At 30.1% G+C, this 57,671-nt stretch carries 56 protein-coding genes and 1 tRNA gene (1 of these 57 running past the window's edge); 30 read left to right on the forward strand and 27 right to left on the reverse strand.

Features of this window, described 5'->3' with window-relative positions; genetic code table 11:
* The first annotated feature begins 215 nt into the window (after nucleotides 1–215).
* From L8U98_RS05555 to L8U98_RS05565, 3 genes are read left to right on the forward strand one after another with little or no spacing between them, the layout of a single operon-like run.
* Nucleotides 216–980, forward strand: coding sequence for a class I SAM-dependent methyltransferase (locus L8U98_RS05555; RefSeq protein WP_039617845.1), 765 nt, complete (start codon nucleotides 216–218; stop codon nucleotides 978–980).
* Nucleotide 981: 1 nt separating this feature from the next.
* Complete coding sequence (locus L8U98_RS05560) at nucleotides 982–2,337, forward strand: ATP-dependent DNA helicase (RefSeq protein ID WP_263725198.1); 1,356 nt, start codon at nucleotides 982–984, stop codon at nucleotides 2,335–2,337.
* A 2-nt stretch (nucleotides 2,338–2,339) separates the two neighbouring features.
* A complete protein-coding gene (locus tag L8U98_RS05565; RefSeq protein WP_263725199.1) occupies nucleotides 2,340–2,984 on the forward strand; it encodes a flagellar basal body-associated FliL family protein in 645 nt (214 codons plus the stop codon).
* Here the strand turns inward: L8U98_RS05565 and lolA are convergent, their stop codons facing one another.
* Nucleotides 2,985–3,491 (reverse strand): LolA-like outer membrane lipoprotein chaperone, encoded by a 507-nt coding sequence (gene lolA / locus L8U98_RS05570; protein ID WP_263725200.1) that lies wholly within the window; start codon nucleotides 3,489–3,491, stop codon nucleotides 2,985–2,987.
* A 117-nt stretch (nucleotides 3,492–3,608) separates the two neighbouring features.
* Here lolA and secA point away from each other — a divergent pair, with 117 nt between their 5' ends.
* The 7 genes from secA to L8U98_RS05605 all read left to right on the forward strand — a co-directional run bounded on the left by secA (nucleotide 3,609) and on the right by L8U98_RS05605 (nucleotide 11,128).
* Complete coding sequence (secA, locus tag L8U98_RS05575; RefSeq protein ID WP_263725201.1) at nucleotides 3,609–6,200, forward strand: preprotein translocase subunit SecA; 2,592 nt, start codon at nucleotides 3,609–3,611, stop codon at nucleotides 6,198–6,200.
* Nucleotides 6,201–6,208: 8 nt separating this feature from the next.
* On the forward strand, nucleotides 6,209–7,498 hold the full coding sequence (locus L8U98_RS05580; RefSeq protein ID WP_263725202.1) for a sigma-54-dependent transcriptional regulator: 1,290 nt from the start codon (nucleotides 6,209–6,211) through the stop codon (nucleotides 7,496–7,498).
* 12 nt (nucleotides 7,499–7,510) lie between these two features.
* On the forward strand, nucleotides 7,511–8,527 hold the full coding sequence (locus L8U98_RS05585; RefSeq protein WP_263678836.1) for an aspartate-semialdehyde dehydrogenase: 1,017 nt from the start codon (nucleotides 7,511–7,513) through the stop codon (nucleotides 8,525–8,527).
* A gap of 11 nt (nucleotides 8,528–8,538) precedes the next feature.
* Nucleotides 8,539–9,045 (forward strand): YqhA family protein, encoded by a 507-nt coding sequence (locus L8U98_RS05590; protein WP_012661246.1) that lies wholly within the window; start codon nucleotides 8,539–8,541, stop codon nucleotides 9,043–9,045.
* Between the two features lie 12 nt (nucleotides 9,046–9,057).
* Complete coding sequence (gene hemE / locus L8U98_RS05595; protein ID WP_263725203.1) at nucleotides 9,058–10,080, forward strand: uroporphyrinogen decarboxylase; 1,023 nt, start codon at nucleotides 9,058–9,060, stop codon at nucleotides 10,078–10,080.
* Nucleotides 10,077–10,985, forward strand: coding sequence for a radical SAM protein (locus tag L8U98_RS05600; RefSeq protein WP_263725204.1), 909 nt, complete (start codon nucleotides 10,077–10,079; stop codon nucleotides 10,983–10,985). Before hemE ends, L8U98_RS05600 begins: the two co-directional genes overlap by 4 nt.
* Nucleotides 10,986–11,053: 68 nt before the next feature.
* Nucleotides 11,054–11,128, forward strand: a tRNA-Asn gene (locus L8U98_RS05605).
* 85 nt (nucleotides 11,129–11,213) lie between these two features.
* Here the strand turns inward: L8U98_RS05605 and L8U98_RS05610 are convergent.
* From L8U98_RS05610 to der, 5 genes are read right to left on the reverse strand one after another with little or no spacing between them, the layout of a single operon-like run.
* Nucleotides 11,214–13,616, reverse strand: a complete 2,403-nt coding sequence (locus L8U98_RS05610; RefSeq protein ID WP_263678842.1) for a tetratricopeptide repeat protein — start codon at nucleotides 13,614–13,616, stop codon at nucleotides 11,214–11,216.
* A gap of 8 nt (nucleotides 13,617–13,624) precedes the next feature.
* Nucleotides 13,625–14,860 (reverse strand): serine--tRNA ligase, encoded by a 1,236-nt coding sequence (gene serS, locus L8U98_RS05615; protein ID WP_263664014.1) that lies wholly within the window; start codon nucleotides 14,858–14,860, stop codon nucleotides 13,625–13,627.
* Between the two features lie 11 nt (nucleotides 14,861–14,871).
* Nucleotides 14,872–15,831: a tryptophan--tRNA ligase gene (trpS, locus tag L8U98_RS05620; protein ID WP_263725205.1), complete on the reverse strand. Its 960-nt coding sequence runs from the start codon at nucleotides 15,829–15,831 to the stop codon at nucleotides 14,872–14,874.
* On the reverse strand, nucleotides 15,828–16,325 hold the full coding sequence (locus L8U98_RS05625) for a shikimate kinase (protein WP_263725206.1): 498 nt from the start codon (nucleotides 16,323–16,325) through the stop codon (nucleotides 15,828–15,830). The genes trpS and L8U98_RS05625 overlap by 4 nt, the downstream gene beginning before the upstream one ends.
* Nucleotides 16,309–17,694, reverse strand: coding sequence for a ribosome biogenesis GTPase Der (der, locus tag L8U98_RS05630; protein ID WP_263725207.1), 1,386 nt, complete (start codon nucleotides 17,692–17,694; stop codon nucleotides 16,309–16,311). Before der ends, L8U98_RS05625 begins: the two co-directional genes overlap by 17 nt.
* Before the next feature lie 99 nt (nucleotides 17,695–17,793).
* Between der and L8U98_RS05635 the strand changes: the two genes are divergently transcribed.
* Genes L8U98_RS05635 through pyrF form a run of 6 tightly spaced genes read left to right on the forward strand, consistent with a single transcriptional unit; the run spans nucleotide 17,794 to nucleotide 22,466 of the window.
* Complete coding sequence (locus L8U98_RS05635) at nucleotides 17,794–18,726, forward strand: DMT family transporter (protein WP_263664010.1); 933 nt, start codon at nucleotides 17,794–17,796, stop codon at nucleotides 18,724–18,726.
* The gene (locus tag L8U98_RS05640) at nucleotides 18,716–20,077 is read left to right on the forward strand and encodes a uracil-xanthine permease family protein (protein ID WP_263664009.1); all 1,362 of its coding nucleotides are present in this window, start codon (nucleotides 18,716–18,718) and stop codon (nucleotides 20,075–20,077) included. Before L8U98_RS05635 ends, L8U98_RS05640 begins: the two co-directional genes overlap by 11 nt.
* A 22-nt stretch (nucleotides 20,078–20,099) precedes the next feature.
* The gene (gene kdsA, locus L8U98_RS05645; protein ID WP_240386734.1) at nucleotides 20,100–20,903 is read left to right on the forward strand and encodes a 3-deoxy-8-phosphooctulonate synthase; all 804 of its coding nucleotides are present in this window, start codon (nucleotides 20,100–20,102) and stop codon (nucleotides 20,901–20,903) included.
* 12 nt (nucleotides 20,904–20,915) lie between these two features.
* The gene (ribE, locus tag L8U98_RS05650; RefSeq protein WP_012661257.1) at nucleotides 20,916–21,386 is read left to right on the forward strand and encodes a 6,7-dimethyl-8-ribityllumazine synthase; all 471 of its coding nucleotides are present in this window, start codon (nucleotides 20,916–20,918) and stop codon (nucleotides 21,384–21,386) included.
* Between the two features lies 1 nt (nucleotide 21,387).
* Entirely contained in the window at nucleotides 21,388–21,786 is a 399-nt protein-coding gene (gene nusB / locus L8U98_RS05655) for a transcription antitermination factor NusB (protein ID WP_263659333.1), read from the forward strand.
* Nucleotides 21,783–22,466: an orotidine-5'-phosphate decarboxylase gene (gene pyrF / locus L8U98_RS05660; RefSeq protein WP_263725208.1), complete on the forward strand. Its 684-nt coding sequence runs from the start codon at nucleotides 21,783–21,785 to the stop codon at nucleotides 22,464–22,466. Before nusB ends, pyrF begins: the two co-directional genes overlap by 4 nt.
* A 10-nt stretch (nucleotides 22,467–22,476) precedes the next feature.
* Here pyrF and L8U98_RS05665 read toward each other — a convergent pair whose 3' ends face one another.
* From L8U98_RS05665 to rpmH, 11 genes are read right to left on the reverse strand one after another with little or no spacing between them, the layout of a single operon-like run.
* Nucleotides 22,477–22,890: an META domain-containing protein gene (locus L8U98_RS05665; RefSeq protein WP_263725209.1), complete on the reverse strand. Its 414-nt coding sequence runs from the start codon at nucleotides 22,888–22,890 to the stop codon at nucleotides 22,477–22,479.
* An 11-nt stretch (nucleotides 22,891–22,901) separates the two neighbouring features.
* Nucleotides 22,902–24,494 carry a methyl-accepting chemotaxis protein gene (locus L8U98_RS05670; protein WP_263725210.1) on the reverse strand — a complete coding sequence of 531 codons (1,593 nt, stop codon included), beginning with the start codon at nucleotides 24,492–24,494 and terminating at the stop codon, nucleotides 22,902–22,904.
* A 15-nt stretch (nucleotides 24,495–24,509) separates the two neighbouring features.
* Complete coding sequence (gene purH, locus L8U98_RS05675; protein WP_263725211.1) at nucleotides 24,510–26,042, reverse strand: bifunctional phosphoribosylaminoimidazolecarboxamide formyltransferase/IMP cyclohydrolase; 1,533 nt, start codon at nucleotides 26,040–26,042, stop codon at nucleotides 24,510–24,512.
* The gene (locus tag L8U98_RS05680; RefSeq protein ID WP_263725212.1) at nucleotides 26,039–26,809 is read right to left on the reverse strand and encodes a DnaJ domain-containing protein; all 771 of its coding nucleotides are present in this window, start codon (nucleotides 26,807–26,809) and stop codon (nucleotides 26,039–26,041) included. Before L8U98_RS05680 ends, purH begins: the two co-directional genes overlap by 4 nt.
* Nucleotides 26,810–26,811: 2 nt before the next feature.
* Nucleotides 26,812–28,989 carry a phosphoribosylformylglycinamidine synthase subunit PurL gene (purL, locus tag L8U98_RS05685; RefSeq protein WP_263725213.1) on the reverse strand — a complete coding sequence of 726 codons (2,178 nt, stop codon included), beginning with the start codon at nucleotides 28,987–28,989 and terminating at the stop codon, nucleotides 26,812–26,814.
* Nucleotides 28,990–29,001: 12 nt separating this feature from the next.
* Nucleotides 29,002–30,330: a tRNA uridine-5-carboxymethylaminomethyl(34) synthesis GTPase MnmE gene (gene mnmE / locus L8U98_RS05690; RefSeq protein WP_263725214.1), complete on the reverse strand. Its 1,329-nt coding sequence runs from the start codon at nucleotides 30,328–30,330 to the stop codon at nucleotides 29,002–29,004.
* Complete coding sequence (locus L8U98_RS05695) at nucleotides 30,327–31,172, reverse strand: Jag N-terminal domain-containing protein (RefSeq protein ID WP_263725215.1); 846 nt, start codon at nucleotides 31,170–31,172, stop codon at nucleotides 30,327–30,329. The genes mnmE and L8U98_RS05695 overlap by 4 nt, the downstream gene beginning before the upstream one ends.
* Nucleotides 31,156–32,736, reverse strand: coding sequence for a membrane protein insertase YidC (yidC, locus tag L8U98_RS05700; protein WP_263725216.1), 1,581 nt, complete (start codon nucleotides 32,734–32,736; stop codon nucleotides 31,156–31,158). The genes L8U98_RS05695 and yidC overlap by 17 nt, the downstream gene beginning before the upstream one ends.
* Entirely contained in the window at nucleotides 32,700–33,083 is a 384-nt protein-coding gene (gene yidD, locus L8U98_RS05705) for a membrane protein insertion efficiency factor YidD (RefSeq protein WP_263664027.1), read from the reverse strand. The genes yidC and yidD overlap by 37 nt, the downstream gene beginning before the upstream one ends.
* The gene (gene rnpA, locus L8U98_RS05710) at nucleotides 33,071–33,397 is read right to left on the reverse strand and encodes a ribonuclease P protein component (protein WP_263664026.1); all 327 of its coding nucleotides are present in this window, start codon (nucleotides 33,395–33,397) and stop codon (nucleotides 33,071–33,073) included. The genes yidD and rnpA overlap by 13 nt, the downstream gene beginning before the upstream one ends.
* Nucleotides 33,394–33,528, reverse strand: coding sequence for a 50S ribosomal protein L34 (gene rpmH, locus L8U98_RS05715; RefSeq protein WP_012661270.1), 135 nt, complete (start codon nucleotides 33,526–33,528; stop codon nucleotides 33,394–33,396). Before rpmH ends, rnpA begins: the two co-directional genes overlap by 4 nt.
* A gap of 138 nt (nucleotides 33,529–33,666) precedes the next feature.
* Between rpmH and L8U98_RS05720 the strand changes: the two genes are divergently transcribed.
* The 3 genes from L8U98_RS05720 to L8U98_RS05730 are packed head-to-tail and all read left to right on the forward strand — an operon-like array spanning nucleotide 33,667 to nucleotide 35,965.
* Nucleotides 33,667–34,140 carry a GNAT family N-acetyltransferase gene (locus L8U98_RS05720; protein WP_235362456.1) on the forward strand — a complete coding sequence of 158 codons (474 nt, stop codon included), beginning with the start codon at nucleotides 33,667–33,669 and terminating at the stop codon, nucleotides 34,138–34,140.
* On the forward strand, nucleotides 34,140–34,751 hold the full coding sequence (locus L8U98_RS05725) for a uracil-DNA glycosylase family protein (protein WP_263663998.1): 612 nt from the start codon (nucleotides 34,140–34,142) through the stop codon (nucleotides 34,749–34,751). Before L8U98_RS05720 ends, L8U98_RS05725 begins: the two co-directional genes overlap by 1 nt.
* Nucleotides 34,748–35,965, forward strand: a complete 1,218-nt coding sequence (locus tag L8U98_RS05730; RefSeq protein ID WP_263725217.1) for a hypothetical protein — start codon at nucleotides 34,748–34,750, stop codon at nucleotides 35,963–35,965. The genes L8U98_RS05725 and L8U98_RS05730 overlap by 4 nt, the downstream gene beginning before the upstream one ends.
* Here the strand turns inward: L8U98_RS05730 and L8U98_RS05735 are convergent.
* Nucleotides 35,943–36,323 carry a YbgC/FadM family acyl-CoA thioesterase gene (locus tag L8U98_RS05735; protein WP_263725218.1) on the reverse strand — a complete coding sequence of 127 codons (381 nt, stop codon included), beginning with the start codon at nucleotides 36,321–36,323 and terminating at the stop codon, nucleotides 35,943–35,945. The two genes, L8U98_RS05730 and L8U98_RS05735, sit on opposite strands and share 23 nt — an antisense overlap.
* Nucleotides 36,324–36,470: 147 nt before the next feature.
* Here L8U98_RS05735 and L8U98_RS05740 point away from each other — a divergent pair, with 147 nt between their 5' ends.
* The 8 genes from L8U98_RS05740 to L8U98_RS05775 all read left to right on the forward strand — a co-directional run bounded on the left by L8U98_RS05740 (nucleotide 36,471) and on the right by L8U98_RS05775 (nucleotide 46,744).
* Nucleotides 36,471–37,100 carry a GntR family transcriptional regulator gene (locus L8U98_RS05740; protein ID WP_263663994.1) on the forward strand — a complete coding sequence of 210 codons (630 nt, stop codon included), beginning with the start codon at nucleotides 36,471–36,473 and terminating at the stop codon, nucleotides 37,098–37,100.
* Between the two features lie 228 nt (nucleotides 37,101–37,328).
* Nucleotides 37,329–37,712 (forward strand): RidA family protein, encoded by a 384-nt coding sequence (locus L8U98_RS05745; protein WP_263725219.1) that lies wholly within the window; start codon nucleotides 37,329–37,331, stop codon nucleotides 37,710–37,712.
* Nucleotides 37,713–37,730: 18 nt separating this feature from the next.
* Nucleotides 37,731–39,176 carry an aldehyde dehydrogenase family protein gene (locus L8U98_RS05750; protein ID WP_263725220.1) on the forward strand — a complete coding sequence of 482 codons (1,446 nt, stop codon included), beginning with the start codon at nucleotides 37,731–37,733 and terminating at the stop codon, nucleotides 39,174–39,176.
* A 26-nt stretch (nucleotides 39,177–39,202) separates the two neighbouring features.
* Nucleotides 39,203–40,195, forward strand: a complete 993-nt coding sequence (locus L8U98_RS05755) for a dipeptidase (protein ID WP_263725221.1) — start codon at nucleotides 39,203–39,205, stop codon at nucleotides 40,193–40,195.
* A 9-nt stretch (nucleotides 40,196–40,204) separates the two neighbouring features.
* Nucleotides 40,205–41,731 carry a BCCT family transporter gene (locus L8U98_RS05760; RefSeq protein WP_214126123.1) on the forward strand — a complete coding sequence of 509 codons (1,527 nt, stop codon included), beginning with the start codon at nucleotides 40,205–40,207 and terminating at the stop codon, nucleotides 41,729–41,731.
* A 19-nt stretch (nucleotides 41,732–41,750) separates the two neighbouring features.
* Nucleotides 41,751–44,150 carry a DUF3726 domain-containing protein gene (locus tag L8U98_RS05765; RefSeq protein ID WP_263725222.1) on the forward strand — a complete coding sequence of 800 codons (2,400 nt, stop codon included), beginning with the start codon at nucleotides 41,751–41,753 and terminating at the stop codon, nucleotides 44,148–44,150.
* 55 nt (nucleotides 44,151–44,205) lie between these two features.
* Nucleotides 44,206–44,850 (forward strand): thiol:disulfide interchange protein DsbA/DsbL, encoded by a 645-nt coding sequence (locus tag L8U98_RS05770; protein WP_263725223.1) that lies wholly within the window; start codon nucleotides 44,206–44,208, stop codon nucleotides 44,848–44,850.
* 43 nt (nucleotides 44,851–44,893) lie between these two features.
* The gene (locus tag L8U98_RS05775; protein ID WP_263725224.1) at nucleotides 44,894–46,744 is read left to right on the forward strand and encodes an aryl-sulfate sulfotransferase; all 1,851 of its coding nucleotides are present in this window, start codon (nucleotides 44,894–44,896) and stop codon (nucleotides 46,742–46,744) included.
* A 29-nt stretch (nucleotides 46,745–46,773) separates the two neighbouring features.
* Here the strand turns inward: L8U98_RS05775 and L8U98_RS05780 are convergent, their stop codons facing one another.
* Together L8U98_RS05780 and L8U98_RS05785 are read right to left on the reverse strand one after the other, a co-directional pair.
* Complete coding sequence (locus L8U98_RS05780) at nucleotides 46,774–48,168, reverse strand: anaerobic C4-dicarboxylate transporter (protein WP_263663985.1); 1,395 nt, start codon at nucleotides 48,166–48,168, stop codon at nucleotides 46,774–46,776.
* A gap of 130 nt (nucleotides 48,169–48,298) precedes the next feature.
* Nucleotides 48,299–49,567 (reverse strand): M20/M25/M40 family metallo-hydrolase, encoded by a 1,269-nt coding sequence (locus L8U98_RS05785; protein ID WP_263725225.1) that lies wholly within the window; start codon nucleotides 49,565–49,567, stop codon nucleotides 48,299–48,301.
* A gap of 53 nt (nucleotides 49,568–49,620) precedes the next feature.
* Between L8U98_RS05785 and L8U98_RS05790 the strand changes: the two genes are divergently transcribed.
* Both L8U98_RS05790 and L8U98_RS05795 read left to right on the forward strand, forming a co-directional pair.
* On the forward strand, nucleotides 49,621–50,145 hold the full coding sequence (locus tag L8U98_RS05790) for a thermonuclease family protein (protein WP_263663983.1): 525 nt from the start codon (nucleotides 49,621–49,623) through the stop codon (nucleotides 50,143–50,145).
* Between the two features lie 8 nt (nucleotides 50,146–50,153).
* The gene (locus L8U98_RS05795) at nucleotides 50,154–50,339 is read left to right on the forward strand and encodes a hypothetical protein (protein WP_039668212.1); all 186 of its coding nucleotides are present in this window, start codon (nucleotides 50,154–50,156) and stop codon (nucleotides 50,337–50,339) included.
* On the opposite strand, the gene L8U98_RS05800 is transcribed toward L8U98_RS05795, so the two are convergent.
* Genes L8U98_RS05800 through abc-f form a run of 7 tightly spaced genes read right to left on the reverse strand, consistent with a single transcriptional unit; the run spans nucleotide 50,319 to nucleotide 57,058 of the window.
* Entirely contained in the window at nucleotides 50,319–50,882 is a 564-nt protein-coding gene (locus L8U98_RS05800; RefSeq protein ID WP_263663982.1) for a hypothetical protein, read from the reverse strand. The genes L8U98_RS05795 and L8U98_RS05800 overlap by 21 nt on opposite strands.
* A 2-nt stretch (nucleotides 50,883–50,884) precedes the next feature.
* Nucleotides 50,885–51,760 (reverse strand): tRNA 5-methoxyuridine(34)/uridine 5-oxyacetic acid(34) synthase CmoB, encoded by an 876-nt coding sequence (cmoB, locus tag L8U98_RS05805; protein ID WP_263725226.1) that lies wholly within the window; start codon nucleotides 51,758–51,760, stop codon nucleotides 50,885–50,887.
* A gap of 37 nt (nucleotides 51,761–51,797) precedes the next feature.
* A complete protein-coding gene (locus L8U98_RS05810; RefSeq protein ID WP_263725228.1) occupies nucleotides 51,798–52,547 on the reverse strand; it encodes a flagellin in 750 nt (249 codons plus the stop codon).
* 28 nt (nucleotides 52,548–52,575) lie between these two features.
* Complete coding sequence (locus L8U98_RS05815; RefSeq protein WP_263725229.1) at nucleotides 52,576–53,049, reverse strand: DUF4149 domain-containing protein; 474 nt, start codon at nucleotides 53,047–53,049, stop codon at nucleotides 52,576–52,578.
* 30 nt (nucleotides 53,050–53,079) lie between these two features.
* On the reverse strand, nucleotides 53,080–53,880 hold the full coding sequence (locus L8U98_RS05820; RefSeq protein WP_263707079.1) for a HemK/PrmC family methyltransferase: 801 nt from the start codon (nucleotides 53,878–53,880) through the stop codon (nucleotides 53,080–53,082).
* Nucleotides 53,880–55,067, reverse strand: a complete 1,188-nt coding sequence (locus tag L8U98_RS05825) for a M48 family metallopeptidase (protein ID WP_263725230.1) — start codon at nucleotides 55,065–55,067, stop codon at nucleotides 53,880–53,882. Before L8U98_RS05825 ends, L8U98_RS05820 begins: the two co-directional genes overlap by 1 nt.
* A 53-nt stretch (nucleotides 55,068–55,120) precedes the next feature.
* Nucleotides 55,121–57,058 (reverse strand): ribosomal protection-like ABC-F family protein, encoded by a 1,938-nt coding sequence (abc-f, locus tag L8U98_RS05830; protein WP_263725231.1) that lies wholly within the window; start codon nucleotides 57,056–57,058, stop codon nucleotides 55,121–55,123.
* 71 nt (nucleotides 57,059–57,129) lie between these two features.
* Here abc-f and L8U98_RS05835 point away from each other — a divergent pair, with 71 nt between their 5' ends.
* Nucleotides 57,130–57,671: the 5' end (the start) of a metallophosphoesterase gene (locus L8U98_RS05835; protein WP_263725232.1), read on the forward strand. It continues 589 nt past the right edge of the window; only the first 542 of its 1,131 coding nucleotides appear in the window; it begins with the start codon at nucleotides 57,130–57,132; the stop codon falls past the right edge of the window.

Here is a 57,671-nt window from a genome sequence, read left to right on the forward strand (position 1 = left end):
ATTTTTTTATTATTTTATAAAATTTAGTTTTATGTGTTGTTTTTGCTATTTATTAGTTATTCTATTTTATTTTTGAATTTTTATGGTTTTATGGGTTGTTTCTTATGGCCTAGATTTGTGTGGTTGGTTATTGAATTGTTATTTGGTGGGTTGGGGGTTTTGATGAGATTAAAATGAAAAGTTTTGATATAATAAAGTTATTATAAGGATGTATAATGTTAGATAATAAGTATGATGATAATATTTTTTTTGATAAATATGCCTTAATGCTAAGATCTAAAGTAGGATTGGATGGTGCTGGTGAATGGGAAGATTTTAAAACATGTTTACCAAGCTTAAAAGATAAAGTTATATTAGACTTAGGTTGTGGATATGGATGGCATAGTATTTATGCTTTAGAAAATGGGGCTAAAAAAGTTTTTGCTATTGATTTATCTTTAAAAATGTTAGATAAAGCTAAGACTAAAACAAGTAAATATAAAAATAAAATATCCTTTTATAGAGGTTCTTGTGAAGAAATAGATAAAATCACTGACTTGCAAAATATGAAATTTGATATAGTTATTAGTTCTTTAGTTTTTCATTATATAAAGGATTATGAAAAATTAATTTTTAATATTTCAAATCTTCTTAATAAAAATGGTAGTTTGGTTTTTAGTGTTGAGCATCCTGTTTTTACCGCAAATATTTCCCAAGATTTTATATATGATAATAATGGGGATATTCAATTTTTTCCTATTAAAAATTATTTTTATGAAAATAAAAATAAATATAATTTTTTAGGTGAGGGTGTGGTTAAATATCACCGTACCTTAACAAGTTATATTTCTCCCTTATTGCAAAATAATTTTAAAATAACCAATATTATTGAGCCAAAGCCTTCTAATAAAATTATCAATCTTTTTTCTGAATTCAAAAATGAATTTAAAAAAGAATGGCATAGGCCAATGATGTTGATAATATCTTGCATGAAAGAGTAGCTTGAACTTAGTTGTAGATAAATTAAGATTTTTTTTAAAAAATAATAATGTATTTTTAAGTGGTGGTGCAGGTGTTGGTAAGTCTTTTTTAACTATGGAGCTTATAAAATCTTATAGAGTTCAAGGAAAAATTGTTATTGTATTGGGTTCTACCGCTCTTAGTGCTTTTAATATAGGTGGGGTTACTTTACATAGTTTTTTTGCTTTTAAAAGATGTCAAAATTATGATGAGTTATATTATGAAGATAGAAAGCAAAAAGATAAACTAGAAAAATTAAAGAGAATTTTAAAACAATGTGATTTATTGGTTATTGATGAAATCTCTATGGTAAGTGCTTCGTTGATGGAAATGATTTATTATAGATTATCAAGAAGTGGTTTTAATGGTAAAATTTTATTAGTTGGAGATTTTTTTCAACTTCCACCTGTGGTTAAACATAAAGAAAATCAAATTCAAAGTACTTTATTTCAAAATACTTTATATGCTTTTTCTTCACAAGCTTGGAGTGATCTTAAATTTATTAATTTAAAACTTAGTATTACAAAAAGAACTTTAGATAAACAATTTTACGAATATTTGTTTTTTCTTAGAATGGGTGAAACAAATAAAGAAATATTGAATTTCTTTAAAAAAATGTTAATTAGTTCAAAAAATTTACTTGAGTATATGGATGAGTATACTTTATTATGCGCTACCAATAAAAAGACTAATCATATTAATACTGAAAAATTAAATCTTTTACAAGGTAAAGAAAGTATATTTAAAGCAAAAGCTGAAAAACTAGATTGTACCTTAGATGATAAAATATACGAGCAGTGGATTAATGGACTTAATTCTTTGAGTGAGTTAAAATTAAAAATAGCTGCTAAGATTATTTTTTGTGTGAATAATAAAGAAGAAAATTATTATAATGGGGAGCAGGGTGTTGTTTTAGATTTTATAAAAGATAAAGAGCAAGAATATATTCTGATAGAAAAAAATAATGGTGAAAGATTGAAATTAAAACCATATGAATATACCTTAGAAGAGTATGAGTTAGACAAAGATGAAAAACTAGAAGTTAAGATAAAAGCTAAATTTGTTCAATTTCCTATAAAACTAGCTTATGCTATAACAATCCATAAATCTCAAGGCATGAGTATAGATAAATTAATATGTGATATTGATGGAATTTTTGAAAAAGGACAATTATATGTATGTTTATCAAGAGCCATTAATCCAAGTAATTTAAAAATAATATATAATTATAAAATGCCTTTTGAGGATTATTTTTTAAAAATTTTAAAATTTGATAAAGAGGTAAAGCGATTTTATCTGCAAGAAAAGTTTATAAATTTAGAAGAAGATAGGGAGTGATTATGAGATGGGTAGTAATTTTATTTTTTTCTTTTTGTAGTATTTATGCTAATTCTTTAAGCATAGAAGATTTTAGAACAGATTTGTATTCAAAAGCTGGAAGTAATACTTTAAAAAAGATTGAAATGACTTTAGATTTTGAGGGAGAAAATTTAGAACAAAAGAAAATTACAGACGCATTAAATACTATTGTATCTAGTTATTTTTATGAAGATTTGTTTACAGAAGTGGGTAAAAATAACTTCAAAGAAACTTTGCTTAAATTTAGCAATAAAAAATACAAAACTCAAATAAAAAACATTTATATTTTAAAAATTAACTCAGTGGCTCAATTTGATATAGAAGAACTGAAGCGTTTTGTAAAAGATTTAGAAAAAAATGAAGAAGATTTAAAAGAAACTGCTAAGCAAGAAGAAATTCAAAATATTCTTAAAGTTGCTAAAACTTCAGATCAAAATAATACCCAGCCAAAAGACATAAATGCTACTCAAACAAACAGTATTAAAGATAGTAATATAAGTTTTAATCAAGATGTTAATACAAGCAAAGAAGCTATGGATATGATTTTAAAAACTATGGAAAATGCTCAAATGCAAATGTTAGCACCAAGCAAAGAACAAGATTTGTTTAAAGAGATACCATTTTGATTAATGGATTATATCAAAATGGCTTGGAATTTTTGGTATAAAAATATTATCGTTGATATTTTGATCAAATTTTTGATTGTAAAAATAAAGACTGACTAAATTTCCCAATTCATCTTTGTAAGAAATACTGTCAAGGCTACCGTTTTCTAGTTTGATATTATATATGATATTTTCGTATTTTGCTTCATAGCTTTCGTGAGATATTGATTTTGCATTTTTAAAAATTGCTTGAAGATTTGGTAAATTTTGCAATTGAGTATAAATGGCTTGTTCTAATTCAGGTTCTATGATAACAACTTCTTTGTTGTTGATATAAATTTGCTTTTTATTCGGCTTAGTATAATTCCAAAAGGCTTTATTTTGAGTGATGATAAAATTTCCTTTGTAATTTAGCGAAGAATTATTGCTTTGCACTTTTTGTTCAAAATCACTGCTAAAATTTTTAAAATTTATATCAAAAGCAAAAATATTACAAGCAAATATCATTAAAAATACAAAATATTTCATAATTATCCTTTAAAAATTTTACAAATTATATAAAATTTATGCAAATAAAATTTTATATAGTTCTAATTAAAATCAAGGTATAATCTAGCATATATTTTTGTAATTAAAGGTAAAAAAATGTTTTCTAGTGTATTTAAAGCAATATTTGGCACAAAAAACGATCGAGAAGTAAAAAAATATTTAAAGAGAGTTGCGCAAATTAATGCTTTAGAGTCAAAATACCAAAATTTAAGTGATGATGAATTAAAACAAAATTTTATAGATTTTAAAACACAAATTCAAAAAGAAGAAAAAACTTTAGACCAAATACTAAATGATGTTTTTGCAATAGTTAGGGAAGTAGGAAAAAGAACGCTTAATATGCGTCATTTTGATGTGCAATTAATCGGTGGTATGGTTTTGCATGAGGGAAAAATCGCTGAAATGAAAACTGGGGAAGGTAAAACCTTGGTTGCAACTTTACCTGTTGTATTAAATGCTATGAGTGGCAAGGGTGTGCACGTAGTTACTGTAAATGATTATTTAGCCAAAAGAGATGCAGAGCAAATGAGTGCTATTTATAATTTTTTAGGTTTTAGTGTAGGTGTGATACTTTCAGATCAAAATAGCGATGAGGCACATAAAAAAGCTTATGAGTGTGATATAACTTATGGTACAAATAATGAATTTGGCTTTGATTATTTGCGTGATAATATGAAATTTTCAAAGCTTGAAAAAGTACAAAGAGAGCATAATTTTGTTATAGTTGATGAAGTAGATAGTATTTTAATAGATGAAGCAAGAACCCCACTTATAATAAGCGGACCTACAAATAGAACTTTAGATGGATATATTAAAGCAAATGAAGTAGCAAAACAAATGCAAAAAGGTCAAGCAGTGGCTACTCCTCAAGAATTACCAAGTGGAGATTTTGTTGTTGATGAGAAAAATAGAACTATCATGATTACAGAGGCTGGAATTTCTAAAGCAGAAAAATTATTTGGAGTAGAAAATTTATATAGCTTAGATAATGCAATATTGGCCCATCAGCTTGATCAGGCTTTAAAAGCACATAATTTATTTGAAAAAGATGTGCATTATGTATTAAGAGATAAAGAAGTTGTAATTGTTGATGAATTTACGGGAAGGCTAAGCGAAGGAAGACGCTTTAGTGATGGTTTACACCAAGCATTAGAGGCTAAAGAAGGGGTAAAAATTCAAGAAGAGAGTCAAACTTTAGCAGATATTACTTTCCAAAATTATTTTAGAATGTATAAAAAATTAGCAGGTATGACAGGTACTGCACAAACTGAGGCAACGGAATTTTCTCAAATATATAATTTAGATGTGGTTTCCATACCTACAAATATACAGGTTGCAAGAATAGATAAAGATGATTTGATTTATAAAACACAAGAAGAAAAATTTAAAGCAGTTATTGAAGAGATAAAAAAAGCAAATGCAAAAGGTCAACCGGTTTTAGTAGGGACTGCAAGTATTGAAAGAAGTGAAGTATTTCATAATATGCTTGTAAAAGAACGCATTCCTCATCATGTGCTTAATGCTAAAAATCACGAGCAAGAAGCTTTGATTATCCAAGATGCGGGTAAAAAAGGTGCAGTAACTATAGCTACCAATATGGCAGGTCGTGGCGTTGATATAAAAATAGATGATGAAATAAGAGCTTTAGGAGGGCTTTATATCATAGGAACTGAACGCCATGAAAGTAGAAGAATAGATAATCAACTTCGTGGTCGTGCAGGGCGTCAAGGTGATCCTGGTGTAAGTAGATTTTATTTAAGTTTAGAGGATAATCTTTTGAGAATTTTTGGCGGTGATCGTATTAAAAATATCATGGAAAGATTGGGTATAGAAGAGGGTGAGCATATAGAAAGTCGCATTGTTACAAGAGCTGTAGAAAATGCTCAAAAAAAAGTTGAAAGTTTACATTTTGAAAGTAGAAAACATTTGCTTGAATATGATGATGTGGCAAATGAACAAAGAAAGACTATCTATAATTATAGAAATGAATTGTTAGATGAAGAATTTGATTTACAAGATAAAATTTTAAAAAATATTGCTGAGTATAGTAATCATTTGGTAAGTCAAATTTATCTAAATGCAGAGCTTGAAGATGATGTTAAACATTTTGAAAGCTTAAAGCAAAAAGTAAGTTATGAGTGTAACCTTGAACTAAACGAAGCTGATTTTAAAGATTTAGGTGTGATTGAAGTAGAAAACAAATTAAGTGAAATTTTAGAAAAAGCTTATAAAGACAAAATGAGTATTATTGAAGATAAGGAAGCTAGAAGAATTGAAAGAATTTTATATCTTCAAATTTTAGATAATCTATGGAGAGAGCATTTATACCAAATGGATATTTTAAAAACTGGTATAGGTTTAAGAAGTTATAACCAAAAAGATCCTTTAGTGGAATATAAAAAAGAAAGTTATAATCTTTTCATGGAGCTTGTTGAGCGTATTAAATTTGACAGTTTAAAATTGTTATTTAATGTAGTTTTTACTCAAAAAGAAGCACAAAATTTTGAAGAAAAAAGCCATGAACAAAATGAGCAGTTTTTAGCTAATACCACAGAAAGTGGTGTTAATGAAAACGGTGAAGCACAAATTACTAAAGTACCTAGAAATTCACCTTGCCCTTGCGGTAGTGGCAAAAAATATAAAGAATGTCATGGTAAAAGTGGTCCTAAAAAAGGTATTTTAGCTTAAGGTTTGAGATGAATTTAGTTATAGTTGAAGATGATATAAATATGAGAAAATCACTCGAAATAGCTTTGGGTGAATATGAAGAATTTACTATAAAATCCTATAAATCAGCAACTGAAGCACTAAAAAAACTTAATGATGATGTTGATTTAATTATTACAGATATTAATATGCCGGGTATGGATGGTATTGAATTTGTACAAGCTTGTGAGAATAAATATGATTTTATCATTATCACAGGTAATGCAACGCTAAATCGTGCTATAGAAGCAGTAAGACTTGGAGTAAAAGATTTTCTAGTAAAACCATTTGATATTAATACTTTAGTTACCGCAATAAAACGCGCAAAAATAATTCAAGAAAAGACTTCTAATAAAACAAACAAAAAGACTACTAAAAAAGAAGAAAATCAAGATTTTTATGGTACTTCCAAGGCTTTGGAAAATTGTTTAAATTTGGCTTTAAAAGCTGCCAAAACAGATGCTAGTGTACTTTTTTTTGGAGAAAGTGGGGTAGGTAAAGAAGTTTTTGCAAATTTTGTGCATAAAAATTCAAAAAGAGTGCAAAAACCTTTTGTAGCTATTAATATGGCAGCGATTCCATCAAATTTGATAGAAAGTGAGCTTTTTGGTTTTGAAAAAGGTGCATTTACTGATGCCAATACTACTAAAATAGGGCTGTTTGAGCTTGCTAATGAAGGCACTTTATTTTTAGATGAAATAGGTGAAATGCCTTATGAAATTCAAGCAAAATTATTAAGAGCTTTACAAGAAAAAGAAATTACAAGACTAGGGAGTACTAAAAGTATAAAGATTGATGTAAGAATTATCAGTGCAACTAATGCTCATATAGAAAAAAAGATTGTAGATAATGAATTTAGACAAGATTTATATTATAGACTTAATACTATTCCTATTAATATACCACCGTTAAGAGAGCGTCAAGAAGAAATTTTGCAAATTGCACAAAAGGTCTTGCTTGATACGTGTAAAGAATATGATTTTAATGAGAAAACTTTAAGCCAAGAAGCACAAGATGCTTTACTAGCTTATGATTTTCCAGGTAATATTAGAGAATTGATTTCTATTATACAAAGAGCTTGTATTTTAAGTGAAAATGATGAGATTAGCGCTCAAGATTTATTTTTAGAAAGTAGAAAAAGTAAAGATATTAAAAATCTTGAAAAAGAATTGATTTTAGAAGCTTTAAAAAATTCGCAAGATATTACAGAAGCAGCTAAGCTTATAGGGATGAGTGAGAAAATTTTTAGCGAAAAAATGAAAAAATACAACATTACTTAAAAAGGACGGACAATGAAAAAAATAGCTATTGTAGGTGCAACAGGAGCAGTTGGTGAAGAACTTTTAAATGTCTTAGATGAGCTTGATTTTCCAGTTGAAAGTATTTTGCCATTAGCAAGTGCAAAAAGTGCAGGTAGTGAAGTAGAATTTAGAGGTAAAAGCTATAAAGTAAAAGAATTAACTCCAAGTGTTTTTAAAGAAAATCCTGTAGATATTGCTTTTTTTAGTGCTGGAGGAAATATAAGTGCTGAGTATGCAAAATACGCAGTAGAATGTGGTGCTGTGGTGATTGATAATACGAGCCATTTTAGAATGGATGAGAATGTTCCTTTGGTGGTTCCTGAGTGCAATAGTGAAGATATTAAAGATTGGGAAAAAACAGGGATTATTGCTAATCCAAATTGCTCTACCATACAAATGGTACATGTTTTAAAACCACTTGATGATGCATTTAATCTAAAAAGAGTAGATGTAAGTACTTATCAAGCAGCAAGTGGCGCAGGTAAAGAAGGTATGGAAGAACTAGTTCAAGGAATGCAAAGTTTTTTTGCTTTTAAACTAGATGAATTTGAAGCAAAAACTTTTCCATATACTTTGGCTTTAAATTTGATTCCTCAAATTGATGTTTTTAGCGACAATGGCTACACCAAAGAAGAATTAAAAATGGTAAATGAAACGCAAAAAATATTGCATAAAAAACTTGAAATTTCAGCAACTTGCGTAAGAGTTCCTGTGCTTAGAAGCCATAGTGAAGCTATTACTATGCATTTTGAAAAAGATGTTGATGTTGCTAAAGTTAGAGAGATACTTTCTAAAGCACCAAGTGTTGTTGTGATTGATGATGTAGAAAATAAAAAATATCCTATGCCACTTTTTACAAGTGACACTAACGAAACTTATGTAGGAAGAATTAGACGTGATATTAATCACAAAAATATTTTACATTTATGGTGCGTGGCTGATCAAATTCGTGTAGGAGCTGCTACAAATGCAGTGCGTATTGCGCAAAAATGGCTAGAATTGGTTTAAAAAGGAGAAAAATGCTAGAAAGATTTTTTGAGAATTTATTAGTTAAAAGTCGTTTGGTTACTATTTTACCTGTGATTTTTGGTTTAATAGGGGCTTTTGTTTTATTTTTTATCGCAAGTTATGATGTGATTAAAGTTTTAAAATATGTATTTGAATACTTTATGTTGCCAAATTCTACGGTAGATTTGCATGAAGATATTGTTGGTTTGATTATAGGAGCTGTGGATTTATATTTGATGGCTTTGGTTTTATTTATTTTTTCTTTTGGAATTTATGAGCTTTTTATTAGCGAAATAGAGGATTTTAAACAAACAAAGCAGTCAAAAGTTTTAGAAGTACATAGTTTGGATCAGCTAAAAGATAAGCTTGCAAAAGTAATTATCATGGTTTTAGTTGTAAATTTTTTTCAAAGAATTTTACAAATGCAACTTAATACAGTTTTGGATATGACTTATTTAGCAGGTTCTATTTTGGCTCTTTGTGTGGGGCTTTATTTCTTGCATAAAAGTGATCATTAATAAGGAATAAAAATGATTTTTATTGATGCGTGTTTTAAAAAATCAACTCCTTATACTCCAGTTTGGATGATGCGTCAAGCAGGAAGATATCTGCCTGAGTACATGGAAGTTAGAGCAAGTGCTGGGGATTTTTTATCACTTTGCAAGGACTATAAAAAAGCAAGTGAAGTTACTTTGCAACCTGTGGATATTTTGAGCGTTGATGCAGCTATTATTTTTTCAGATATTTTAGTAGTGCCTTTAGAAATGGGTATGGATTTAAAATTTGAAAAAGGCGAAGGGCCGGTATTTTCAAATCCCATTAAAACTAAGGAAGATTTGGAGAGATTAGATGTTGAAAAAAGTATTAAAAATCTTTCTTATGTTTATGATGCACTAGCGCTTACTAGAGAAAAACTTGCGCATGATAAAGCTTTGATTGGTTTTTGTGGAAGTCCTTGGACTATTGTTACTTATATGATAGAGGGTGGTGGTAGTAAAAATTATGCAAAATGTAAAAAATTAGTTTATCAAAATCCTGAATTTTTACATCAAATTTTATCTAAACTTACTTTAGCTTTAAAGCATTATATTCAAGAACAAATTAAAGCAGGAGCTAATGCTATACAGATATTTGATAGTTGGGCAAGTGCTTTAGAAAAAGAGATGTTTTTTGAATTTTCTTTTAAATACATGCTTGAAATTGCTGATTTTATCAAAGAAAAATATCCACATATTCCCGTGATTTTATTTCCTAAAGGTGTTAGTGGATTTTTGGATGGTATAAATGGAAATTTTGATGTTTTTGGTGTAGATTGGAGTACACCTTTAGAATTGGCAAAAGAAAAATTAGGCGCTAAGTATACTTTACAGGGTAATATGGAGCCTTGTAGATTGTATGATAAAAATGCGATTGAAGTAGGAGTGGATAAAATTTTGAATATTATGCAAGATAGTGCACATATTTTTAACCTTGGACATGGTATTTTGCCTGATATTCCTGTTGAAAATGCTAAATATTTTATCAAGCTAGTTCAAGAGAAATCTAAAAAGTGAACAAAATTACCTTTGGCCCCATAAGCTCGAGAAGATTTGGGCTTTCTTTAGGGATTGATTTAAGTCCAAATCAAAAGCAGTGCAATTTCGATTGTGTATATTGTGAGTTGCAAGCTGCAAAACCTGTGGAAAAATCTTTAGTATATCCAAAAATTCAAGATATCTTAGAACAGGTAAAGCAATCTTTAGCTAGCGATGTGAAATTTGATTTTCTTACATTAACTGCAAATGGTGAACCTAGTCTGTATCCTTATTTAAAAGAATTAGTTTGCGAGTTAAATAAAATAAAACAAGATAAAAAACTTTTGATTTTAAGTAATGGTAGTGGTGTGTTAAATCCAAATGCATTCAATGCTTTATTGGATATTGATGTAGTTAAATTTAGTCTTGATAGTGCTAAAGAAAAAACATTTTATAGAATAGATAAAGCTCTAAAACAAATTAAACTTGAAGCAATGATTGATAAAATGATTACTTTTAGGGAAAAATTTCTAGGTGAGCTTGTTATGGAAGTTTTAGTTGTACAAGGTTTAAATGACAATAAAGAAGAAATGTTAGCTTTAAATGAGGTATTTGATAAAATAAAGCCATTAAGAGTAGATTTTAGCACTATTGATAGACCTCCAGCTTATCCTGTTAAAGGTGTATCTATGGAAAAATTAGAAGAATTAAGTATGTATATTAATAGCGCCCCTGTTGTGCTTGCTAAGCATTATTATAAAGGTGAAAAAATTGATTTTAATACTCAAGAGCTTTTAAAAATGTTGCAACTTAGAGCTCAAAGTGAATTTGATGTTGAAAATAAATTTAGTCAATATAGCAAAGATATATTAGAAAAGCTACTTAAGGAGCAAAAAATTATTGTAAAAAATCTAGCTGGAGTGAAATTTTATAAAAAAATATAATTTTTTACGAAAAACTCTTGACAAGAGTATTTTTTTCTTATATAATACCATTTCTTATTTATTGATGTTCCGGATTAGCTCAGCGGTAGAGTAGTCGGCTGTTAACCGATTGGTCGTAGGTTCGAATCCTACATCCGGAGCCACTTCTTTTTAAATTATAATCCTGGTTTTATAAGTGTTAAGTAAATTATATGATTTTATATAACTAGTATTTTCGTAACGAAAATACTAGTTTTTGATATCAAAAGTAAAGAATTTGCTTTCGAAGTTATTGCCTACTTTTTCATACTGAAACATAGCAGGTTCTAGGTTTTGCACTTCATGGTATAAAAGTCCTAAAGCAAGTCTTGCTTCTAAGGTTTCTTCGTTTTCTAATCTTGCAAGTTCAAGTAAAGCAATGGCTGAGTTTGGATTATTTGAACCTATTGCTGCAACTGCGGCTAAAAATAAAGTTTGAGCATCTTTAATTTTGTAATCATCTATTAAAATATTATAAAGTGTATATGCTTCTTGGTATTCTTTTGCAAATATATCTACATAAGCTAGAGCAAAGATTAATCCAATGGAATTTTTATTACTCATGGCTAGTCTTTTTTTAATATCATTTCTAACATGATTAAGCAAGCCTGTTATTTGCATAAGCGTTACATAGCTATCTTTAACTATCCCAGCTCCTCCAAATAAAGAATTATAATCAAGTTTGGTATTTAAAAAATACATTTGAGCTTGTTTGGCGTATTCTTTGATATTTAAATTCATATTTTTGGAGTTAAAATATAAAATATTGCTAATAATATCCTCACTTAATAAATCTTTTAATTCTTTTATTTTTTGGTTTCTTAGGGTTTCAAGATTATTGCCATTTGCAGCTATAATAGCAAATATTAACTCCAAAGGTGTGTTATTAGTATTTGAAAGATTATCTAGGTAAGGAATAGTAGCAGTAAAGTCATTTTTAGCTAAATATAGTAAATATTTATATATATTGTTGTTTTGATCAATGGTATTATCTGCTTGGAGATTTTCTAAAAGTTCATTAGCAAGTTTTGTATAATCTTTCTTTGCTAGATCCATACAATATATGCCAAAAATTCCTGCAATATAATTTTTAGGATTTAAATGATATGCGGTTGAAAAGTGCTTGTAAGCATTGTTATAATCTTGTAATTGTGCGTAAGTTAGGGCAAGATTATAATGAATTACATCATGAGCATGATAAATTTCACTTAAGTTTTTAAATTCTTGATTAGCTTCTCTTAGATGAAAATTAAAAGCTAAGTTAATAGCATGAGATAATTCTATATTAACCCCTGATAAAGCCTTACTTTTAACAAGTAATTCATTTTCGTACTCATATCCTTGTATAAAATTTCCCAAATCAGCCTTTGTAATAAGCTCCATGCTTTGTTTAACATCAAAAACACGATATGGTGAAAAGTAAAACAGTAAATCATATATTTGTTGTTTTCCAGTAATCAATCTCTTGGCAAAATTTTGTTGGGCAATATCAATATTTGAAAAATTTCTTTTTAATCTTGTTTTGATATTATAGTATTTTGAACCTATATCTTTATCTTTGATGTAAAGAGCTTTTAAAATTTGCGCACCACTTTCAAATTGACCGGTTTTTAATTCAACTAAGGCTAAAGCAACCTTACTTCTAGCTTCATGTTCTCCTATCTTTGAGGCTTTTTCAAGATATTCTTTAGCTTTTTGATAGTCTCCTGATTTTGCATATAATAAGCCTAAGGGTAAGCTTGCTTCATAATCTTCTTGTTTTTGTAAAAAATCAATGGCGTTTTTTTCTGATTTTAATAAAGCATAAACTTTTGCTCCAAGATAATAAGATTCACCTTGATAACCATTGATGTTGTTTGAGCGCATAAACATTTGCAAGGCTTCAGGGTAAAATCCTTGATAATAATTAATTAAACCTAGATAATAATCATACAAAGATGATTTGGAATCTTGTGGTAAATGCACTCTTGCTAAGTCAAGATAATAATTAAATTTTTCTTTATTACCAAGATTAAAATAACACACAGCAGTGTTTATGGCAGCAGCCACTTTGTGTTCTTCTAATTCTAAAGATTGCTTGAAATTTTCAATTGCGCTAGCATAATCTTTTTGTTTCATTTGGGCTACGCCAAGATTGTAACTAGATAGGGATTGATTGAAAATGTTAATGTTATTGTAAAGTTCTAAAGCACTTTCTACATCACCTTTTTCATATAATAAATTTGCTTTTTGTACTACAAGATCTAATGCTGATTGTTTTACTTTAGTGATGCTTGAGCTAGTATTATCATCTAAGACTTGAGTATTTAAAATAGCTTGTTTATCTTCTTTGAAAACTATGAGTAAAATTAAAACTACAAGCAATATTAGAGCAAGAGCTCCAAGTGCAGAAATTAAAATAATAAATTTTTTATCAAAAAGCTTTTTTTTCTCTTCAGGTTGCGGTGCTTGAGGTTCTTCTTCCACTCTTTGAAAGGTACTTTCTTCCTCCTCTAATTCAGGAGGTATCATGCCAGGAGGGATAGCTTGTTCTTCTACTCCTGGATTTTCATCTAACTCAGAGAAAGCTTTTTCTTGGTTGTCTTGTTCTTTAAGTGTTACTTCTTCGGCCATGTTTTCTCTTAAAAGTATTTTCTTAACACATCAGGAATTCTTATATTTCCATCTTTTTCTTGATAGTTTTCCATAATAGCTACCAAGGTTCTTCCAACAGCTAGCGAAGAGCCATTAAGTGTATGCACTAATTCGTTTTTGCCTTTATCGTTTTTAAAGCGAATTTTTGCACGTCTTGCTTGAAAATCTTTACAATTAGATACAGAGCTAATTTCACGGTATTTATTTTGAGATGGAAGCCAAACTTCTAAATCCACTGTTTTTGCAGCTGAAAAACCTAAATCTCCAGTACAAAGCATCAAATGTCTGTGTGCTAGACCTAAAGAGCTTAGCAAATCACTAGCACAATTTAGCATTTCTTCAAACATTAGCTCGCTTTGATCAGGCTTGCATATACTAACAAGCTCTACTTTTTCAAATTGATGTTGTCTTATAATGCCTCTTGTGTCTCTACCTGCACTTCCTGCTTCTTGTCTAAAACAAGCGCTATAGCAAGTCATTTTTAAAGGTAATTCTTCTTGAGTTAAAATTTCATTAGAATAAAGATTGGTTACAGGAATTTCAGAAGTTGAAATGAGGTATAAATCATCATTTTCTACCTTATACATATCATCTTTAAATTTAGGAAGTTGTCCAGTACCATACATGGTCGCACTATTTACTAAAAATGGCACATTAACTAACTCAAAACCTCTACTTCTATTAAAATCTATCATATAATTTACTAAGGCTCTACTTAGTAAAGCTCCTTCATTTTTAAGTACACAAAAGCGACTTTGCGAGATTTTAACTCCTCTTGTAAAATCAAGCCAATTTAATTTTTCTCCTAAATCATGATGTTCTTTAATTTCAAAATCAAAACTAGGCGGGGTAAGAACTTTTTTTAATTCTACATTCTCATCCTCATCTTCCCCAAAAGGCACACAATCATCAGGGGTATTTGGTACTGCTAGAGCAATTTGCTCCAGTTTTTCTTCTAATTCATTAACGATTTTTGATTGAGTATTAATTTTTTCTTTATTTTGACTTAGTTGTGCTTTTAAGCTTTCTTTATCTTGTGCTGTTGCAAGTTCTTTGCTAAATTTGTTTTGAAAAGCTTGAAATTCTTCTAAAAGTGCTTTTTCTTTTTTTAAATTTATAAATAAATCACTCAGTTCTTTAAGTAAATTTTCATCCACTTTTTTAGCTTTTAATTTTTGTGCAATTTCATCGAAATTATTTTGTAAAAGTTTTAAATCTAACATTCTAACTCCTTTTATAGTCCTATTTTAGCATAAATTTTTTCCATTGTTTCTTGGGCTTGTTTTTTTGCTTTACTTGCTCCAAATTCTAAAATTTCCTCAATTTTTGAAGGATTGGCTAATAATTTTTCATATTCGTCCTTGGCTGAGGCAAAATACTCGCTAATGATTTCATTTAAATACATTTTGAAATGTCCATAACCTTCGCCACCTTTTTTATAACGACTTTTTAAAGCTTCTTGCTCTGTTTTGTCTAAAAACAATTTTGCGATTTTAAATATATTGCAATTTTGCCAATCTTTTGGATCTTCTAAAGCTGTACTATCCGTAACAATGGAAGAAATTTGTTTTTTAATAGCTTTTGGTGTATTAAAAATATCGATTGTATTTTGATAAGATTTACTCATTTTGGCTCCATCAGTGCCAGGTACTATCGCAACTTCATCATTAACCTTAGCTTGAGGTAGAGTGAAAATTTCACCCCATTCATTATTTACTTTTAAGGCTATATCTCTTGCTATTTCAACGTGTTGAATCTGATCTTTACCTACAGGAACTATTTGAGCATTAAAAAGCAAAATATCTGCAGCCATTAAAACAGGGTAAGAAAAAAGTCCATGGTTGGCATTTAAACCTTTGGCGATTTTATCTTTATAGCTATGCGCTCTTTCTAAAAGTCCCATTGGAGTAAATTGAGAAAGAATCCAATAAAGTTCCATTACTTCTTTTACATCACTTTGCAACCAAAACACGCTTTTTTGTGGATCAATCCCTAAACTCAAAAAAGCTGCTGCAGCTTTGAGTGAATTTTGTCTGAGTTTTTCACCATCAAAACTTGAAGTCATAGCATGGTAATTTGCTATAAACATATACATTTGATTTTCTTCTTGCATATTTAGCATTTGTTTGATTGAGCCAAAATAATTGCCTATATGTAAATCTCCACTTGGTTGCAATCCTGTAATAACTCTCATTTTACCTCTTTTTTAATCTCTTTGATAAGTTCTTTAATACTTTTGTTTTCAATGTTAATTATAATATCTGCTTTTTTTTCATATTTTTTTGCCCTTTGATTAAAAAGAATTTTGGCATTATTTATATTTGCAAGTAAAGGCCTAGTGGCTAATTCTTCCTTGTTTAATCTTTGCAAAAGATAATCAAAGCTTGCTTTTAAATATATAATTGTCCCAATGTCTTTTAGTTTTTTTTGTTCTATGAAACCACCACCACTTGCAATAGAGCAATCTTGCACACAAGTTAAAAAAGAAACAAGTTTTTTCTCTTCTTTACGGAATTTTTTTTCACCATATGTTTTAAAAATTTCATCAATTTCAAGATTAAATTTTTCTTTGATTAAACTATCTGTATCTAAAAATATTTTATTGTATTTTTTAGCATAAGCTCTTGCTATGGTTGTTTTACCACAACCCATAAAGCCTACAAAAAGGAGATTATCCTTCTTGCTCATCTTTGCTACCTTTTTTTCTTGAAGCTAAAATCAAAGGAACACCTTCAAAATTAAATTGTTTTCTAATTTGATTTTGCAAATAGCGCTTATAGCTAAAATGCAAAGCTTTTGGTCTGTTCATGATTAGAGCTATTTTTGGAGGCGCTAAGTCATATTGAACCGCATAATAAATTTTTACTAATTTACCATAATCATGCGGTAGTGGGTGGGCTCTTGTGGCTTCTTCTACCAAGGCATTTAATTTTGCAGTTGGAATTTTTTGTGTAAAATTGGCAAAAACTTCTAAGATTTTATCTAAAAGTACATGTACTCTTTTTCCGCTTAAAGCTGATACGCTTACAACGGGTGCATAAGCTAGAAATTTAAAACGATCTAGTTTTAATTCTTTTAAAGTTCTATCAAAATCAAGCTCGCTTTTATCCCATTTATTAAGCACGATAATCACACCTAGACAATGCTTGGCAGCAAGTCCTGCAATACGCTCATCAAGTTCATTAAAACCCTCAGCTGCATCAAGCACTAAAAGTGCAATTTGAGCATTGGCTAGGGCATATTCGGTTCTATTTAGCGCATAACGCTCTAAGCCTTGTATTTTCCCACGTTTTCTAATCCCTGCAGTATCTACAAACTCAATGATTTTATCTTTATGCATAATGCTTTCATTAACAGGATCAATCGTAGTGCCTGCTATATCGCTTACCACGCTACGTTCTTCTTTAACTAAAGCATTTAAAAGACTTGATTTTCCTACATTTACCCTACCGATAATTCCTACTTTAATATGGTTTTCATTGATAGTTTTTAGCTTAAAATCTCCGCTATTTTCATCAAAATTTTCTAAATAGCTTTCAAAGTCTTCTTCTTTATCTGCATTTAAAAAACTTTCATTTAAAAACTTGCCAGCCCACATGCAAAGCTCATCAATGCCTATATTATGTGTAACAGAGATATTAAAAACTTCTTTCACGCCAAAATTAGAAAATTCCCAAGATCTTTCTTCATCCTTTTTATTATCGACTTTATTGATTACTAAAGCTATGGGTTTGTTAAGTTTTTTCATTTCATAAAAAAAAGCTTTATCTTCATCATCGGGCAGAAATTTTCCATCCACCATATAAAAGATAATATCACTATTTTTAGCAGCTTTTAGTGAATTTGCTTTGACATTTTTAAAAAGCTCATTGCTTTCATCAAGTCCGCCACTATCTATCAATAAGGCTCTTTTACCATCAATTTCCACTTCTATTTTGTTAGTATCTCTTGTAGTCCCACTTATGTCACTGGTGATAGCTATGCGCTTTCTTGCAAGTCTATTAAAAAGACTTGATTTGCCAACATTTGGTTTTCCTATTAAAATAATACTTTGCATTAATACTCATTTTTAAATTTTTATTTGTGATTATATAAAAATTGCCTTAAAATTAAGCAAAAAAGACTAAAATAACGGGAATTTTTATATGGAATTTATATGTTAAGAATAGTTAAAAAAAATTTAGGTATATATTTTATGATTATTGCTTCCATAGAATTTGCACTTGTAGGTGCTTGTGCAAAAATTCTTAGTGAAGAATTATCATCGATTGAAATTATGTTTTTTAGAAATATCATAGGCACAGCTTTTATGCTTTATGCGCTTTCAAAATTAAATTTTCATAAAAGCGGCGGTCGTTTGGGTTTGCTTATTTTTAGAGGTGTTATAGGAACGATTGCTTTATATCTTTTCTTTTATAATGTTTCTAATATTTCTTTAGGTGGGGCTTTTGCTTTTCAAAAAACAGCACCGATTTTTATAGCTTTAATTGCTTTTTTATTTTTTAAAGAAAGCTTGGGATTAAAAGCTTGTTTTGGGATTTTGATTGCTTTTATAGGAGTATTGTTAATTTGTCAGCCTTTTGCAGATAGTACTATGCATTCAGGCTTTGATTTGAAAAATAGTATTTTGGGAATTTTAAGTGGTTTTTGTGCAGCCTTGGCACTAACTAGCGTAAGAGAGCTTAGAAAATCATATCCAGCACCTTTTATAGCTTTATCTTTCGTTTTAATTGGTACTTTAATGCCTTTAATGTCTATGATTATAGGTTCTTTTTATGAAATAAAAGAACTTGATTTTTTAATTGCTCCTTTTGTTATGCCTAGTTTTAAAGCTTGGATTTTTATTATTTTAATGGGTGTTTTTGGAGCAATGTATCAAATTCATGTTACCAAAGCTTATGGGGTGGCAAAAAAGGCAGGAGTTGTTGCTGGGGTTAGTTATATAGATGTAGTTTTTACTTTATTTTTGGGCATATTATTAGGAGATGAATTTCCTAGTTTGATGGTTTTTATAGGAATTTTTAGCATTATTATAGGAGGAATTATTTTGGTTAGTAATCAAACAAAAGGAAATAAAAATGGAAAATAAAATAGATTTAATTTATGGTTTAGAAGATAAACCGCCTTTTGCTAAAGCTTTTTTTGCTGCTTTGGTGCATTTAATGGCTATGTTTGTGGCTGTGATTACACCTGCTTTATTAATTTGTAAGGGTCTTGGAATAGATGATACTAATACAGCTAGAATTATATGCATGTCACTTTTTGCTTCAGGTGTTGCTTCGCTTTTACAGATTAAAACTTGGGGTCCTATAGGGAGTGGACTTTTATCTATTCAAGGGACTAGTTTTAACTTTGTTGCGCCTATTATACTAGGTGGGCTTGTTTTAAAAAACAATGGTTTATCACAAGAAGCAATGCTTGGGGCTATTTTTGGCACTTTAATGCTTTGTTCTACCACTGAAATGATTATTTCTCAAATTTTACCTTTTATTAGAAGAGTGATTTCGCCTTTGGTTTCAGGTATAGTAGTGATGATTATAGGTCTTAGTTTGATTAATGTTGGTCTTGTGAGTGCAGGAGGTGGATTTGCGGCTAAGGCAAGTGGTGAGTTTGGTTCTTTGCAAAATTTATTATTAGCCGGAGTTGTGATTTTTAGCATTATTGTTTTAAATCGCTTTAATAATGCATATATAAGAATTTCTTCTTTATTTATAGCTATGATAATAGGGCTTTTAGTGGCTATGACTTTTGAAAATTTTAGCTTTAATTTTAATGAAAATTTACCTTTAATGTTTTTACCTGATCCTTTGCACTATGGTTTGAGTATTGATTATAATCTCATTTTACCTTTGATTTTGGTTTTTATGGTAACTTCTTTAGAAACAATTGGTGATATTAGCGCTACTAGTGAAGTTTCAAATCAGCCGGTTAAAGGTGAACTTTATGCAAAAAGATTAAAAGGTGGAGTTTTGGCAAATGGTTTTAATTCTTTTGTTTCGGCCTTTTTTAATACTTTTCCAAACTCATGTTTTGGGCAAAATAATGGTGTCATAGCTTTAACAGGTGTTGCAAGTCGCTATGTAGGGTTTATTGTAGCTTTTATGTTGATGATTTTGGGTTTATTTCCTATTGTGGCTGATATTACTTTGCAAATTCCAGAACCTATTTTAGGTGGGGCAACTTTAGTGATGTTTGGTACTATAGCTGCAACGGGGGTTAGGATTATCTCTAAAGAAAATTTAAACCGTCGTTCTATTATCATCATAGCTATGAGTTTGGGTATAGGACTTGGAGTTTCTAATAATCCTGATATTTTAGAATTTATGCCAATGTGGTTTAAAACTTTATTTTCTTCAGGGATTGCAGCAGGTGGGATTACAGCTATTATTTTAAATTTTGTTTTTCCTCTTGAAGAAAATAATAAAAATAAAGTAAAATAATAAAAAAAACAAGGAAAAAATGATGAAAAAAATGATACTAATAGCAGGGCCTTGTGTGATAGAAAATGAAGAGCTTGTTTTTAAGGTTGCACAAGAGCTTGAATGCTTTTTAAAAGATGATAGAATTGATTTTTATTTTAAATCAAGTTTTGATAAAGCAAACAGAACTAGTATTAATAGTTTTAGAGGGCCAGGCATTGAAAAAGGCTTGGAAATTTTGCAAAAAGTTAAAGATAAATTTGGCATGCAAATTTTAACTGATATTCATGAGAGTTCTCAAGCAAGTATTGCGGCTGAGGTTGTAGATGTTTTACAAATTCCAGCCTTTTTATGCAGGCAAACTGATTTATTGGTGGCTGCTGCTAAAACAAAAGCTAAGGTAAATGTAAAAAAGGGGCAATTTTTAAACCCTGAAGACATTAAATACAGCGTAGCTAAAATTTTACAAACTAGAGGTATTAACGAAGAAGGTTTTGAAATAGCCAAAGAAAATGGGGTTTTTGTAGCTGAGAGAGGTTCGAGTTTTGGTTATGGAAATTTAGTTGTAGATATGAGAAGTTTGGTTATCATGAGAAAATATGCTCCGGTTGTTTTTGATGCTACTCATAGTGTGCAAATGCCAGGAGCAAATGGTGGAAGTAGTGGAGGCAAAAGTGAATTTGTAGAGCCTTTAGCAAGAGCTGCTGCTAGTGTGGGTGTAGATGGATTTTTCTTTGAAACACACATTGATCCTTGTAAGGCTTTATGTGATGGACCAAATATGCTTGATCTTTCAAGACTTAAAAACTGCGTAAATACACTTTTAAAAATTCAAGAAATCATTTAAAAAAGGAAAAATATGAAGATAATAGAGGGAAATTTAAGTTTAAAAGGTGATGAGAAAATTGCAATTATTAATGCAAGATTTAATCATATTATCACAGATCGTTTAGTTGAAGGTGCTAAAGATGCTTTTTTAAGACATGGGGGTAAGGAAGAGAACTTAAGTCTTATTTTAGTGCCAGGTGCTTTTGAAATTCCTTTTGCATTAAAACAAGCTTGTGAGAGTAAAAAATTTGATGGAATTTGTTGTGTTGGAGCGGTAATTCGTGGAAGTACGCCACATTTTGATTATGTAGCAGCTGAAACTACTAAAGGTATAGCGAGTGTGGGGCTTGGAGCTAATGTGCCTGTAAGCTTTGGAGTTTTAACAACTGATACTTTAGAGCAAGCCATAGAAAGAGCAGGTAGTAAAGCAGGCAATAAAGGTTTTGAAGCTATGCTTACTGTGGTTGAAATGCTTAATTTAATCCAAAAAATTAAGGCTTAAAATGGCTACTAGACACCAAGTAAGACAAAGTATTGTTTCTTTGCTTTATGCAGCACAGCTAAATCAAGAAAATAAAGATTTTATTAATGAATTTTTAGATGAGAAAAAAATTCGCAATGACCAAAGAAAATTCACTCTAGATTTGTATAATGGCATTAATGAGCAACTTACTTTGCTTGATGAGAAAATTAATGAGTGTTTAAAAGAGCATAAGTTAGATGGAGTAGCTAGTATAGAAAAGGCTATTTTGCGTTTGGGTGCTTATGAGATTTTATTTACTTCTACACAAAAAGCGATTATTATTAATGAAGCCATAGAGCTTGCAAAAGAAATGGCAGGAGATAATGCTCCTAAATTTATCAACGGGGTGTTGGATAAAATCAACAAGGAAAAGCAATGAAACTTTGTGTGGCTTTTGATGTGGCAAGCTATGATGAGTGTATAAATTTAGCCAAGGAATTAAAAGGTTTAGATCTTTGGGTTAAAATAGGGCTTAGATCGTATTTAAGAGATGGAGCAAAGCTTTTAGAAGCGATTAAAAAAGTGGATAATTTTAAAATCTTTTTAGATTTAAAGCTTTATGATATACCAAATACTATGGCAGATGCTTGTGAAGAACTTGCTAAGCTTGATGTAGATATGTTTAATATCCATGCAAGTGCAGGTAAAAGTGCTATGTGTATGATTATGGAGCGCTTAAATGCTTTAAGTAAAAGACCTTTAGTGCTTGCCGTATCTGCTTTAACTAGCTTTGATGAGCAAGAATTTTTTAGTGTGTATAAACAAGATATTAAACAAGCTGTTAAAGATTTTTCTAAAATTAGTTATGAAAGTGGTCTTGATGGTATGGTTTGCTCAGTATATGAAAGCTTGCTGATAAAAGAAAATACAAGTACAAAATTTATTACATTAACGCCTGGAATTCGTCCGTTTAAAGAAAATTCAGATGATCAAAAAAGAGTAGCTGATATAGAGTGTGCTAAGGATAATTTGTCAGATTTTATTGTGGTTGGAAGACCTATTTATAAAGCAAAAGAACCTAGAAAGGTTTGCGAGGATATATTAGAGCATTTAAAATAAGCCTTAAGGCTTATTTTAAATAAACTTTCATTTTTTTATTTTCTAAAACAATTCCATCATCATCGTTAATGATTTTAAATTCTCCATTAAAGTATCTTAGGAAATTGTCTTCAAATTTCATAGATTCTTGATCACAAAGCATTTTTGTTGAAGCAAGATTGTCTTCTATTTTTATGCTGCTTCCTTGATCTTTATAATTTCCAAAAAATCTATTACATCCTGCTGTTCCAAAAAGCCTTTTGTCTTTATTGTCAAAACTAATACTTGTTTTTGTATTTTGAGGAAGTTCGTAGCTTTTTCCATTTGCTTCATAAGAACTTATGGTAAATTCTTTATTTTGTAAATCATCAACACTTAAATTTGCCACAGAACACCCACTAAAAACAGCTAAACTTGCTATGCTTAATGTGATTATTTTTCTCATTTTTATTCTCCTTATACATGAAAATGTTTTAATTCATCTTCTAAATTTTGACAAACTACATTTAACTCATGAGCAACATCAAGCAAAATTTTTGAAATTTCTTCATTTTTATCGCTTAATTTTACCGTTTCTTGCATTTTATCAAGTAAAGATTGTAAAGTTTCTTGTGTGCTTGAGATTTTTTGCATACAAGCATTTGCTAAGTCTCTTGCGTTTTCATTGCAAACTTTTACTTCATTGGTCCCTTCTACAAGATCTTTTGCATCTTGGTTTAAAGAATTAATTTCTTTAGCATTGTGTTTTAATTCTTTAGAAACTTCATTAATACTATCTACTAATTGCTTGGTGACAATAGCAATATTTTTTAAAAATTCTTCTGAGCTTTGAGCAAGATTTCTTACATCTTCAGCGATAACTGAAAAACCACGACCAAATTCTCCAGCACGTGCAGCTTCAATACCTGCGTTTAATGATAAAAGATTGGTTTTATCAGCAATTTCTCCCATCATGTCAGAAGCCTTTTTGATCTCTTCTGCTTGTTTTTCCATAACTTCAACTTTTTGAGATAAAACATCTTCATTTTCTGCAACAACTCTTACTTTATCTACTACCTGATTTAATGAATCAAGCATGGTGTTTAAAACTTCAAAAGATTTTGTATTGGCTTTATTTGCATTGTTTGAAAGCTCAGCAAGATCTTGCAACTCTGTATGAATTTGCTCACTTAAATGATAAGATTCATCAGTTTTTGTGTGACCTTCTTTTGTTCTATTTGCTAGATCAAGTGCATTGGTATTTAAAAGCTTAGATTGTTTATCTACCATTTGAGAATTTTCATTAGTAGAAATCACTGCATTTTGAATTTTTTCAATAAATTGGTTGATGTAGGTGCAAGCTTTGCCTATTTCATCAGTGCTTTTTATGTTGATTCTTGCGCGTAAATCTCCATCGCCGCTAGCTAATTCTTTAGCGTGTTTTAAAAGATCTAAAACAGGATTACCCACAACTATTTTTAAAATATAAAGCACAGCAAAAACAGTAAAAAGTAAAGCTATGCTAAAGATTATAATATAAGTTCTAGCTGAGTTTGCCAAATCATCATCTACATGTTTTAAATCATTATACATATCCATAACACCCAAAACATCACCTTCTTTAGCATTAGCATGACAAGCTAAGCAACTTTCATTAGCGATTAATGGGCGTATAAGTCTTAGATAATGTCCTTGATTGTTATTGATTTCAACAGCTTGTATTTGCGGCTTGTTAAATTGTTCGTTGATGATACTTTCATCGCTTTTTGTATATTTTTGCATTTCAAAAAGTTCAATTGTGCCCTTTGAAGGATAAATTTTAATATCTTTTATGCCTTCAATTTCTCCAGCATCTTTTATAGCTTGTTCTATAATAGCAGGGTCACCTAAATTCATTGCCATTCTTAATGTTTGAAAAACAGAAGTGCTTAAGGTATCTAAATGTGCACGGCTGATTCTATCGGTCGTTTGCTGAGAATCTTTTTGTAAGATAATTTGCATGATAATAAAACTAATTAGCAATGTAGAAATCATTGCTAAAGATATCTTCGCACCTATGCTTTTAAACATTTGAAGCTCCTTGTATTAATGTAAAAAGTGTCTTACACCGCTAAAATATAATGCAATACCATATTCATTGGCAGCTTGGATGATATCCTCATCTCTTATGCTTCCACCTGGTTCGATAATGGCCTTTACACCTATTTTACTAGCCTCATCTATGCTATCTCTAAATGGAAAGAAAGCCTCGCTTGCTAAAACACAACCATTTAAATCAAGCCCCATTTCCTTAGCTTTATTAATAGCTGCTTTAGCTGCATCGATACGACTTGTCATGCCCATACCAATGGCTACCATAGCTCCATTTTTTACATAAACTACGTTATTTGATTTGGTAAATGCAGCAATTTTCATAGCTATTTCAAGATCTTTTAATTCTTGTTCATTAGCTTTTCTTTCGCTTTTTAATACTGCATTTTTTAATTCATCTTCTCTAACTTCATCGCTATCTTGATATACAAAACCACCATCTATATGTTTAAAATCATATTTATCATAAGCTCTAGTTAAAAATGGCGCTTTTTGTGTAAAGATTTTAATACGCTTTTTATCTTTAAAAACTTCCAAAGCATTATCATCTACATTTGCTGCAATGATTACTTCTATATAAATTTCATTGATTTTTTGCGCTAATTCTTTGTCTAAGGTTCCATTGATAGCTACAACTCCTCCATAAGCACTCAAGGTATCGCATTTAAGCGCATGGATATAGCTTTGGAGTAAGTTTTCTTTTATAGCAAAACCACAAGCATTTGCATGTTTTACAATGGCTACTGCTGGAGCTTTATCAAAAGCACTTGCTAAATTTAAAGCTGCGTTAATATCGGTTAGATTGTTAAAACTTGCCTCGCCTTTTAAGGTTGTAAAATTGTGTGTGAAAAAATCATCAAATTCATATAAAGCACCTTTTTGGTGAGGATTTTCTCCATATCTTGTGTCAAACACTTTTTGACCTACAATAAATTTACTTGCTCCAAAACCACCATTAAAACGCTCGTTCATATAATTTGCTATATAAGCATCATAATTTGCTGTATGCTCATAAGCTTTGATCATCAAAGCTCTTCTAAAATCAAGATCTAAAGTATTATCTTTTAAAGCTTGTATGATTTTATCATAATCTAAAATATCACAAACTACAATGACATTTTTAAAGTTTTTTGCGCCACTGCGTATCATAGCAGGACCACCAATGTCGATATTTTCTACAATCTCATCAAAATCTTGGGTTAAAATTGTAGTTTTTTTGAAAGGATATAAATTCACACAAAGTAAGTCTATGCTTTCTATATTATGCTCTTTAGCTTGCTTTTGGTGGCTTTCATCTTCTCTTTTGTATAAAATTCCGCCATGAATTTTTGGGTGTAAGGTTTTTACACGCCCTTCAAACATTTCAGGACTTTGAGTAAAATCACTAACTTCTTGTACTTGCAGGTTGTTTTCTTTTAAAAGCTTATAAGTGCCTCCAGTAGATAAAAGCTCAAAACCTAATTTTGCAAGCTCACTAGCAAATTCTACTACTCCTTCTTTATCACTGACACTAATTAGTGCTTTCATTGATTTTTCCTTTCTATATATTGTTTTAAAAATTCATAAGATTCATTAACTTCTTGAAATTTTTTTACACCTTCTTTTATTTTTGCTTCATCGCTGTTGTTTGCGTTTAAAATATCAGGATGATATTTTTTAGCAAGTTCTCTATAGCGTTTTTTAAGCTCTTGTAAATTTACATTTTCGCTTACACCTAAGACCTCGCATGCTTTTTGCAAATTCATACCTACCTTTTGAGTTTGCATAGAATTTAGAAGTCTCTCAAGTATATTTACATCAAGATTAAATGCTTTGACAATGGCTTTTAATACATCTTTTTTAGTGCTGTTAAGTTCTCCATCAATCAAGGCCATTGCGACCAAAACATTTAATATATTAATTCTTTCTTGTTGAGGTAAAGGTACTTCCTTGATGAGTTCTTTGGCTACTTCATGGGTGTCATTTAAGGTGTTTTTGTGTTCATTAAAACTTTGTTTTAAAAATTCTCTTTCTCTTGAATCTTTAGCATTGTAATCAAGAATTTGTGAGATCATATTAGCTTCATTTTCACTAACTCTGCCATCACTTTTTGCTATTTTTGCTAAAAGTGCTATAACATAGTAGTTTAATCTTCTTTTAAATCCATCAATTCTTTCTTCGTGATAGCCTTGTTTAAAACCTTGAGAGAAACTTTTAGCTCCTTTTTTAAAAGAGTCTAAAAGATCATCTTTACCCCATGTTTTATAATACCAATAAAATGCCAAAATTGCCAATACGAGTAAAACAAAAAGCATTTTTATCCTAAATACTCATTAAATTTATCAAAATAAATTGTTTGTAGTTTTGCTAAAGATATCTTAATATCATCTAAAATGAAATCTTTTTCAGTTAAATTTCCAAGTTTTGTAAATTTAATTCCCATTTCATTTGCAAATTTGATAAATTTTTCTTCATTTTTAACACCAACTATAACTCTTGTTGGACTTTCTTCGAAAATAAAACTCTTATCTTCAAAATTAGTTTTTATTTCAATACCTAAATTTGCCTTTGCACTCATTTTAGCTAAGGTAATAGCAAGACCACCTATACCTATGCTATTAGCACAATCAAGTAATTTTGCTTCGTTTGCTTTTAATAGGAAATCCCATAGTTTTAATTCTGCGTTAAAATCTATATCTTCAAGCTCTCCTGCTACTTTTTGATCTAGCACTTTAGTAATTAAAGATCCTCCAAAATTACCTTTGCTTTCTCCAAGTAGATAAATAGCGCTAGTATCTTTACTAAAATATGATTTTAAAACATTTTCTGCTTTTTCATTTACTCCAACACAAGCTATGGTTGGACTTGGAAAAATACTTACTCCATCGGTTTCATTATATAAAGAAACATTTCCGCTTACTACAGGTGTATTGAGTTCTTTACAAGCGAGTTTAATACCTTCACAACCTTGGGCAAATTGCCACATTACTTCGGGGTTTTGTGGGTTACCATAATTTAAACAATCGCTAATTGCTAAAGGTCTAGCTCCTGAGCATGCTATTTTTCTTCCTGCACTTGCAACAGCTGCTGCTGCGCCGATTTTTGGATTTACATAGTTTAATCTTGAGTTACACTCAATGGCCATAGAAAGTAAGCAATTGTTTTCTTTGATTCTAATGCTATTGGCTCCTAAAGCTCCATTGCTTTTTAAAGTATTAGTTTGTACGCTTGAGTCAAATTGCTCATAAATATAAGCTTTATTGCTAACATTTTCATCTGCAAGGAGTTTTTCAAATGCTTCTTGGGTAGGAATGTTGAGCTTAAATTGATAGTTTTTTATCTCATCTAAGTATTTTGGTTTAGCCACAGGTCTATCAAGTATAGGTGCTTTTTCACTTAGCGGTTCAATAGGGATTAAGCCAACTAATTCATCATGCCAAAATAGTTCCATTTTGCCAGTATCGGTAACTTCACCTATAATAGCTGCATCAAGCCCCCATTTGTTAAAAATTTCAATAACTTTTTCTTCATAGCCTTTTTTGGCACAAATTAGCATTCTTTCTTGAGATTCACTTAGCATTAACTCATAAGGAGTCATACCTTCTTCTCTCATAGGGGTTTTGTCAAGATAAAGTTTCATACCGCTACCACTGCGTCCTGCCATTTCAAAAGAGCTTGAAGTAAGTCCTGCTGCACCCATATCTTGAATTCCAACTATATAATCAGTTTTGAAAAGTTCTAAACAAGCTTCCATTAACAATTTTTCAGCAAATGGATCGCCAATTTGCACGGTTGGTCTTAAGCTTTTACTAGATTCATTAAAGCTATCACTTGCCATTACAGCTCCGCCAAGCCCGTCGCGACCAGTTTTTGAACCCACATAAATTACAGGATTGCCTATACCTTCAGCTTTTGCATAAAAAATATCTTCGATTTTGCAAGTTCCAAGTGCAAAAGCATTAACTAAGATATTTCCGTTAAAGCACTCATCAAAAGCACATTCTCCACCTATGGTAGGTACACCCATGCAATTACCATAGTGTGAAATTCCACTTACTACACCTTTAACTAAATATTTTTGATGTTTGCCTATTTTTTCATCATGGATATTACCAAATTTTAAAGAATTCATACCTGCAACAACTCTTGCGCCCATGGTAAAAACATCGCGTAAAATTCCACCCACACCTGTTGCTGCACCTGCAAATGGCTCTATAAAGCTTGGGTGATTATGACTTTCTACTTTAAATACAGCTGCCATTCCTTTGCCTATATCTATTACTCCAGCGTTTTCGCCAGGACCTTGGATCACCCAAGGAGCTTTGGTCGGAAAGCCATTAAGGTATTTTTTGCTTGATTTATATGAGCAATGCTCACTCCACATAGCAGAAATAACTCCAAGCTCTAGCAAATTAGGTTCTCTACCTAATATATTTAAAATTTCTTGATATTCCTCGTCGCTAATTTTGTGTTGTTTTATAATTTCTTTATCCATTTTCTCTCCTTTTTATTTTCCTAAACAAAAATTACTAAACATAGCATCTAAAATTTCATCTCTTTCAAAATCTTTTGTAAATTGAGCTATCTCTCCTATGGCTAAATTTAATTCAAAAGCAAAAAGCTCTAAAGAACTTTCTTTTAATAAATCTCTTGCGCGCAAAATAGCTTCGCTAGCATTTTTACAAGCATTGAGTATTAAGGTATTGCTAATTAGCATTCCATCACCATCTAAAGTATTTAAGTATTCATTTAAACTTTCCTTAATGGCTTGGGTGTTTTCTTGGGCGCAAATGCGTATACAAGAAGTGCTAATTTCATGTTTAAATTTGGTGGCTAGATCACTTTTGTTTAAAACATAAATGATTTTTTTATCACAATCTTTTAAAGCTTGTAAAATACGCTCATCTTCTTCTTCAAATTCTTTAGATCCATCAAAAACAGCTATGATAATATCTGCTTCTTTAATACTTTCATAGCTTAAGTTAACTCCGATTTTTTCTATCTCATCATCTGCATTTCTTATACCTGCTGTGTCGATGATTTTGATTAAATGTGAACCTATTTTTAAACTTTCTTCGATACGATCTCTTGTGGTGCCTGCAATATTCGAAACAATAGCTCTATCAAAAGCTAAAAGTGAATTTAATAAGGAGCTTTTTCCTGCATTTGGCTTACCGATAATAGCAACTTTAAAGCCTTCTATAAGTCCTTTTTTACTTAAAGAAATATCTACTATATCGCGTAAAAGTTTTGAATTTTTTTCACACATGGTAATGATTTGATCAAGTAAATCTTGTGGTAAGTCATCATCTGCATAATCAATACTAGTTTCTACAAAAGCAAGGGTTTGAACAAGATCCATTCTAATGGTATTTAAAAATTTACTTAAATCACCTTTAATGTTTTTTGCTATGATATTTGCAGCACTTGTTGATTTTGACATGATGACATCTTGTATACTTAAAGCTTTTAAAAGATCCATTTTGCCATTTAAACAAGCTCTTTTGCTAAATTCTCCAGGGCTAGCAAGACGCGCTCCTGCTAAAATAAGCTCATCAAGTAAAATTTCACTCAAAGAAAAACCCCCATGAAGTTGAAATTCTACTATATCTTCTCCTGTAAAAGAGTAGGGTGCTTTAAAATAAATCACTAAAGCTTCATCTAAGAAGTCATTGTTGTTTTTATAAAGTTTGCACAAGTGTGCATAGCGGGGCGTTAATTCTTTTTTGTGGGTAATTTTCAATGCAAGCTCTAAAGCTTTCTCCCCACTTACTCTAATGATACTTATAGAGCCCACTCCATGGGCTGTGGCTATAGCAGCTATAGTGTCATTCATTCATTTTTCTTCAAAAAATCATTTACAACGATGTATCTTTGATCGTCATTTTGTTTAATAGCTACATATTTATCAGGAAAACGTTCTCTTAATTTTTCTAATGCAAGTTTTAGCCAAATTCCATCTAAAGGCTTTGTTTGGACTCTTCCTGTACTCTCTACTTTTTCTATAAGAATTTTTAAATAATTTTCTATAGCTTGGGTTTGATTTTCTAAAAATTGAGCGATTTCTAGTCTTGGCTGAATTTTATATTTAGCGCTAAGCCAGTTATAAAGTAAATATGAAAAAGCCTTATATCTATGGGCTTCTTTGCCTATAAGTAAAGCTGCATCTTCTCCATCAAGTTTTATCAATACACAATTTTCGTCCCAAACACTAACTTGTACAACCTTGATATCAAAATCAAAAGTTGCCAGTAAATTTTCTAGTGAAATTTTTATCTCATCAATATAAGAAGCGATATTTTTTTCTTCTGGTGATTCTTTATGAAATGAATCAAAAATAGCATCATTTTTTACTTTATAATGTTCTTTAGTTGGAGCATTGGCTTCAAGTGGTTTTTGAAAACTTTCTCTGTGTTCTTTGTAGTGTTCATTTTTTTCAAGATTTTTTTGTGAATGTTTGCTAAAATTCTCGTTTTGATTTTTTTTAGCTTTTTCTTGATGAGGTTTTTTGGTTTTTTTGTATCCTTTAATACAAATAATAGCATTTTTTCTAAATAAACCAAAAAATCCTGCTTTAGCATGTTGAATAACTTCATATTCTAGATCAATCACAGAGCACTCAAGTTGTTTTGAGGCTTCTATGAGTGCAGTTTGTAAGTCTTTAGCTTCTATGTTCATGTTTAGCTATTTCCTCTTTTTTGTGGTTTTTGAAAAGTTTATTTACAATCACTTGTTGAATAAGTGAGCATATATTATTTACACACCAATATAAAGTTAAACCTGCTGGGAAGGTTAAGAAGAAGAAAGTGAAAATTAATGGCAAAAATTTCATAATCTTTTCTTGCATAGGATCTTGTATGGCCATTGGTGTGATAAGTTGTTGGATAAACATAGTTAGACCCATAAATATAGGTAAGATAAACCATGGATCCATCACAGATAAATCTGTAATCCAAAAAGCCCATGGTGCAGCTTTTAGCTCTATAGCATTTAGTAAAACTCTATAAATTGCAAAGAAAATTGGAATTTGAATGAGTATTGGTAAACATCCGCTCATAGGATTTGCACCATGTTTTTTATAAAGTTCCATCATGTGCAAATTCATCTTTTGCGGATCGCCTTTATAACGTTCTCTGATTTCTTTCATTTTAGGCGCTAGATCTTTGAGTTTATTCATAGAAATCATTGATTTGTAAGTAAGTGGGAAAAGAATAATGCGCACAATTAAAGTCATTACTACAATGGCCCAACCCCAGTTACCCATGTAGCCATGTAAAAAATTTAAAAATTCAAACATAGGCTTGGCTATAAAAGTAAACCAACCATATTCCACAACATCATCTAAATCCGCATGAATGCTTCTTAAAATTTCATGCTCTTTTGAGCCAACATAACCGCTTGCTTTAAAAGTATTTGTCGCACTTGCAAAAACGATAGAATTTTCGTGATTATCTTTAGTAACTACAGCATTGAGTGGTTTTTCAAAATTATAAAAGAAAGCACTATAATAGCGATCTGAAGCCGCCATAAGGGTTACATTAGAAAAACTTTCATCATTTTCTACATCGCCATCTTCTAACATTGTGATTTTATCATCTTTATCTAAGATTAAAACCCCATGTACTGTATAGCTATCAACTGCTATATTTGGACGATAACCTGGAGTGATAAAATAAGCCGCGTCTTTGCTTAGATTAACCTCTAAATCATAGTTTCCATATTTATGGAAAGTGATTTTTTTAGTTACTACTAAATCATTTAAATTTTGAGTAAGGATTAAGGTTGTGTTTTCATCACTGACATTGATAGTTTTTTGACTTGTGGTATATGGTGTATTAAATGCCTCTTGATTGATTTTTGTATCACTAAATCTTATTTCTAATGGTAAAGGTGATAAAGAAGTATCTACTAGATTAATACTTTTGCCATTTTCATCTTTGTATTTTTCATCACTTAGATAAAATTTAGCTATCCTACCTAAAGAGTCAATATGTGCTTCAAAATGTTCACTTTTAACAACTGCTATTTCTTCTTTTTGATTAACACTAAGTTCTGTTTTTGGAGCTTGAGAATTAGTACTTGTAGTGCTTTGTGGAGCTGAGTTGTTTTGTTCTATTTGAGTGATATTTTGCTCAGTTTGTGGAGCTTTAGGGATAAAAAAATAATCATAAACTACAAAAAATAAAAATGATAATACAACAGCAATTAATATGCGTTTTTGTTGAGATAAATTTTCTGACACGGATTGTCCTTTGGAAATATAATCTTAATTAAAAAAAATTGATTATCGTTGCAAGGGATATAAAGATAATTGAGTTGTTTTAAAGCATTAAAACTAGGTTTAAAACATATACCTGAGTTTAGATTATTCTTGCGTATTTTAGGATAATCAATACCACCTTTAAAAAACGGATTGCATTTTAAAATTCTTAAAAAAACTGCACCAAATGCTTTAAAAATATTATTTTTTTTAAATTGCCATAAGGCATATTCAGAGCAACTTGGGTAATACCTACAGCATTGTGGTTTAAAAGGACTGATAAAGAGTTGATAAAATCTGATAAATTTTAGACAAACTATTTTATGCATCCTATTTTTTTCAAACCCCATTTCAAGTTTTTTTCTAATTTTAAAAAAGGAATTTCAGTGATACTTGTTTTAGCTACAAGTATGTATTTTCCGTTTTCAACTTGATTTTTAACCTGAAAAAAAGCTGATCTTAAGAGCCTTTTGGCTCTATTTCTTATAACAGCTTTTCCAACTTTTTTACTAGCAACAACGGCGAATTTTTTTTCTTCGCTTAAAGAGTAAAAGATGATCATGCCTTCGCAATGCCATTTTTTACCTTCTTTATAAATTGCTGCAAACTCTCCTAAGTCGTTAATACTTAGAAAATCTTTTATACCGCTAATCTTTTTCTACCTTTAGCACGTCTAGCATTGATCACTTTGCGACCATTTTTGCTCTTCATGCGTACACGAAAGCCGTGAGTTCTTTTTTTAGGAGTTTTATGTGGTTGATATGTTCTTTTCATATTTTTTCCTTAACTTAAAATAAAAAACAAAATAATAAGCGAGTATGTTAGCAAAATCTTACTTAAATCTGCTTTTAATTAAGAGTTATTTTAAAACTTTTTGCTAAATTTTGATTTTATTTTGTAAACTAAGGAAAAATAATGGCTTTTGAAATTTGTGAGAGTAAAAAAGAAGATTTGGAAAAAATTTTAGAATTACTCAAAGAACTTGCTATTCATGAAAATATGCTTGAAGATGTAAAATGCACAAGCAAAGAACTTGAAGAATCATTTTTTAAACATGAATATGCTAAGGCTTTGAGCCTAAAGGTTGATGGTGAGATAATAGGCTATGTGATGTATTATTTTACTTTTTCATCTTTTTGGGGTTTGGGTGGATTATACCTAGAAGATATTTACATACAGCCAAAATATAGAAAAAAAGGTTATGCTAGAGCTGTTTTTAAATATCTAGCGCAAATTTGCAAAGAAAAAAATCTTAAACGCTTAGAGTGGGTTTGTTTAAATGATAATGATTTGGGGATTGAATTTTATACCAAGTTAAATGCAAGACATATGAGTGAGTGGAGAACTTATCGTTTAGAGGGTGAAAATTTAGAAGCATTGATGTGATGAATAAACGCAGTTTGTATTATCTAAAAGCTTTTGGTTATGAATACTTTGATGAACAAAAGCAAATTAGACATTTTAACTTAAGTTTTAAAGAATTAAACGAAAGAGTAAAAACTTGCAATCTTTGTCATTTTTCTAAATTAAGAAAGTATAGTTTAATAGAAAAAGAAGCCAAAAATGCTAAAATTCTGATTTATCAAGCTTTTATTGATAAAGAAGAAAACGAAAGTGGAAAGTTTTTTGCTTCTAAAAACAAACAAGAGTTTTTAAGATTATGCAAAGAGCTTTTAAATTTAAAAGAAGATGAGATATATTTTTCTTATATGTTTAAATGTTTTAGTAATTTTAAAATAGATGATCAAGCACTAAAATTATGCTTGCCGTATTTTTATAACGAGCTTGATTTTGTAAAAGCAAAGATTATTTTATGTCTTGGTCAAGAAGCTTTTGTAAGTTTGGGTTTTGAGAACTTTCAAAAATACAAAGGGCAATGTATGCGTTTTAATAATGCTTTGCTTTTGCCAAGTTATGATTTGAATTTTTTGAGTAAAAATCCTAGCTTTTATGCTGAATTTATAGAAGATATTAAAAAAATAAAAGGTTATTTATGAGAAAAAGTTTAGTTTGTTTGATGATGAGTTTTGTTTTAACTTTAAGTGCTTTTGCGAAAGAGCAAAAACCATCGCCCATAGAACCTAGTGAGTCTTTTTATCCTAATTTAGAATTTCAAAATTGTGATAATGATTGTTTATTTACTTTGTTAGAAACAGGACTTTATTTCAATTTCTTATCAAGATTTAACAATGATAATGCAAATGAACTTTTGGTTAATATCTATACTAAACTTTTAAATTCCATCATAGATTTTGAAAAAAGAATTCAAAAAAATGCTAGTGTAAAATTAGCTATTATTATACCTGAGCAAACGATTAAAAGTTATTCTAATACTATTATAAACTCAAGCATAGCGTATTTATTAAGACAAAGAGCGCAAATAAAAGTAAAGGTGTTTTTAATAGGCACAGAAGATGAGAACAAGATAACTAAAGCTTTTAAGCAAGCTCAAGATGAGAAATTTAATTACATCATCGCAGGTTTTACAGATAAAGGTGTGAAAAATTTATTAAAAGAAAGCCTTGATTTAAATGTAAAAGTTTTTATTCCTACTGCACATAAAAGAAATTTTGATACGCAAAATGAAAATGTGTATTTTGGAAGTATAGACTATCAAAAACAAATTCAAAAACTTTTAGAATATTCAAATGGTAAAAATATTATTTTTTCAGATGGAACACCTTTGGCAAATCGCTTAGATGAGAATGTTTTAAACACAGGTAATGGTAGTGAAAAAATTTATACTATTAATAGTTCTAAATTTGATTTTAGAAGTATTTTAAATCAAAATAGAAGTTTTCAAGATTCTAGTATTATCTTAAATACTTCTTTGATTAAAACAGCGCTTATAAGCTCGCAAATAAGAACTTATGATATAGAACCTTTTGTGCTATTATCAACTCAGATTAATTATAATCCTATTTTGCTAAGCCTAACGCAAATTAATGATAGAAAAAAACTTTTACTAGCAAATTCCATTTCTAATGAGGATCAAACTCTAAGCTATCTTAATGAGCTTTTTTCGCAAAATATTAATTACAACTGGATAGCGTATGCAACTAGCGTGGGGCTTGATTATTTTTATACGCAGTTTTTAGATAAAGACTCTCAAAGAATTTTCGATGAGAGTTTAAATGATAATCAATTTGACTATAAGGTTAAAATCATTCGCTCGCAAGGCTTAGGTTTTACTCCTTTGCAAAATCAGTAAAAATCTTAGCTATAGCCTCATCTATAGGGGCTACTTTTTCATTTTTTAAAAAAGCTAGGGTAAAATCAGCCTCAAAAAGCTTGGTGCTATCTTTGTAAATCTCTTGTTTTATACAAACTGAGGCTTTTTTAAGTTTTGCGATAAATGTTTTTACTTCTATAAGATCTCCAAGTTTGGCTGGTTTTAAAAAGTTACAATTTGCTTTAGTAAGTAGGAAATGTCCTGTGCTTTTGTCAAAAATTTTTGCATTTTTTTGAAAAAATATCTCACTTCTTGCTCTTTCGCAAAATTTTAAGTAGTTGCTATGATATACCACTCCACCTGCATCGGTATCTTCATAATAAATTCGTATTTGCATTTAAAATCCTTTTTTTTGTTTTTTATAATACATTATATTTAAAGTAAATTGAATATCAAATATGAATTTTAATCATTAATATTCTGTCTTAAATACATTAATAATTAGATATTATTCTATAATTTTTATTTTATATTTGGAAATTACATGAAAAAAGTGAAAAATAAAACTTTAGCCGAACAAGTATATGATGAATTAGAAAGAAGAATAGTTTTTTGTGAAATAGAACCTGGTAGTATTTTGACAGAACAGGGCATAGCAAATATGCTTGATGTTGGACGTACGCCTGTAAGAGAAGCATTATTGTTGCTTTCAAAACGTTATTTGGTGAATATATCAAAAGCAGGAATAATGGTTCCACAAATGAATGCTTCTTTACAAATGCAACTTTTGGAAGTAAGAAGAGTTATTTTGAAACTTTGTATAGAATGTGCTATAAAAAGACTTACTGAGGATGATAAAAAAGCTATAAATGAACTTTTAAATGAAATTGAAAATTATGATGAAATAAATTTTTTATCATGGCTTGATAAAAGACAAGATGTATTAGCTAAAGCTTCTAAAAATTATTTTATTTACGAAGAATTGAGAAACGTGCAAGGGATTTCAAGGAGATTTTGGTATCGCTATGCTCAAAATAGTCAACATGATATTGTAAAAGAAAAACACAAGAATATATTAAAAGCTGTGTATCAAAAAAACACAGAAAAAGCTTTGGAATATGTTGATGACATTATTGATTATTTTGAGAATTTTGTTAAACAATATTTGATTTGATATAATCATATAAATAAGTATATATTCAATTTTACAACTAAAACTACCTTACTAACTTATTTGATGTTTTAATCATAGGGATATCTTTTAAATATATTTACCAATATTCACATATTTACATGTTTTTTCAAGGTAAGAAAATATATAATATATTTATTGTCGGCATTAAGTATTTATTAAGTTTTTTTCCTATAGACTTGAAAATATAACAATACAAAAAGGAGTTGTATGTCAAGTAAAATAGCGGTTAAAACAAAATTATTCCCCTCAAAATCTCCATTAGAATGGGCGGTTGTATCAAATAATATTTTATATACAGCACAAATTCCTATTGATAAAAATGGAGAGGTTGTTACTGGTGGTATAGAAGCGCAAACCAAGCAAGTTTTTTCAAATCTTATTCATACTTTAGAATGTGCTGGTTCTAAATTAGATGATGTGTTACAGATTTTAATTTATGTTACAAAAAGAGAAGATTTAAAATTTGTAAATTCGGTATATTCAAACTATTTCAATACAGTTTATCCAAATAGAGCTGCATTTATTGTTTCTGGTTTGGCTAGAGAAGAAATGCTGGTTGAATTTGTAGTTTATGCGCAAACTCATAATTAAAATTATAAAGGAGATAAAATGTTAGATTGTACTAAGGGTTTATATATTAATGGTCAATGGGTAGAGGGTGTTAATACTATAAAAAATATTAATCCATCTGATATTGATAATGATCTAGGGGATGTAGCACAGGCTGATAAAAAACAAGTAGAGCTAGCTATTGATGCTGCTAAAGAGGCTCAAGTTTCTTGGGAAAAAACTCCTTTAGAAGAAAAGGCAAAATTGCTTTATAAAATCGGTGAATCTTTAATGAATAGAAGCGATGAGATTGGAAAAATTATATCCTTAGAAGAAGGAAAAACAAAAATAGAAGGAAAAGGAGAAGCGTTTAGATCAGGTCAATTTTTTCAATATTATGCAGCTGAAGTATTAAGGCAAATTGGGGAAAATGCAGCATCTGTAAGAAGTGGTGTTGATGTTGAGATTACAAGAGAAGCTGTTGGTGTTGTTGGTATTATTTCTCCTTGGAATTTCCCTATCGCAACAGCTTCTTGGAAAATAGCTCCTGCTCTTTGTTTTGGTAATAGTATAGTATGGAAGCCAGCTAATACCACTCCAGCTTCTGCTGTAGCTTTGGCTGAGATTATTCATGAGCATGGATTGCCAAGTGGTGTATTTAATTTAGTTTTAGGTAGTGGTGGGGAAGTTGGTGAGACTATTATTAATTCTAGAAATATCAACGCACTTTCTTTTACTGGATCTGTTGATGTTGGTAGAAAAATAGCACGTGCTACGGCTGCAAATTTTGTTAAATGTCAATTAGAAATGGGTAGTAAAAATGCCTTAGTTATTATGGATGATGCAGATCTTGATCTTGCTGTTGAGTGTGCTATTGCAGGAGCTTTTTCGGGTACTGGTCAAAAATGCACAGCAAGTTCTCGTTTGATTGTTATGGAAAGTATTCACGATACTTTTGTTGAGAAAATGGTTTCTAGAATGAAAACATTAAAGGTTGGCCATTGCTTAGATGATGGAATTTTTATGGGACCAGTAGCCGATAATAAACAATTTGAATCTAATTTCAAATGGGTTCAAAGAGCTAAAGATCTTGGAGCGGAATTGGTATTTGGTGGTGAAAAATTATCACTTGATAAAAATGGTTACTATATGTCTCCTACTTTATTTATTAATACTAAAAATGATTGGGATATTAATCAGGAAGAAATTTTTGCTCCATTAGCATGTGTGATTAAAGCAAAAGATTTACAAGAAGCTGTTGCGCTTAATAATGGTACTCGTTTTGGATTGACTTCAGGGATTGTAACATCAAGTTTAAAAAATGCAAACATATTTAAAAAAGAAGCAAAAAGTGGTTGTGTTATGATTAATCTTCCTACAGCTGGAACAGATTATCATGTGCCTTTTGGAGGCAGAAAAGAATCTAGCTTTGGTCCAAGAGAGCAAGGTTCTTATGCGAAGGAATTTTACACAGTTGTAAAAACAACTTATGTAAAAGCTTATTAAATGTTGTTTACAAAAAGGAGGTGGTTATGTTTGGGAAAGATATCATTATAGATGGTTTGCAATATTGCAAATGGGATAAAGAATATTTTAAATTTTTAAAATCAAGTGGTGTTAGTGCTGTGCATGTTACTTTAGTATATCATGAAAATGCTAGAGAAACACTCACTAGATTTGCCCAGTGGCATAGATTTTTTGAAGAATTTAACGAATATATATTGCCTGTTTTTTCAAGCGAAGATATTTTAAAAGCAAAAGCTCAAAATAAGGTAGGGATTTTTTTTGGAGCGCAAAATTGTTCTTTGATTGATGATGAAATAGGGTTAATATCTGTTATGAGACAGCTTGGTTTGTTGATTATGCAGCTAACTTATAATAATCAAAGCTTATTGGCTACTGGTTGTTATGAAAAAAACGACAGTGGTATCACTCGCTTTGGCAAACAAGCGATTGAAGAAATGAATAGGGTTGGTATGATTGTTGATATGTCTCATAGTAGTGATAGATCAACATTGGAAGCTATTGACATATCGTCTCGCCCTATATGTATATCTCATGCTAATCCTAAATTTGCGCACAATGGATTGCGAAATAAAAGCGATGAGGTGATAAAAGCTTTAGCTAAGAGAAAAGGTTTGATAGGTTTGTCTTTATATCCTTTTCATTTGCCAAATGGAAGTGATTGTGCATTGGATGATTTTTGTAAAATGAGTGCTGATTTGGCAGATATGATAGGGGTTGATCATATAGGTATAGGAAGTGATTTATGTTTAAATCAACCATTAGATGTATTAGAATGGATGCGCAATGGTAGATGGTCTAAGATAAAAGATTATGGCGAAGGTAGTGCTACTAATTCCACATGGCCTAAAAATGTGTCTTGGTTTAATGATACTAGTGGCTTATATAATATTTATAAAGGATTGACTAATTATGGGTTTTCTGAGAATGATGTAAAAAAAATCATGGGTCTTAATTGGCTTCATTTTTTACAAGATGGCTTAAAAGCTCAAACTTGCTAAGGAGTTAAAATGTTAAACAGTGCTCCTAAAAACAATACTCGTATTGATAAGTTGACTTTAATTTGTAGTAGTGGATTTTTGATGATATTTGTTGTAATAGCTTTAATTGATTCAAAGTTACTTAGTGCGATCGTTGAGTTTGGTTTTAATGTCTCAGCAAAATACTTTGGTGCTTATTGGCAAATTTTACTACTTTTGACTTTTATTATTGGGATCGGGCTTAGTTGGGGAAGAACAGGCGGCGTAGTTTTGGGTAATATTAAAAATCCTGAAATGAGTACATTTCAATGGATATCTATTATTATGTGTACTTTACTTGCAGGCGGAGGTGTTTTTTGGGCTGCTGGAGAGCCTATAGCTCATTTTGTTTCTCCATCTCCTGTATTTGGAAATACTAGTAATATTTTTCAAAAAATCACAGAAGCTCTAGCGCAATCTTACATGCATTGGAGTTTTTTATCTTGGGCTGTTTCTGGAACTATTACCACAATAGTGCTAATGTATTTACACTATGAAAAAGGCCTTCCTTTAAGACCTAGAACTATTCTTTATCCTATTTTTGGTGATAAAGTTATACACGGATGGATTGGTTCTTTAATAGATGCTTTTTGTATTGTGGCTGTTGCTGCTGGTACTATAGGACCTATAGGATTTTTAGGTTTACAAATTTCTTATGCACTAAATATGATTTTTCAAATACCAGATAATATAATCACTCAAATGAGTATTATTATTTTGGCTATTTTAGTTTATACTATATCTTCACTTAGAGGTTTAGCAAAAGGCATTCAAATTCTTAGTAAATGGAATGTTATTTTAGCTGTAGGTTTGATGTTTTTTATTTTTATTTTTGGTCCTACAAAATTTATTTTGGATGTTTATGTTCAAGGTGTTGGAACTTTGATACAAAATTTTATACCTATGGCTACTTATAGAGAAGATACTGTTTGGCTTGCATCTTGGACTTTGTTTTTTTGGGGGTGGTTTTTAGGATATGGTCCAGTATTGGCTATCTTTATTGCTAGAATTTCAAGAGGTAGGACTTTAAGAGAGCTTATTATAGCTGTAAGTATTTGCGCACCAATTATTACAATGTTTTGGTTTACTATTGTTGGTGGAACAGGATTGTATTTTGAAATAGAAAATCCAGGCAGCATAAGCTCTGCTTTTAAAGGTTTTAATATACCTGCTGCGTTAATAGCAATAACACAGTCATTGCCATTGTCAACATTTATTTCAGCATTATTTTTGATATTAGCAGCTATTTTTATTATTACAACTGGTGATTCTATGACTTATACTATGAGTGTTATTGTTAGTGGGAACACTGAACCTAGTAAGCTTCTTAGAGCTTTTTGGGGAATTTTAATGGGGGTATTGGCAATTATTTTAATATCTATCGGACAGGGGGGAATTTCGGCTTTACAATCATTTATAGTAATTACTGCTGTGCCTGTTTCATTTATATTATTACCAACCTTATGGAACTCTATACAGATTGCAATTAAAATGGCAGATGAGCAAAATTTACGTTAATACAAAAAAAGGAGACAAAATGAAAAATGATATGAAATTAAGAAGTCCACAAGAAGTCATGTCTTTAGAAAGACTAGGCTCTATGCACTCATCTAGACTTAGTTTTACTAGAACTTTGATGAGGAAAATTGCTCAAGAAAAATGGGTATTAAAAAATATTTTATGGGATTTAGATGATAAAGGATTTGGTGATGTAATATATCAAGTTAGAACACCTCATGGAATATATCATCTTGTTATATTTGCTAATTATATAAAAGATGAAGAAAGAAATGATAGAGTTATAGCAAATAAGTGGGATGTCACTTTTACTTTTGTAAATGGAGAAATTGATAGTGGATTATTGACTGTTTTAAAAGAAAATGTTCCACTGCAAGAAGCTGGTAGAAATTTTAACAATGCTTTTGTTTTAGCAAGGGCTAATAAAAGTGTAAGAATTTTTGAATATATTGTTAATTCTTTAGCTAATGGAAAACAACCTGATTTAGATGAACTAGCTAAAGTTGGTTATATATTAAGAACCACAGCTGTATATGGAAGTGGAAAATTTGGAATTTCTGATTTTGATAATCTGCAAAAAAATGGAGATTTTTCTCAGTCATTTTCTGCTGAAATGTGCGCTGTTTATATTGTAAGGCAATTTAGTTTAGATTGGGTAAATTATATAGCCAAACAGCGTGGTGGAGATAAAGCTGTAGAACTTGATAGAGATATTCAAAGATATTTAGGTGTGGGAAATGCTACTGGACTTGGTATGGCTCCTTATTTGATTAAACACCCAAAAGTTGTTGATAATTGGCTTTATCAAAGAGAATTAGCGTTGTCAAAAGTTATGCAACAAAAGCTTGATATGAGTAAGGCTAAAGAATTGATTGATTATTTAAAAAGAGCAAGTTTGCATCTTAAAGAAATAACAACAATAGATTCAAGGCAAGATAATTTAAACAAAATAGCTTCAAGTGAGCTTTCTTATATAGTAAAAGAAATAAAAACAAAAATAAATGCTTCTATGGTTATTGAGGAATTTGTAGAATATACAAAAAAATATTCTTTGGAAGCACAAGAAATCGTACTTTCGTGTTTATTAGAACTGTATCCTGAATTAGTTGATATACACGATAAAATGATGACAATCGATGAAACTCCATTAGAACTTACTGGTGTTAAAATTTCTGAAATTAAAAATGTAATAGAGAAAAAATATGATTGGGCTTTAGGTATTAATTTTGAAAATCCTGAAAATAATTATTGGTTTTGGTATATATCTGAAGAAAAAGAAGAGCCTAGGCTTGGAGTAAGAGGTATTGATAATGGAGATGAACTAGAACAACCTTTAGATATTGCTAGGCAAGTGGTTAAATTTTACAATGCTTTAAAAAATCAGGATGATTATTTACATATAAGTAAATTTTTATTAGAAAACCCTTGTTTTACATCTATAGCTAGAAGAGTTTGGACTATGGGAAATTGTGTAATGGGTGATATAAGGGCTAATGTTTTAGCAAAAGACTTTTTGCCTATGCATCTTTTAAGAGCTAAATTGTCTATGTTTGGTGCAACAAAGTATGATCCAAGATCAGATAGATGGGTTCAAGTGACACTGTTTCAGAATGCACCTTTAATGGATGAAATTCATGCTAATGAGTGGATGTTTCCATTATTGCCAAAAAATAAGCATAGTGTTTGTGATTTATCTAATAATAATGTTTATGTTTCCAAAAACGAACTTAAAGCTGCTTGTATTAAAGCTTATAATGGATTAAAATTAAATCTTGGAGAAGCTGATTTAATTGCATCTATGGTTATTGACATGCAAATGGCTGGATTAAATGGATTGTCAAATTTTCTTAAAGCTGTGCCTTATTTAAAAAGCGACAATTTAGATATAACATTAAATATTACAAATGAGTATTTAAGTGTTGATCTTAATCATCATAGCATATTATGTCATATTCAAATTATTATTGCGTATGCGCTTGATTTTTTAAATCAATATAATTCTTTAAATATAAAAATTACAAAATGTTATAATAGGTGTTTTGTGTATTCTCAGTTAAAAAGATTATCAAATAAAAATTTATATGTTAAAGCTTATTGGTATGACATAAAGCAATCTCAGTATGTGGAATACTTTATAAAAAATAATGAAGATTTTCCAGGTATTTTAATGAAAAATATACCTTGTGATTTAGATGAAAGAGCGCTTTATATTGAAATTTCTAAAAATCCTTTAATCAGAAATGATGAGAATGTAAGTATTTCTCATGATATTATTGAAAAAAATTACGAAGAGAGTGTTCAAAAAGGCATCTTACTACAAAAGAAAGAATGGGAGGAACTGTTGAAATATACAAAAGGAATTATGGTTCAATCTAGTGAGCAATCAAGAAAAGATGCTGGAGGTGTGGTTGAATCCTGATGTTTATGATATTGCAATATAATTATATTGCAATATCATGATATAGGAGTTAAAATTGAATTTAAAAAATATTTTTTTGATTGTTTGTTGTACGCTCAGTTTTGCTATAAATGCAAATGCGTTAAGTGAGGGTAAAGAGTATATTATTTTAAAAACACCTATCCCAAATGCGCAAAATTCTCTAATAGAGGTATTTTCTTATCGTTGTATTCATTGCTACACTCATCATCAATTTCATACTTTAGCAAAGGTTAAAGAGGTTTTGCCAAATTTAAAATATGATCTTTTTTCGGTAAGTTCTATGAGTGAGTATGGTGGGGCTTTAAATGAGATGTTTGCTTTAGCTTCTTTTAAAGAAAAATCCTTAGGTTTGGATGTTACTAGCGAAAAAAGTCTTACCTATAAGCTTGCTGATGTGTATTTTATAAGTCATTTTGAGCAAAAGTTAAATTTAAATAATCTTGATTTGTTTTATAAGATAGGTTTAAATGTTATCGGTGCTAGCAAAGAAGAATTGCAAAAATTTTTACAAACTAAAGAAGCCAAAGAGCTTTTAGCTGCTTATGGTGTGGCTAATGAAATTTCAAGAAATTACGGCACACCTGCTTTTGTAGTAAATGGTAAATATCAAATCAATCCTGAATACATTACTTCTTTAGAAGAACTAATCCGTATAGTTAAAGAACTTTCAGTTAAATAATACCTTTATTTTAAAGGTGTTATTGATCTTATAAAGGATAAGCATGAAAATTAAAAAAATCATCAGCTTAAGCTTGCTAGCTAGCGTGGTTTTAGCGCCAAATTTAGCTTTAGCTGTAGGTGGAGCAAGTGGGGCTAAGATAGATTATCAGGTGCAAGGAAAAATTGGAGCTATAAAGCTCAATCCTTATGGTTTATCCCCGCTTAGTGCTGTGATTATGGATGGAGGGTATAAACTAAGCGATGTAAGCGTAACTATAGTTCCAAAACCAAATGGGCAAACTATATCTTATAAGGTTAGCCCTAGTAAAATCAAAACTTATGGAGGAATTCCTATTTTTGGACTTTATCCATCGTATTTAAACACAGTAAAAGTAAGCTATACTAAAAGTGCTTTTGGAAAAAGTGAAAAAGTAATAGATGAGGTATATAAAATAGCAACAGGTGGGGTAAATATAGAGCCAAGTGGAAGTCTTATGCAAAGAGGTGTACCTTTTGAAAAAGTGGAAGTGATTAAAGTAGATAAAGAATTTGAAGATAGATTATATCTAGTAAATAATACTCCAGGAAAATACAGCGCAAAAAGCTCTCAAGCTATATGGAATAACCCAAGTGGTGGTGCTTTAGAATGGGATGAGGCTTCCAATGCCTTCATTGTCGATACAAAGGGTGAAATTCGTTGGTATTTAGATAATGATAAACTAATGGATAAAAATAATATTTATAATCGTGGTATTATGATGGGCTTTAGACAAAATTCAGATGGGGCATTAAGCTTTGGGTTTGGTCAAAGATATGTAAAATATGATTTAATGGGTAGAGAAATTTTTAACCGCCTTTTACCTTCTTCTTATATAGATTTTTCTCATTCTATGAGCCAAATGCCAAATGATAATTATCTTTTAAGGGCGGCTTTGGCTAATGTTAAGCGTCCTGATGGCAAAAATGTGCGCTCAGTGCGTGATGTGATAGTAGAAGTTGATAAAAATGGCAATGTGGTAGATGAGTGGAGGCTTTTTGAAATTTTAGATCCATATAGAGCTAATATTATCAAAGTTTTAGATCAAGGTGCAGTTTGTTTAAATGTAGATGTTTCAAAAGCGGGTAAAACTCTAAGCAATGAAGAATTAGCTAAAATGGATACAAGTGAAATTTTTGGGGATATAGCAGGCACTGGAGTAGGGCGTAACTGGGCTCATGTAAATAGTGTAGATTATGATCCAAGTGATGATAGCATTATCATTTCAAGTCGTCATCAAAGCGCTATTATAAAAATCGGCCGTGATAAAAAAGTAAAATGGATATTAGGAGCGCATAAGGGCTGGGGAGAAAAGTATAAAAAAGCACTTTTGCAACCCATTGATAAAAATGGCAAAAATATAATTTGTGAAGATGATTATAGCAAATGTCCTGGTTATAAAAATAAGGAAGGTGGCTTTGATTTTACATGGACACAGCACACTGCTTTTAGAATAGATGAAAAATCTAATAAAAGATATATTTACATTACAGCTTTTGATAATGGCGATGCAAGAGCTATAACACAACCTGTTTTTGCTTTGATGAAATATTCAAGAGCGGTTGTATATAAAATAGATCAAAAAAATAAAACCGTAGAGCAAATTTGGGAATATGGCAAACAAAGAGGTAATAAATGGTTTTCGCCTATTACTTCTTTAGTTGAGTATTATAAAGATAAAAATTCTATTATGGTTTATAGTGCTAGTGCTGGTATGGCTTTTGATTTAAGCAAGGGTGTTGCTATAGGAGAACCAAAACCTGAAATAGATGAGTTTAAATGGGGAGCTAAAGAACCTTCAGTACAAATTCGCTTTAGTGGAGCAAGTACTGGTTATCAGGCTATGCCTATTGATTTAGAAAAAGCATTTAAATAAAAAAGGGCTTTAAAACAAGCCCTTTGATTTTATAAATATCCTGCACCTAAAGCTAAGAAATAACCCACTATACAAGAAACAATTACACCAATTAAACCTGGTAAGATAAAGCTGTGATTGATGACGAATTTACCTATTTTTGTAGTACCTGATCTATCAAATTGTATAGTTGCAAGATCGCTTGGATAGGTTGGTAAAATATAATATCCATAGCAAGCTGCTGCAAAAGCAATGATAATACCTGGTTCAACACCAATTCCTAATGCAAGTGGCACAAAAGCTGCAATTGCTGCTGCTTGAGAATTAACAAATTTAGAAATTAATAAAAGCATAACTGCATAAGTCCAAGGGTGTTCTATAACAATATTTCCTAAAGATTCTTTCATCATAGGAGTGTGTACTGCAAACATAGTATCTGCCATCCAAGAAATTCCAAAAACAGCTACTAAAGCTATCATACCTGATTTAAAAATTTCATTTTTTGCAATTTTGCTTGCATCAAGCTTAGTAAAGATGATAAGTGCTGCACCTGCTAAAAGCATAAACATTTGAATTACTGCAACCATATTCATAGGTTTAGTAACGCCTTTTGAGGTAAATTGTGGTCTAAGTTCTGGGAAGGCTCCAAGTATAGCCACTATTGCAATAGCACCTAAGAAAATCCACATAGCTACCCATTGAATAGTTGGAAGTTTTTGTCCAAGAAGAGTTTTGCTATCACCATAGATGTATTCTCTTTGTTCTGGATCTTTAATTCTAGCTTGAAATTCTTCATCTTTATCAAGATCTTTTCCTCTAAACCAAGAAAAAATTCCTATAGCTAAAACGCCCACTAAAGTAGAAGGTATAGTAATAGCAAGTAAATCTACATAGCCATCAAATCCTGCTAAAGGATGTTTATTAATTTCTGGATTTAAAAGTAATGCAGTTAAACTTACAACAGCAACTGAAACAGGACTTGCTATAACTCCAAGTTGAGAAGAAATGCTAGAAGCAGCCATTGGTCTTTCTGGACGAATGCCATTTTTAATAGCAATGTCATAAATAATAGGCATCATAGTATAAACAACATGTCCGGTTCCACAAAGCATGGTCAGAAAGCAAGTTACAAAAGGAGCTAAGATGGTTAAAAATTTAGGATTTTTTCTTAAAACTCTTTCTGCAATTTGCAACATTACATCTAAACCACCACTAGCTTGTAAAGTTGCACTAGCAACAACAACAGCTAAGATGGTAAGCATAACATCAATAGAAGGTTTTCCAGGTGCTACAGCAAAACCAAAACTTAAAACTAATAAACCTATACCGCCTAACAAACCTAGAGCGATACCACCTTTTTTTGCCCCATAAAAAAGACAAATGAGAACTACGGCTAGTTGGATACTAAATTGAGTGCCTTCGCTAAGGCTAGTTAGCATTTCCATACTCTCTCCTTGTTTTTAAAATATGCGAGAGTATAGTGTAAGTTTTATTAATAGTAAATAAAATTTTTTCTTATTTAAATAAATATTTACCAATATTTTGAATTTGTTTGTCAAAATATTGGTTTTTTGCTTATTGGTAATTTTTTAAGACAGCAAAAAGAATTTTGCTGATTTTTTCAATAGAAGCTATTTCACATTTTTCATCTGTTGAGTGAGGGCTATGGATATTTGGGCCTATGGAGCAACATTCTAGTGGTTGTTTTTCACTTATAATACCACATTCTAAACCAGCATGTATAGTATAAAGCTTGGCGTTTGGATTTTCTTTTTTGAAATAACTTAGAATTTCTTCTCCAAAATTAGTATCTTTGTTGGTCCAAGGCGGATAAAAATTTGCACTTGCAACTTCACAATTTTGCATTTTAAAATAAGTTAAGGTTTCAAATTCTATATTTTTAAGCTCTTGTAAATCATTCGACCTTGCAAAAAGTTCAAAATGAAATTTATCTTCTTTTTCATAAGCTAATGAAAGATTGATACTTGTTTGGACTAAATTTAATTGATGATTAAAAGTTCTAACACCTTGCGCAAAAGCATTGATAAGATTTAAAATGATTTGAGAATTTTTATAATATGTCCTTTTGATTTTACCTATATAATTCACTTTAAAATGATTATTTTCTTTTGGGGGATTTTTAAAAAATGCTATGATTTTAGCATGTTTTGGTATAGAGTTGATTCTCTCACCTGCGTTAAACTCACAAAGCTCACCTTGGTTTTGAGTGATAAAATAACTTGCTTCTTTAATAGAAGATTTAATATTTTTAACAATATCAATCCCTGAATGCCCACCTTTAAAATCAATTGCTTCTATTTCATAGCATTCACCTTCTTTTTCGCCTATTTCTAAGTTTAAACTAGCAAAAATATCCACACCGCCAGCGCAACCTATAACAACTTCATCATCACTCTCATGATCTAAATTTAATAGTTTGTTTGAAATCAAAGCATGTGTAAGATTATTTGCTCCACAAAGGCTAACTTCCTCATCATTGGTAAAAAGACATTCAATATTTTCAAAGTCTTTTAAAGCTTGCATCATTAATGATACTCCTATGCCATTATCTGCACCCAAGCTCGAGTTTTTGGCCTTTAAATATCCATTTTCTTCATACATTTGTATATTAGGAGCCTCTCCCATGCAAACCATATCATAATGACTTTGTAAACAAATTTTAGGTTTTCCTTTATATGCATGGATATTACCTGCTTTATCAACGTTTACTCGGCAATTTTGACTTTTGGCAAAATCAATAAGAAAATTTTTTAATTCTTCAGTATGGAAACTACAATGAGGTATTTGAGTAATTTGTTTAAAATTTTGTATAATTTCTTGCATAAAATCTCCTTTTTGTTGTAATTATGGCATATTTTTATATAGATGAGGTTTAAATGAAAATTTCTCAAAAGCAAATTAAACTACTAATAACTTTACTAAAAGATCCAAAGAAATTTTTAATTGCACTTTTTTTATTTGCTTTTGCTTATATTTTAAATTATGATAGTGGCTCATACATTAATGCTAAAGTAAGTCGTGTAGTAGATGGGGATACTATTGAGGCTAAATTTGAAGATGAAAAACTTAAAATTAGACTTTTTGGTATAGATGCACCTGAAAGTGATCAAGCTTATGGAAAGATGGCTGCGCAATTTTTAAATGCAATTGTCTTGAATAAAGAAGTGGTTTTGAATGTAAAAGATGAGGATAAATATGGTAGAATTTTAGCCATTGTGTATTTAAATGATAAAGATATCAATCAAGTTATGGTTAAAAATGGTTTTGCTTGGGCTTATGAACATTATAGTGATTTATATGTAAATGAGCAAAATTATGCCAAAGAAAATAAAAAAGGTTTATGGGTAGATGAAAATCCTATAGAGCCTTACAAATGGCGTAAACAAATAAGATTAAAATAGGAAAAGAGATGTTTAAAAAAATATTTTTCATTGGATTTTTAGCATTATTTTTTGGTGGTTGTTTTGTAAATGAAAGAGGAATTTCAAACCGCTTTTATGATGATTGTAAAGAATATTATGATGCAAGCGGGACTTACCATAAAGAATGCCCAAAGAATTGGGTGGATTTACCTTTAACCCCCGATTCCTTTTAAAACAGCATTTAATTCCTCTGGAGTAGCATCTTGCTTGGAGGTTTCTTGTTGGTTTTGACTGCTAGAGCTTGTGCTTTGACTTTGTTTTAATTTAAATATATGATCATCTGTGGTGATTACTTGAAAAGATGCATCGAAAATTTTAATATCATTTACAAAGCCAACTACTTTAACCTCTCTTTTTCTTGAATCATCGCTAAATAGAGCACTTGCTTCAAGATTTAAAACATCTCCAACTTTTAAAGGCGCATAAAAAAAGCTTCTTGAGCCTATTAAGACGCTAAATTCTTTATTGATTGCAGCTTGAGCTATATAATTTGCCGCGTTAAATACAAAACCACTATGTACTAATCCTAGCTCATCTACTGCCATATCATGGGTTGTGATTAAGATACCTTTAGCAAAGTTTTTTTCTATATGAGAAATGCTTCCTGCTAAAGCATTATTTATCCCTGGACAAGTGATAAGTTCTGATTTAATGCGATTTAATTCTTCAGGGTCTATTAGCTCTTCTATAGTAACAGCACTTACTGTTCTTGCCATTTTTACACCTTTAATTTAACATAAACTCTTTTTGGTGCTTCATAGCCTTCACAAGTTAAATTTGAGTCATTTTCGTCTAAAAATTGATCTAAAGAATAAGAATCAATCCATTGCGTTTTTCTTTGTTCTTCAAAATCAGTTTGTTTAGTTGCTATAACTTCAAATTCACTAAATCCAGCTCTATAACACCAATTTCTTAAACCCAATATCGACGGAATAAAAAAAATATTTGATATTTTTGAATAAGTTTTTTGAGGGATAAGTGCAATTTCTCTTTCATCTTCTATGTACATAGTATCTAAAAAGACTACACCATCTTTATTTAAAGATTGCTTGAGTTGTTTTAGCATGGCTATAGGATCACTGCGATGATAAATTACGCCAAGACAAAAAATTACATCAAATTTTATGCCATAATTTGGTACATCAGCCACGCCTAAAAGCTCATATTGTATAGGAGTTTTTGCAATAGAGTTTAAAAGTAAAAATTGCAAATAATACTTAATAGAAGGATCAAAACCTATGAGTTTTGAAGGATTAAATTCAAGCATTTTAAACATATAATAACCATTATTACAACCAATATCTGCAACCACTTTGCCTTTGATTTCTTGCATATAAGGCTTTAATATGTTAAATTTAATAAAACTTTGCCACTCTGTATCTATGAACAAATCATTGATTTTAAAAGGTCCTTTGCGCCAAGGTTTTAATTCTAAGGCAATGTCTTTAATCTCATTATCTAAGCGTTTATCACAAAAAATATCAAAACTTTCGTTTATTAGATAATTTGAGTTTTTAACTTTTGTACTAAGTTTTTGAATTTTTTCATATAAAGGATGTTTTAAAACTTGCTTTAACAAAGCATTATCTTGCATATTTTTCCTTAAAAAACTCCCTTATTTGGGAGTTTTATTATTGAAGTAGGCTTGCTAGTTTAGTTTGTAGCATTACATTTGAGTGAGCATTTGCAAATAAAAATGCATTTTCTTTTAGGTAATTTGCATTAAAATCATTGATATTTTGCGCTAAGTCATTATTTTGCAATTTACTTTCAGCTTCTTTAGTGTTAATGCTAGTTTGCAAAGATGAGTTGATATTAGAATGGATAGCATTAATCCCAGCACCAATATCTGCGCGTAAAGAACCTACTTGATCTTGAAAATCGCGAATTCCATCTTGGTTTTCAAGGCTTAAGTTTGCCGTGCTTGGTTGATTTAAATTGATACTTTCAACCCCAGATCCAACAACAAAATCCATACTTTGGAAAACATTTTTTCCATTAAAAGTCGCGTTTGAAAATGCATCATTGATCGAGCTGATGAGCTTATTTGCTTCAGCATTTAGCATGCTTTTTTGTCTATCATTTAATGCAACACTATTTGAGCGTACAGAAAGCTCATTAAGTCTATCTGCAGTAGCTGAGATATTATTTAGCGCTGAGTCTGCAATTTGCAAAACACCTACTGAATCATAAGCATTTAAAATGCCTTGATCTATGGTGCTATACTGACTTCTTAAAGAATCAGCTATGGCTAAATTTGCCCCATCGCTCCCATCTATAGCACGCATTGCGGCTATATTTTCTAAAGCTTTTTCTTGGCTTTTTTGCGCTTGATTTAAGTAATGGTTTTGTTGAGTTGTCCCTATATCGCCTATTTTCATCTTTGACTCCTTTTAAAGACTTATTTTATTATATCATTTTTTTTGTTTTAAAATTTAAAAAAAATAAAATTACTTGTGATAACATGATAATTTTCATCACAACTTCACTTGCACCATGAATTTTTATAAATTCTTGAGTCTTAGTTGCTTCTTCTCCTAAGCTTTGTGCTTCTAAAACATAAGCAGTGAAGTAAAATACAAAAAGCAAACTTAGTGCCAAAATGATTAAAGAAAGCATGAATTTTGAAAAATTTATTTTAAAAGTTAAATTTTTATCCTTAAATGAGAAAATTTCCATTAAAACAGATAAAACACTCACACCTAGTAAAACATAACCAAATTGTACAAAAATGTGTGTCATTAAAAGTCCACTTTGAAAATGAGTTAAAACTCCTTCGCCTATGAATTTAGCAGGATAAAATATAGTCGGAGCTAAAAGTACGCCTATGCTAATTTCAATCCCAATTAAACTTGCTAGTAAAAATAAATATATTGATTTCATTATTTTCTCCTATAAAAAGATAATTATAGTCTAATTTTTTAAATTCCACGCAACAAAGGCTCTATCAAATCCATTATAATCTTGATAAAAAGTAGCTTTAAAATCATTTTCTTCTAAAATTTTATTTAAAATTGCTTTTTGATCATAACCAAATTCACATGCTAAGACTTTTGTGTTATGATTTTTGGCAAAAAGGATAATTTCGTGTAAAATTTCCCAACCTTTATCCCCGCCAAATAAAGCATTATGCGGTTCATTTTGCACCCATTTATCTAAAGGATAGTCATTTTTAATATAAGGTGGATTAGAAAAAATAAAGTCAAAATTTCCTTGCATATTTTTAAAATCACAAAGTTGAAAATCAATTAAATTTGAAACATTATGAAAATCTGCATTTTTTTTAGCAAGTTCCAATGCTTTTGGATTGATATCGCAAGCTTGTATAAAAATTTGCTTTAATTTTGCTAGAGAGATGCTTAAAATTCCACTCCCAAAGCCAATTTCAAGTATATTTTTAAAAGAGTTATGATCTAAAATTTCTAAGCATCTTTCAAGTAATATTTCACTATCAAAACGCGGTATTAAAACCCCTTTTTCAATAAAAAAATCTAAACCATAAAACTGTGTTTTTTGAAATAAATACTCAAAAGGCTCGCCATTTAAAAATTTATCTACGTATTCTAAAAAAACTTTTTCATCGATTTGAAATTCAGGATTTAAAAAAATCCAAGCCTTATCTTTTTGTAAAAGCTCACAAAGAATAAAAAGTATATATTCTTTGTGAGTAGGATCTTTTGCGTAAGCTTGCTTTAAGGCCTGTTTGATTGAAATCATTGCAAAGCTTTGATTCTATCGTAAATACAAGGATGGCTTAGATGAAAGAAGGTATAAATTTTACTTGTTTTAACAAAGGCTTTATTTTCTTTTGCTAAGGCTATGAGGGCATTTTTCATATCTTCTTTAGAACTTAGTTTTGCTCCATGTAAGTCAGCATTAAATTCATTTTTTTGACTCATTTTATTAAGTAGCGGGGAGATAATAAAAGTAAAAATATTTCCAAAAATCAATAAAAGCGCAAAAACTCCAGCATTTACTCCATCTAAATGACTTTCAATATAAAAAAAGCTTGGTAAATGTGCAAAGATAAAAAATAAAGCAAAAAGCATCAAAGCACTAGAAAATAACATTTTTAGTAAATCTTTATGCACAAAATGTCCTAGCTCATGACCTAAAACAGCAATGAGTTCTTTTTCTTTTAAAGCATTTAAAAGTGTATCAAAAAGCACCACTCTTTTGCTTTTAAATAAACCGCCAAAATAAGCATTTAATCTTTTATCCCTTTTACTTGCATCAATAACATAAACACCATTTGCACTAAAGCCACATTTTTGCATTAAATTGGTGATTTTTTCTAATAAATTTTCATCTTCGAGTTTTTTCATTTTATTAAACATAGGTGCAATAAGTGTAGGGTAGATGAGATTTATAATAAGTATGATTATAAAGCTTAAAGCAAAAGCAACGATCCACCAGTATGTGTTAAAAAATTCAAAGCAAAATACTAAAGCATAGATAATTAAAAAGCCAAAAATAAGCATTAGGGCTAAAGATTTGATACTATCTTTAATAAAAAGTACTAAAGTCATATTTGAAAATCCGTGTTTTTTGTCTTTTACAAAGCTTTCATAATAACTAAGTGGTAAATTTAAAATACTAATAATAAATAAAAATGCAAGTAAAAATAAAGTATTTTCCAAGGTAGAATTTTCTTTTATAAAAATTTCTTTTAAATACAAAAAGCCAAAGCCAATCCAAGAAATATTAATTATCAGATTATAAAGATTAGAAAAGATTTTGTATTTTTCATTTTCTATAGCGATATTTGCAGCATTTTTATAATCATGCTCATTTAAAATAATTGCTTGCTTTTCTCTTTCTTTTTTTAAAAAAGAAATTTGCATATAAGATATAAAAACCAAAAAGGCCGTATAAATACATAAAATAGTTATCAAAGTCATAGTTTTTCCTTAAATAAATTTGAGTAATTTTATCTTATTTAAAATATATAAAGTTAATCAGCACTTTCACTTTTTTCTAAAACCTCAAAATAAGCTTCTTCTAAAATACTAAGTTTACTTTCTAAGGAATTTAGCTTTTCATAAAGGGTGTTTATACCTAGCTCTTGATAGATTGTAGGATTACTTAGAGCATTTTTTATTTCTTTGATTTCTTCTTCTAATTTATGAATTTTATCAGGATATGAGTTTAAAATTTCATTTTCTTTATAGCTTAGTTTTTTACTCGATTTTTCTTTTGTTTTTACGCTTGCGGTGGTGTTTGTTTCTAAACTTTTAGAAAATTCTTCAAAGTCTTTGTATTCTTTTTCATTTTCTAAATATTCACTATAAGAAAGAACTTCTATATTAATATTTGCATTATCTTCAAAAGCATAAAGTTTAGTTGCTATTTTATCAACAAAATATCTATCATGCGAGACAAGCAAAATCGCACCTTCAAAAGAAAGTAAGTATTCTTCTAAGATATTAATCGTAGCTATGTCTAAATCATTTGTTGGTTCATCTAAGATTAATACATCATATTCTTTAGTAAAAAGCAAGGCTAGGGCAACTCTGTTTTTCTCGCCCCCGCTTAGCACACTCACGCTTTGTTCTAAAAATTCTTTTGGAAATAAAAATTGTTTTAAATACCCATAAACATGCATATTTTTACCACGCACTTGAATATGATCACCACCATTTGGGCAAAAAATTTCTAAAAGTTTTTTATCGGTATTGAGTAAGCTCCTACTTTGATCAAAATATCCTATCTTAACTTCACCTCTTTTAATTTCCCCGCTATCAAGTGGAATTTGATCAAGTAAAATCTTTAAAAAAGTAGATTTCCCACAGCCATTTTTACCTACTATGGCTATGCGTTCACCTTGTAAAATTCGTGCATTAAAGTCCTTAAAAAGTGTCTTGTTAGCGATAGATTTTGAGATATTTTTAAGTTCAAAAAGCATTTTTTTACGATTTTGACTTTGGGTTTGGTTGAAATTTTTACTTGCTCTTTTAATCTCAAGTTGTAAGCGTTTGATAGCTCCTGGGTTTTTCTTGGCTTCTTCACGCATTTTAAAAATGCGTTCTTTACGCCCTTCATTACGTTTAAGTCTAGCTTTAACTCCTCTTCTTAACCATTCTTCTTCACTTTTTAATTGCTTAAGTAAGGTTTCATGACTTTTAGCTAAGGAAGCTAAAATAGCTGCTTTTTTTTCTAGATATTGTGTGTATCCGCCTTCAAAAACGCTTAATTTTCCTGCTTCTATTTCTACACATTTTTGAGCTATTGCATCGATAAAATATCTATCATGAGAGATGAAAATAACACACATTTTAGAAGCTTTCAATCTTTCTTCTAAAAAGCTACTCATATATACATCTAGATGATTAGTTGGCTCATCAAGCAATAATATATCAGGATTTTTCAGCAAAAGCGTGCAAAGTCCTACACGTCTTATCTCTCCTCCGCTTAAAGAGCAAAGTGCTCTGTCTTTATACTCTAATAGTTTAAACTCTTCTAGTATTCTTTGTATTTTTTGGTCTAAATTCCATGCATCTTTTGAATCTATAAATAAACTTAATTCATCTACTTTCTTTAAATATTCTTTATTTTCAGGATCAAGAGCTAGTTTTTCATTATAGTTTTCAAATTCTTTTAAGGCTTGATAAATTTCTTCAAGTTCTTTTTTGATAGCCTCACTCACGCTTAAGGTGCTTTCAAAGCTTACTTGTTGGCTTAGCATACCTATGCTAACGTTATTTTGTTTAATCACTCTACCGCTATCTAGTTTTAAAGTTCCCATAAGGGCTTTTAAAAAACTTGATTTTCCTTCGCCATTTTTGCCTATAATGGCGATTTTTTCTCCTAAATTTGCACTAAAATTTGCATTTTCTAAAACTATTTTTGTATTAAATTTCTTATTTGCATCGATTAAATCTATTAAAGCCAAATTTCTTTCCCAAATGTTTTTTTGCGATTTTACTTTAAAAAGTATTAATTTTGCTTAAATAAAATTACGCTATGAGAGTGTTTGTTTTTTTTACTTTATTAGTTTTATTTTTTGCTTTGGCAAATTGGTATATTTATAAAAGATTTTTAAGTAAGGTTGATTTTTTAAAACCTTATAAGAAGTTTGTATTAGCTCTTGTTTTAATGGTTTTTGCATGTGAATTAATCTTTTTTGTAAATATGCGCGGGGATTTTTTGCATGAAAAGCTTTATTATATTTTAGCTATTTTTCCTACTATTACTTGCTTTTTCTTGCTTTTTGGAGTGGTTTTTGAAATTGGTTCTTGGATTTTCTTTAACGAAAATAAAAAAGAGCAAATTTTTAGCCTTCAAAGAAGAAAGTTTTTGAAATTAATTTTTGATTCTTGGCTTATTATACTTAGTGTTAGTATGGTGTTTAAAGGCTTTGTAAATGCTATCAGCACACCTAAGGTTAATGAGGTAGATATTAAAATTAAAAATTTAAAAGAAGATTTAAACATAGCTTTGCTTTCTGATGTGCATTTAGGGAAAAATTTAGGTGAAGATTTTTTAAAAACCTTAATTGATGAGGT

The organism is Campylobacter sp. RKI_CA19_01128, assembly GCF_025771175.1.
GTDB lineage: Bacteria > Campylobacterota > Campylobacteria > Campylobacterales > Campylobacteraceae > Campylobacter_D.

What these genes read in the sequence shown, in the direction of transcription:
- trpS (WP_263725205.1), bottom strand. Translation starts at nt 15,831, where the DNA reads ATGAGAGTTATTACAGGATTGCAACCAAGTGGAGATTTACATATAGGC.
- L8U98_RS05625 (WP_263725206.1), bottom strand. Translation starts at nt 16,325, where the DNA reads ATGAGCAAGAAGGATAATCTCCTTTTTGTAGGCTTTATGGGTTGTGGT.
- cmoB (WP_263725226.1), bottom strand. Translation starts at nt 51,760, where the DNA reads ATGCAAGATAATGCTTTGTTAAAGCAAGTTTTAAAACATCCTTTATAT.
- rpmH (WP_012661270.1), bottom strand. Translation starts at nt 33,528, where the DNA reads ATGAAAAGAACATATCAACCACATAAAACTCCTAAAAAAAGAACTCAC.
- L8U98_RS05665 (WP_263725209.1), bottom strand. Translation starts at nt 22,890, where the DNA reads ATGAGAAAAATAATCACATTAAGCATAGCAAGTTTAGCTGTTTTTAGT.
- L8U98_RS05580 (WP_263725202.1), top strand. Translation starts at nt 6,209, where the DNA reads ATGAATTTAGTTATAGTTGAAGATGATATAAATATGAGAAAATCACTC.
- L8U98_RS05730 (WP_263725217.1), top strand. Translation starts at nt 34,748, where the DNA reads ATGAGAAAAAGTTTAGTTTGTTTGATGATGAGTTTTGTTTTAACTTTA.
- L8U98_RS05565 (WP_263725199.1), top strand. Translation starts at nt 2,340, where the DNA reads ATGAGATGGGTAGTAATTTTATTTTTTTCTTTTTGTAGTATTTATGCT.
- L8U98_RS05750 (WP_263725220.1), top strand. Translation starts at nt 37,731, where the DNA reads ATGTTAGATTGTACTAAGGGTTTATATATTAATGGTCAATGGGTAGAG.
- L8U98_RS05760 (WP_214126123.1), top strand. Translation starts at nt 40,205, where the DNA reads ATGTTAAACAGTGCTCCTAAAAACAATACTCGTATTGATAAGTTGACT.
- L8U98_RS05695 (WP_263725215.1), bottom strand. Translation starts at nt 31,172, where the DNA reads ATGAACATAGAAGCTAAAGACTTACAAACTGCACTCATAGAAGCCTCA.
- L8U98_RS05785 (WP_263725225.1), bottom strand. Translation starts at nt 49,567, where the DNA reads ATGCAAGAAATTATACAAAATTTTAAACAAATTACTCAAATACCTCAT.
- L8U98_RS05725 (WP_263663998.1), top strand. Translation starts at nt 34,140, where the DNA reads ATGAATAAACGCAGTTTGTATTATCTAAAAGCTTTTGGTTATGAATAC.
- ribE (WP_012661257.1), top strand. Translation starts at nt 20,916, where the DNA reads ATGAAGATAATAGAGGGAAATTTAAGTTTAAAAGGTGATGAGAAAATT.
- L8U98_RS05790 (WP_263663983.1), top strand. Translation starts at nt 49,621, where the DNA reads ATGAAAATTTCTCAAAAGCAAATTAAACTACTAATAACTTTACTAAAA.
- L8U98_RS05680 (WP_263725212.1), bottom strand. Translation starts at nt 26,809, where the DNA reads ATGCTTTTTGTTTTACTCGTATTGGCAATTTTGGCATTTTATTGGTAT.
- L8U98_RS05775 (WP_263725224.1), top strand. Translation starts at nt 44,894, where the DNA reads ATGAAAATTAAAAAAATCATCAGCTTAAGCTTGCTAGCTAGCGTGGTT.
- nusB (WP_263659333.1), top strand. Translation starts at nt 21,388, where the DNA reads ATGGCTACTAGACACCAAGTAAGACAAAGTATTGTTTCTTTGCTTTAT.
- L8U98_RS05780 (WP_263663985.1), bottom strand. Translation starts at nt 48,168, where the DNA reads ATGGAAATGCTAACTAGCCTTAGCGAAGGCACTCAATTTAGTATCCAA.
- L8U98_RS05635 (WP_263664010.1), top strand. Translation starts at nt 17,794, where the DNA reads ATGTTAAGAATAGTTAAAAAAAATTTAGGTATATATTTTATGATTATT.
- L8U98_RS05755 (WP_263725221.1), top strand. Translation starts at nt 39,203, where the DNA reads ATGTTTGGGAAAGATATCATTATAGATGGTTTGCAATATTGCAAATGG.
- purL (WP_263725213.1), bottom strand. Translation starts at nt 28,989, where the DNA reads ATGGATAAAGAAATTATAAAACAACACAAAATTAGCGACGAGGAATAT.
- L8U98_RS05735 (WP_263725218.1), bottom strand. Translation starts at nt 36,323, where the DNA reads ATGCAAATACGAATTTATTATGAAGATACCGATGCAGGTGGAGTGGTA.
- L8U98_RS05585 (WP_263678836.1), top strand. Translation starts at nt 7,511, where the DNA reads ATGAAAAAAATAGCTATTGTAGGTGCAACAGGAGCAGTTGGTGAAGAA.
- L8U98_RS05740 (WP_263663994.1), top strand. Translation starts at nt 36,471, where the DNA reads ATGAAAAAAGTGAAAAATAAAACTTTAGCCGAACAAGTATATGATGAA.
- L8U98_RS05640 (WP_263664009.1), top strand. Translation starts at nt 18,716, where the DNA reads ATGGAAAATAAAATAGATTTAATTTATGGTTTAGAAGATAAACCGCCT.
- L8U98_RS05590 (WP_012661246.1), top strand. Translation starts at nt 8,539, where the DNA reads ATGCTAGAAAGATTTTTTGAGAATTTATTAGTTAAAAGTCGTTTGGTT.
- L8U98_RS05555 (WP_039617845.1), top strand. Translation starts at nt 216, where the DNA reads ATGTTAGATAATAAGTATGATGATAATATTTTTTTTGATAAATATGCC.
- pyrF (WP_263725208.1), top strand. Translation starts at nt 21,783, where the DNA reads ATGAAACTTTGTGTGGCTTTTGATGTGGCAAGCTATGATGAGTGTATA.
- lolA (WP_263725200.1), bottom strand. Translation starts at nt 3,491, where the DNA reads ATGAAATATTTTGTATTTTTAATGATATTTGCTTGTAATATTTTTGCT.
- L8U98_RS05670 (WP_263725210.1), bottom strand. Translation starts at nt 24,494, where the DNA reads ATGTTTAAAAGCATAGGTGCGAAGATATCTTTAGCAATGATTTCTACA.
- kdsA (WP_240386734.1), top strand. Translation starts at nt 20,100, where the DNA reads ATGAAAAAAATGATACTAATAGCAGGGCCTTGTGTGATAGAAAATGAA.
- L8U98_RS05745 (WP_263725219.1), top strand. Translation starts at nt 37,329, where the DNA reads ATGTCAAGTAAAATAGCGGTTAAAACAAAATTATTCCCCTCAAAATCT.
- L8U98_RS05800 (WP_263663982.1), bottom strand. Translation starts at nt 50,882, where the DNA reads ATGGCAAGAACAGTAAGTGCTGTTACTATAGAAGAGCTAATAGACCCT.
- purH (WP_263725211.1), bottom strand. Translation starts at nt 26,042, where the DNA reads ATGAAAGCACTAATTAGTGTCAGTGATAAAGAAGGAGTAGTAGAATTT.
- der (WP_263725207.1), bottom strand. Translation starts at nt 17,694, where the DNA reads ATGCAAAGTATTATTTTAATAGGAAAACCAAATGTTGGCAAATCAAGT.
- secA (WP_263725201.1), top strand. Translation starts at nt 3,609, where the DNA reads ATGTTTTCTAGTGTATTTAAAGCAATATTTGGCACAAAAAACGATCGA.
- hemE (WP_263725203.1), top strand. Translation starts at nt 9,058, where the DNA reads ATGATTTTTATTGATGCGTGTTTTAAAAAATCAACTCCTTATACTCCA.
- L8U98_RS05825 (WP_263725230.1), bottom strand. Translation starts at nt 55,067, where the DNA reads ATGACTTTGATAACTATTTTATGTATTTATACGGCCTTTTTGGTTTTT.
- mnmE (WP_263725214.1), bottom strand. Translation starts at nt 30,330, where the DNA reads ATGAATGACACTATAGCTGCTATAGCCACAGCCCATGGAGTGGGCTCT.
- L8U98_RS05795 (WP_039668212.1), top strand. Translation starts at nt 50,154, where the DNA reads ATGTTTAAAAAAATATTTTTCATTGGATTTTTAGCATTATTTTTTGGT.
- L8U98_RS05815 (WP_263725229.1), bottom strand. Translation starts at nt 53,049, where the DNA reads ATGAAATCAATATATTTATTTTTACTAGCAAGTTTAATTGGGATTGAA.
- serS (WP_263664014.1), bottom strand. Translation starts at nt 14,860, where the DNA reads ATGTTAGATTTAAAACTTTTACAAAATAATTTCGATGAAATTGCACAA.
- L8U98_RS05610 (WP_263678842.1), bottom strand. Translation starts at nt 13,616, where the DNA reads ATGGCCGAAGAAGTAACACTTAAAGAACAAGACAACCAAGAAAAAGCT.
- yidD (WP_263664027.1), bottom strand. Translation starts at nt 33,083, where the DNA reads ATGCATAAAATAGTTTGTCTAAAATTTATCAGATTTTATCAACTCTTT.
- L8U98_RS05810 (WP_263725228.1), bottom strand. Translation starts at nt 52,547, where the DNA reads ATGAAAATAGGCGATATAGGGACAACTCAACAAAACCATTACTTAAAT.
- L8U98_RS05765 (WP_263725222.1), top strand. Translation starts at nt 41,751, where the DNA reads ATGAAAAATGATATGAAATTAAGAAGTCCACAAGAAGTCATGTCTTTA.